Here is a 56,621-nt window from a genome sequence, read left to right on the forward strand (position 1 = left end):
CGCCACCATCGTCGACGCCGACACCCCGCTGGACACCCTGTTCCTGCTGGCCCACGGCAAAGTCACCCAGCACGGCCGCGGCGAATACGGCGACGAAACCCACCTCGGCACCGTCACCGACGGCGACCACTTCGGCGCCGAACTCCTCGCCCGCGACGACGCGACGTGGTCGTTCACCGCCCGCGCCGCGACGCGCGTCATCGCGCTGGTGCTCCCGGCCGCGGCTTACGCCCGGCTCAACGGTCGGTCCGAACCGCTGCGGACGCACGTCGCCGAAGCCCTTGCGCGGCCGCGGAAACCGGCGAACAAGGCCGGTGAGGCCGCCATCGACCTGTCCGCCGGGCACGACGGCGAACCAATCCTGTCCGGCACGTACGTCGACTACGACCCCTCGCCGCGCGAGTACGAATTGGCCGTCGCGCAAACCGTGCTGCGCGTCCACAACCGCGTCACGGATCTCTACAACAACCCGATGAACCAGCTCGAGCAACAGCTGCGGCTGACCGTGGAAGCGTTGCGGGAACGGCAGGAGCACGACCTGGTCACCAACACCGACTTCGGGCTCCTGCACAACGCCGACCTCAAACACCGCCTCACCACCCGCACCGGGCCGCCCACCCCGCTGGACCTCGACGACCTGCTTTGCCGGCGCCGCAAGACGAAGTTCTTCCTCGCCCACCCCCGCGCGATCGCCGCGTTCGGCCGCGAATGCACCCGGACCCGTGTCTACCCCGACACCACCCTCCTCGACGGCAAACGCGTCATGGCCTGGCGCGGGGTCCCGATCCTGCCGTGCGACAAAATCCCGATCACCGACACGGGTGTGACGTCGATCCTGGCGATGCGGACGGGTGAGGACGACGCCGGCGTGATCGGGCTGCGGCCGAAGTCCCTGCCGGACGAATACCGGCCCGGCTTGAACGTCCGGTTCCTGGGCATCAACGATCGGGCCGTGACGTCCTATTTGGTCAGTGCCTACCACTCGGCCGCGGTGCTGGTGCCGGACGCGCTCGGCGTGCTCGACGACGTCGAGGTCGGCCGCTCATGACGACCATGGACTCCCGGACCGCCGCCCGGCCGCTCACCGACGTCCTCGCGTGGAGCAAGGGCCTGGTCGATCCGGCGTTGCGCGCCTCGGCCGAGCGGCTGCCCGACGCGATGCGGCGGATCGCCGGCTACCACTTCGGGTGGGAGGACGCGCGGGGCGAGCCGTCGGCCGCGGACGGCGGCAAAGCGCTGCGGCCGGCTCTCGTGTTGCTGTGCGCGGAAGCCGCCGGCGGCGATCCCGCGGCCGCCGTGCCCGCCGCCGTCGCGGTCGAGCTGGTGCACAACTTCTCGCTGCTGCACGACGACGTCATGGACGGCGACACCACCCGGCGGCACCGGCCGACGGCGTGGACGGTGTTCGGCACCGGGCCCGCGGTGCTCGCCGGCGACGCGTTGCTGAGCGTGGCGTTCGAGCAGCTGACGCCGGAGGGCGCGAAGCTGCTGTCCCAGGGCGTGCTGGATCTGCTGGAAGGCCAGGCGGCCGACGTGGACTTCGAGCAGCGCGACGACGTCACGCCGGCGGAGTGCGTCCGGATGGCGAACGGCAAGACGGCGGCCCTGATCGGGGCAGCGTGCCAGCTGGGCGCGTTGCTCGCCGGGCGGCCGGAGGCGGTGGCGCGGTTCGGGGAGTTCGGCCGGTCGGTCGGGCTGGCGTTCCAGCACGTCGACGACCTGCTCGGCATCTGGGGCGACCCCGCTTCGACGGGGAAGCCGGTGTTCTCTGACCTGCAGAACCGCAAGAAGTCGCTGCCGGTGGTGACGGCGTTGGCATCGGGCACGGCGGCGGGCGCGGAGCTGGCGGCGTTGTACGCGGGGACGGATCCGTTCACCGACGCGGAGCTGGCCCGCGCCGCTTCGCTCGTGGATGAAGCGGGCGGCCGCCAGTGGAGCCAGGCCCAGGCCGCGGCGTTGGTGGCGAAAGGGTTGCGGGACTTGGCGGCGGTCAATCCGGTGCCCCGGCCGGCGGCGGAGCTGGCGGCGTTGGCCCGGCTGATCACGACCCGCACGCACTGAGGGAGGGGTCGCGGGGCCGGAGTCGCGGCGCCGGGATCGCGAGCCCGGGATCGCGAGGCCAGAGCCGCGAGACCGGGATCCCGGGACCGGAGTCGCGAGGCCGGAGTCGCGGGGAGGGCCGGCCGGGGCGGGGCCACCCACCCGCTTGATCGGCGGGGCGGCCGGCGGGCCGAGTTCGCCGAGCCGGTTTCGCCGGACCAGGGCCGCGAGCGGGCGGGGCAGCGCCCGCCCACCCCGTCCGATCAGCCGGCGGGCCGGCGGAGCCGACTCAATCGGCGAGGCAGCCCCTGCCACCCCGGCCGTCACTTGCCGGGTCGGGTCAAGCCGTCCTTGTCGGCGTCCAGGCTCAAGATGTTCTTGTCGGTGTCCCCCAGCGCCTTCGTGACCTGCGCCGACGCCGGCGATGTCGACAAGTCGAGAAGGCGGATCGGGGCGTCGAGCTTGATGTAGGTCGGGATGTACTCGGCCTTGTCGACCTTCCACCGGTCCCCGTCCCGCACGAACCGGAACCGAGCCGCCGCGCCCTCCTCCGTGTCGCCGCGCGGCTCCGAATGGCGGGCCACGCTGTTGCCGAGGCCGTACGCCACCCACTTGCCGCCGATCTTCTCGAACGGCTGGACCACGTGCGCGTGGTGGCCGACGATCAGGTCGACGTCGTCCGACGCCAGGATCTTCTTCGCCTGCGACCGCTGCTCGGCCGTCGGGTCGTGCTGGTACTCCACGCCCCAGTGCAGGCTCGCGATCACGACCTGCGCCCCCGCCTCACGTGCCTTGCGGGCCGACGCCAGGACGTCGTCGACGTCGATCTGGTTGGCCAGCCACGGCTTGCCCGCCGGGACCTTGATCCCGTTGAACCCGAACGCGTACGAAACCTGCGCGACCTTCACGCCGTTGACGTCCAGGATCAGCGGTTTCGCCGCCTCCGCCGCCGACCGCGCCGAGCCGGTGTGCTTGATCCCGGTCTCGTCGAGCTTGTCCAGCGTCCGCTTCACGCCGTCGGCGCCCTGGTCGATCGTGTGGTTCGACGACGTCGAGCACGTGTCGTAGCCGGTGTCCTTGAGCGCGTCCGCGATCTCCGGCGGCGCGCTGAACGACGGGTACCCGCTGTACGGCCCGCCTTCCGGCGCCAGCGGCGTCTCGAGGTGGCAGATCCCCAGGTCGGCGCCGGAAATCAGCGGCTTGATCCCGGCCAGCAGCGGCCGGTAGTCGATCTTCCCGCCGCCGTCGGCCTCGGCCTGCTCGGTCAGTGCGGGGTGGATCAGGACGTCGCCGGTCGCGACGACGCTGAAGGAGCCCTCCGGGGCAGCAGCCGAAGAAGACGGAGTCTCGGGAAAGGGCGTCGGCGCCGGGCCGGACTGCGGCGGGCTGCTGCAGGCGGCCACCAGGACGGCGACCCCGGCGAGCGCGGCGACGCGGTGCTTCGTCATCGGGTCCCCCTAACGTGGTCCGGCCATCCTGCCAGCCGGGCGAAACCGGCAGAGACGGCATCCCGGTCACCAAAAACTTCCACCACAGTCGACAACACCGATCAGAACATTCGCACAGGACAAAACCGGACAACGCGCAGGACAGCAGGGAAAAAATACGATAAATGACACCCACTCGTGCCACGATGCAACTACGGAGAGTAGGTCTCGCTCCGCTAACTGCGGCTTGACGCTCCACGAACGGGTGTTTTGTAATACCAGTCACTCCGCGGCGCCCGCGCGCGCCACTCGACCCCCGGCCTCCTTGGGAGCAACGATGTCCCCACACTCGCACAGGCTGCGCGCCTGGAGCGCTGTTGGTTGTTGTTTGATTTCCGGTGTCCTGCTGGCTTCGTGCTCCTCGGGCAAAGACACCGCCGCGCCGCAGCAGCAGGCGCCCGCGAACGGCAAGATCACCCTCTACTACCTGCAGAAACAGGGTGACCAGCAGTACTTCGTCGAGCAGGCGCAAGGGGCGCAGGAGAAGGCGAAGGAGCTCGGCGTCGAGCTCAAGGTCGTCAACCTCGGCAACGACGCCAACAAGGCGATCAGCGAACTCGACGCCGCGGTCGCGCAGGGCGCCAACGGCGTCGCCATCGTCGTCCCCGACCAGGCCATCGGCCCGCAGGTGATCGACAAGGCCAAGAGCGCGGGCATCCCGCTGATCGCCTCCGACGACGTCATCAAGGACGGCACCGGCGCGAAGGCCCCGTTCGTCGGCTTCAACGGCAGCCAGATGGGCGACTCGGTCGGCACCGAGGCGGGCAAGCTGTTCAAGGCGGCCGGCTGGACCGCCGCCGACACGAAGATCATCAGCGCCTACAAGCAGGACCTGTCCGTCTGCACCGACCGCGTCGGCGCCGCGAAGTCGGCGTTCGCCAAGGCCGCGGGCGCCGACGTCCAGGTGATCGACGTCGGCACCGACAACACCCCGGTCGACGCGCAGAACCGCTCCGGCGCGGTGATCGGCTCCAACCCCGGCGTCAAGCACTGGGTCGTCTGGGGCTGCAACGACGAGAACGAGACCGGCGTGGTGACCGCGCTGGCCAACTCCGGCGTGCAGGCGAGCAACATCATCGGCGTCGGGCTCGGCGCGTACCTCGACTGCAAGGACTGGGCCGCGGGCAAGGACACCGGCAACAAGTCCGCGCTCTACATCTCCGGCGCCGAGGTCGGCCGCTCGGCGATCCAGGTCCTCGTCGACAAGGTGAAGAACGGCAAGGAGCTGCCCGCGGAGACGATCGCGAAGACCACGATCGTCAACAAGGACAACTACAAGCAGGCCGGCGTCAACTGCACCTGACCGCACCCCCGGGCCCGGAGCTTTCACGTGAAAGCTGCGCTTTGCACCGCAAAGCTGCACTTTCACGTGAAAGTGCGGGCCGGGCTCCGCCGTACGGAAGGCGACCATGTCCTCCTCTCCTCCCGCGCTCGCCGTCGAGGGCATCGGCAAGCGCTTCTCCGGCGTCACCGCCCTCGACGACGTCTCGCTGGAGTTCCGCTCCGGCGAGGTGCTCGCGCTGATGGGCGAGAACGGCGCCGGGAAGTCGACGCTGCTGCGCGTCCTCTCCGGCGACCAGGGCCCCGACGACGGCCGGCTCCTCCTGGACGGCACCGAGGTCGCGTTCGACACCCCGCGCGCGGCGATGGCCGCCGGGGTCCGCGTGATCTACCAGGAACCCGAGATCATCCCGCACGTTTCGGTGGCGGAGAACGTCTTCGTCGGCGAACTCCCCGCGAAGGCGCGCGTCTTCAACCGCCGCACGCTGATGAAGGCGACGCACGACGCGCTCGTCGAGTACGGCTTCGAAGGCGTCCTTAACCCGGCCACGCTCGGCGTCGCCCTCTCCCCCGCGCAGCGCCAGCTCGTCGAGATCCTGCGCGTCCTCACCGCGGCCACGCCGCCGAAGGTGATCGCGTTCGACGAGCCGACGTCGTCGCTGTCGGAACACGAAGTCGAGGCGCTCTTCCGGCTGATCGGACGGCTGCGCGACAGCGGCGTCGCGGTCGTCTACGTCTCGCACCGGATGAAGGAGATCTTCCAGCTCGCCGACCGCGTCGCCGTGCTGCGCGACGGGAAGCTCGTCGGCGTCCAGCAGGTCGCGGAGACCGACGAGCCCGGCCTGGTGCGGATGATGATCGGCCGCGACCTCTCGGCCCTCGAGCGCCGCGTCACGCAGGACACCGGCGACGTCGTGCTGAAGCTCGACGACGTCACGACCGACGACGTCACCGGCATCTCTCTGCAGGTCCGCGCGGGCGAGGTCGTCTGCCTGGCCGGTCTGGTCGGCGCCGGACGCTCGGAGCTGGCTCGTGCGATCGTCGGTGACCTGCCGATCCGGTCCGGGACCGTCACGCTCGACGGGAAGCGCCTTCGCGCGCACAACCCGGGTGACGCCGTGAAGGCGGGAATCGGTTTCGCGCCCGAAGAGCGCAAGACGGACGCGTTGCTCATGCAGCGGTCCGTACGCGACAACGTCTCCATCGCCGTCCTCGACCGGCTTCGCCGCTTCCGTGTGGTGAAGCGCGCGAAGGAACGCGCGCTCGTCGAGGAGTACGTACGCGAGCTTCGCGTGCGGACGCCGTCGATGGAGCAGGAAGTCCGCAAGCTGTCCGGCGGCAACCAGCAGAAGGCCGTCCTCGCGCGCTGGCTCGCGCGGCGGCCGAAGCTGCTGATCCTCGACGAGCCGACGCGCGGGGTCGACGTCGGCGCGAAGGCCGAGATCTACCGGATCATCGACGGCCTCGCCGCGGAAGGCATCGCGCTGCTGGTCATCTCCTCCGACCTGCCCGAGGTGCTGACGCTCGCCGACCGCATCCTCGTCATGCGGGCCGGGCGCCTGGCCGGCGAGATCGGCCGCGAAGAGGCGACCGAGGAAGCCGTGCTGACCCTCGCCATCCCCGAAACCGAACCAGCCGTGGAAGAAGCCCAGGAGATCGGCGCATGAGTACCCCCACCAAGGAAACCTCGGCCCCCGCCGCTCCGGCGCAACCTAGCGCCGCGCGCCGCGTGCTCACCGGCATCGGCGTGCAGAACTCGAGCCTGATCATCACGCTGATCGCGTTGATCGTCCTGCTGAGCATCCTGAACGACAACTTCCTGCGCACCAACAACCTGCTGCTCATCGGCAGCGCGATCACCATCATGGGGCTGCTGGCCCTGGTCCAGACGCTGGTGATCATCCTGGGCGCGCTGGACATCTCGGTCGGCTCGATGGCCGGGCTCGCGTCGGTCATCTCCGCGATGGTGTTCACCTCGACCGGCAACGCCGAGGTCGGCATCCTCGCCGCGATCGGCATCGGCATCGTCTGCGGCCTGATCAACGGCATGATCATCATCTTCGGCCGGGTCAACCCGGTCGTCGCGACGCTGGCCATGCTCGCCACCTACAAGGGTGTCGCACAGGTCATCTCGGACGGCAAGTCGCAGGGCTACACCGGCGGCGACGACCTGTTCATCTTCCTGGCCAAGGGATCCGTGCTCGGGCTGCCGTCGCTGGTGTGGGTGTTCCTGATCGTCGCGGCGCTGCTGCACTTCCTGCTGAAGTACACCGACATCGGCCGCAACGTCTACGCCATCGGCGGCAACGACACCGCGGCGCGGCTGGCGGGCATCAACATCAACCGGTACATCATCGGCGTCTACGCGCTGGCCGGCGTGGTCGCCGCGGTCGCGGGCATCCTGATCACCGCGCGGACCGGCTCGGGCCAGCCGGTGTCCGGGTCCGAGGGCCTGGAGCTGCAGGCCGTCACCGGCGCCGCGCTCGGCGGCACGATGCTCAAGGGCGGCCGCGGGTCGATCATTTCGACGGTGCTCGCGGTGGTCATCCTGGGCGTGCTCGACAACGGCATGTCCGGGCTGGGCATCAACCCGTTCTGGCAGAACGTCGCCCACGGCGCCCTGCTCGTGATCGCGGTCGTGCTGCAGCAGCTGCGCAGCGGGGAGCGTCGCGTCGGCCTGCCCGAGTGAATCTCCACGCGCGCATCGTGGACGAGCTGGGCAGGCTCATCGTCGAAGGCGTCCTCGGGGACGGGCAGCCGCTCGTCCCCGAGGAGCTCGGCCGGCGCTTCGCGGCGTCCCGGACCGTGGTCCGCGAGGCGCTGCGCGTGCTGGAGTCCAAGGGCATGGTCACGGCGCGGCCGCGGGTCGGCACGTGGACGCTGCCGCCCGACGCGTGGGACGCGATCGACCCCGACGTCATCGCCTGGCGCGTCAACGGCCCCGACCGGCCGCGGCACCTGCGTGAGCTGGCGGAACTGCGGCTGGCGATCGAACCGCAGGCCGCGCGGATGGCCGCGCAGCACCGGCGTCCTGACGAACTTTCGGCAATGGCCGCGGCGTACGAACTGATGGCGGACGCGGTCGAGCAGGCCGACGCGGAAGCGTTCCACGCCGCCGATTCGCGGTTCCACGCGGCGCTGATCCGCGCGTCCGGCAACGCGCTGATCGCCCAGCTGCACGTCCCGGTCGTGGCGGCGCTGCGAGCGCACGGCGAGCCGCTGGAGCTGGTCGCGCATTCCCGCGTGCTGACGCTGGTGCTGGCGAAGAACGCCGACGGGGCCGAGTCGGCGGCCCGCCGGCTGCTGGAAACCGTTGCGCCGTACCGCTCACCGGCACCTTGACACGCCCAGCGGGAAGCGCTTCACTCGCTGCGACCGACCCGCCGCCATGAGGTGCTGAAACATTAGGGGCTTCGCCCCAGCCGGGGGCTCCGCCACCCGGACCCCCGCAACTGATCGTGGAGGAGGACGCTTCCATGCGTTTCCCGGGTATTCGTGGTTTCGGCGTGCTCGCGGCCGCGGCCGTGGCGGGCAGTCTTATGACGGCGCCGGTCGCTTCCGCCGCCGTTTCCTGCGCCGTCGCGGACGAAATGGTCGCCGCGGGCAACTACTGGGCGGCGAACGGGACGAACCCCGGCCCGGCCGACTGGCAGAACGCGACGTTCCACGTCGGCAACCTGGCCTTGGTCCGGACCACCGGCCAGTCCAACCACAAGACGTACCCGTGGGCCCAGGCCAACGGCTACCAGCTGCCGCTCGACCCGAAGCGGCCGTTCTTCCCGGACAACCAGGCGGCCGGCGAGGCGTACCTGGACCTGTACACGTACTTCCACCCGGAGATCCCGCTCGACTCGATCCGCACGCGCATTCGCGACGAGGTGGCTTCCGTGCAGGCGGGCCACCGGGACTACTGGAACTACGTGGACGCGCTGAACATGGCGATGCCGTCGTTCGCGCGGATGAGCCTGATCGACCACAATTCGTCCTATTTGGACGCGATGGACCAGTTGTTCTCGTCTTCCGAGCACAAGCTGTTCAACGAGTTCACCGGCCTCTGGTACCGCGACGAGCGGTTCAAGGGTTCGGGCGTGTTCTGGTCGCGCGGCAACGGCTGGGCCTTGGCGGCGCTGACGAAGGTGCTGCAGGTGCTCCCGGCCGACGACCCGCACCGGCCGGAGTACCTGCGGGTGTTCAAGAAGATGGCGTTCTCGTTGTCCTTGCTGCAGCGGCGTGACGGCTTCTGGAATTCCGACCTGCTGAACCCGTGGGACCACGGCGGCCCGGAGACGAGCGGCACGGCGTTCTTCACGTACGGCATCGGCTGGGGCATCACGGCGGGCATCCTGGACGCGGCCCGCTACCGCCCGGTGGTGGACAAGGCGTGGACGGCGCTGTCGACGAAGGCGTTGCAGGCCAACGGGTTGGTGGGTTACGTCCAGCCGGTGGGCGACCGCCCGGCGACGGCGCACGCGACCGACACGTCGGCGTTCGGCGTGGGGGCGTTCCTGCTGGCGGGCCAGGAAGTGGCGAAGCTGCAGGGCTGCTCGGCGGAGTAGGCCCTACTTCAGGCAGTCCCCGGGATCGCCGCGGGTCAGGGCCGGGTCCGACTGGGGGAAGGTGCGCGCGACGCCGGGGCCGCTCGTCCGGTGCTCGAAGCGGACCGTCACCCGGCCGTGGCCCGCGCCCTGGACCCAGCCTGTTCCGTACTCGGAATGGACCACGTCGTCGCCCTGGCGCCACTCCGATGGCGGTGCTGCCACCGGCGCCGGGGCCGCGACCACCGTCGACGTCGAAGGCACCGAAGGTGCCGCCAGGGTGAACAGCGCGTCCTGGTGCGGCACCGACAGCCCGCTGTACGCCACCCCCGCCAGGCGGATCCCGCCGAACTCCGCCGGGTCGAGCAACAGCCGCTCCGCGACCGCCGACAGCTCCGTCAAGTCGTCCGTCGGGGCGGAGATCGTTTCCGAGCGGGTCACCGTGTGCATGTCCGTGTGGCGCAGCTTGATCACCACCGTCCGCGCCACCCGCTCGGCCTTCACCAGCCGCTTGTGCGCCCCCACCGCGATGCGCCGGACTTCCGTCCGAAGCGTGGCCAGGTCGATGATGTCCGTGTCGAACGTCGTTTCCGCGCTGACCTGCTTGGTCTCGCCGCGGTCGGCCACCGGGCGGTCGTCGAAGCCCGTCGCCAGGCGGCGCAGGTCGCGGCCGACCACGCCGCCCAGCGTGGCCACCGCGTCCTGTTCGGACAGTGCCGCCAGCTGCCCGAGCGTCTGGACGCCGATGAACCGCAGCTTCCCCTCCGCCACCGGCCCGATCCCCCACAGCGCCTGCACCGGCAGCGGCGCGAGGAACTCGCGTTCGGTGCCCTGCGGCACCACCAGCAGGCCGTCCGGCTTGGCCTCGTCGGAGGCGATCTTGGCGATCTGCTTGCCGTTGCCCGCGCCGATCGACGCCACCAAGCCGGTTTCCGAGCGGATCCGGGCCCGCAGGGAGGCGCAAAACGCCGTGACCTCGGCCAAAGAAGCCCCCGCCAGCGAAGGCGGCTCGGCGAACGCCTCGTCGAGGGAGATCTTCTCCAGCACCGGCGCCACCGACGTCACGACGGCGAACACCTCCTGGCTGAGCCGTTCGTACACGCGGAACCGCGGTGGCACGATCACGCCGTTCGCCGGGAGCAGCCGCCGCGCCTGGGCCATCGGCATCGCCGACTTGATGCCGAACGCCCGCGATTCGTAGCTCGCGCCCGCGACGACGCCGCGGGGTCCGGTGCCGCCGACGAGCACCGGGCGCCCGGCCAGCGTCGGGCGGGTGAGCTGCTCGGCCGACGCGTAGAAGGCGTCCAGGTCGAGGTGGATCACCCAACGGGCCACGTCAGTCCCCGCCGGTGGCGTCCAGCAGCTGGTGGAGCGCCTTGGTGTAGTTCTCGAACGCCGCCCGGCCGGCCGCGGTCAGCTTGACCAGGGTGACCGGCGTGCGGTGCTCGTAGGCCTTCGTGATCTCGACGTACTCGGCGTCCTCGAGCTTGCGCAGGTGCGTCGAGAGGTTGCCCGCCGTCATGTCCAGGAGCTGCTGCAGCCGCGGGAAGGTGATCTGGTCGCCGGCGCGCAGGCCGGCGAGCGCGACCGTGACCCGCAGCCGCGCCTGGGCGTGGATGACCGGGTCGAGCTGCGGCAGCTCGCTCATCGCGACTTCTTCTCGCGGACGAAGTACACGATCGCGGCGAGCAGGAACCCGCCACCGCCGCAGACCGCCAGCACCAGGAAGTTGGCCGGGAACCCGACCAGCACGCTCAGCGCCGAGGACACGATCATCCACGCGCCGAGGCCGTACATCAGCTTGTCCTGCCAGAGCATGCCCCCGGCCAGGTACAGGGCGCCGGTGAGCAGCAGCCAGGTGCCCGACCACAGCAGGGACACCTGGTCGGAGGAGAGCGCCTGGAACTGCGTGATCCGGACGTCGACGACCGTCAGCCCGACCGACGTGAGCGCCCAGCTGTAGCCGTACATCGCGCCGACGGTCTTCGACGGGCCGCGGATCCCCCGCCCGGCCCGGGCGCTGACGTAGCCGGTGTAGCCCATCGCGGCGACGAACAGCACCGCCACGACCACGCCGCCGACCCAGCCGGGGATGCGGCCGGTCGTCGTCGCGTAGTAGGTGAAACCCCAGCCGAGCAGCCAGGCGAGGGCCCAGGCCGCGAGCATCCGCGCCGGGCCCCCGCCCAGTTCCCGGCGGTTGCGCCGGTTCTGCTGGGCGATCAGGTTCAGCGACTCCTCCGCCGACAACGGCTCGTCGTCCACCCTCTCCGCCCTTCGTCCGCGCAGACCCCTCAGTACTGCACGGAAGCTAACACGCACCTACAGCCGCGCCGTGTCCAGCCGGAACCGGCGCACCACGATCAGCGCGGGCACGACCAGCCACCCCGCGAGCACGAGCACCGCGAGCCCCATCCCGCCGGCGTGCGCGAGGGGTTCGAGACCCACCCGGCCGAGCCAGAACGTCGGGAAGAAGTGCGCGACGGTCGCCATCCAGTCCGGGAGGACGTACAGCGGGATCCACAGGCCGCCGAGCATGCCCAGCGGCATCATCAGCGCGCCGGTGACCGCGCCGACCGTGTCACCCTTGCCGAACAGGCCGATGGCCAGGCCCAGCACGGCGAACGGGAGGACACCGAGCCACAGCGACACCAGCACCAGACCCCACTGGGCCGCCGTCATCTCGACGCCCATCGCCAGGCCCGCGAGGAACACGACGACGAGCACCGGCAGCGCCACAGCCATCGCCGAGATGACCTTGACGACCAGGTAGCCGGGGCCGCGCATCGGCGTCAGGCGTAGCTGCCGCTGCCAGCCTTCGGTGCGTTCCTGCGCCACCCGCGTGCCGGTGAACAGCGCGCCGCCGCTCGCCCCGTACGCGGCCAGGTTGATCATGGTCTGGACGTCCGACGCCAGCCCGTTCGGCGCGACGAGCTTGCCGAAGATCGAGCCGAAGAGCAGGAACATGGCCACCGGCATGCCGATGGTGAAGATCGTGAACTGGGGACTGCGGACGATCCGCTTGATCTCCAGGCTCAGGTAGGTCGTGTTCACGCGGCGGCCTCCTCGGCGGTCAGCGCCAGGAAGGCCTCTTCGAGCCCGAGCGCGGTGATTTCGATGTCGGCCGCCTGCGGGAACTGCGCCAGCAGCGCCCGGACGGCGGCGTCGGAGTCGGCGCAGGCCAGCTCGGCCCGGCCGGCGCGCAGCTGGACGGACGTGACGCCGGCGAGCCGCGCCAGGTCGCTTTCGGCGGCGCCCGGGACGGCGGCCTTGAGCACCCGCCCGGACACCGCGGCCCGGACCTCGGCGACCGGCCCGTCGGCGACGACCACGCCGTGGCGCATCAGCACGACGCGGTCGGCGTAGTCCTCGGCTTCGGCGAGGTAGTGCGTCGCGAACAGCACGGTCCGGCCGCCGGCGGCGAACTCGCGGATGGCCGCCCAGAACGCACGCCGGCCGTCGACGTCCATCGCGGCGGTCGGCTCGTCGAGCACGAGCAGCTTCGGGTCGCCGGCCAGCGCGAGGGCGAACCGGACGCGCTGGCGTTCCCCGCCGGACAGCTTGCCGCAGCGGCGTTTCACGAGGTTTTCCAGGCCCGCGCGGGCGATCACCTCGCTCGCCGGCAGCGGGTTCGCGTGCGTCGAGACGATCAGGTCGACGATCTCGCCGACCGTGACGTCGCCCAGCAGCGCGCCGTTCTGCATCATCGCGCCGACGAGCCCCCGGTCGACGGCCTCGCGCGGGTTGCCGCCCTCGACGGTGACGGCTCCCGCGTCCGGCTTGGTCAGCCCGAGCAGCATGTCGACGGTGGTCGACTTGCCCGCGCCGTTCGGCCCGAGCAGCGCGATGACCTCCCCGCGGGCGACTTCGACGGACACCCCGTCGACGGCGGTGACCCCGCCGAACCGTTTGGTCAGGCCCCGCAGCGCGAACGCCGGTCCCCCAGTCATGGCGTCCCTCCCTTCTGAACTTTGAAACGCAAACTCGACTCGCACTTTGTAACACAAAGTCCGCGTCGGTTCAAAGCCCCCGGTGTCGGAGAGCGCGAAAAACGGGGTGCCGGGCACTGGGCCCGACACCCCGTCCATGAGGGGTTTTCGCAGGTCAGCCGGTGAACCGCCCGGACACGAGACCCTGCGTCGCCGCGACGTCGGCCTTCGCCGCGGTCGGCGCCGGGGGCGTCGGCTGCGGCAGCGGGGCGCACTCGACGTCGGCCGTGCGACCCGGCTTGCGGGCCGGCAGCGCGCCGGTCGCCAGGTAGTCGGCGATCTTGTTGTCGACGCAGGCGTTGCCGCGCGGGGTGATCGCGTGGCTGGTGCCGCCCGGCTCCGCGATCAGCGAAGCGCCCGGGAAGCGGCCGCGGACCTCGAGGCTGCCCGGGTACGGCGTCGCCGCGTCGAGCGTCTCGTCGATCATCAGGACGCTCTGGACGCCCTTGCCGTCGATCTTGGTCGGCTTGCCGGCCTTCGCGGGCCAGTAGAGGCAGGGTGCGTTGAACCACGCGTTCTGCCAGGTGAAGTACGGCGCCTTGGCGAAGGTCTGCCAGCTGTCGCGCTTCCACTGGTTCCAGCTGGTCGGCCACTGGACGTCGGTGCACTGGACGGCGAGGTAGACCGCGTAGCCGTTGTCGTCGCCGCGGCCGCCGAAGGCCTCGAACAGCGACTTCCAGTTCTGCCAGTCGCCCTGGTTGACGAACCGGGACAGCGCGTCGCCCAGGAGCGTCCACCGCAGCTGGTAGTAGCTCGCCTGCTGGATGACGTCGAGGATCTCGTCCGGGCCGATCACGCCGCCGGCGGGGTTGAAGGTCGTCTTGAGCAGCTGTTCGTTGACCACGCGCTGCACGGCGGCCTGCGTCTTGCCGAGGTGGTAGACGTCGTCGTGCTGGGCGAGCCAGCCGAACCAGATGAGGATGTTCTTGTCGAAGGCGACGTCCTGGTTGAGGTTGTCGCCGTACCAGACACCGCGCGGGTCGACGGTCGAGTCGAGGACCATCCGGCGGACGTTCTTCGGGTAGAGCGTGCCGTAGACCTGGCCGAGGTAGGTGCCGTAGGAGTAGCCGTAGAAGTTCAGCTGCTTCGCCCCGAGCGCCTGGCGGATGGAGTCCATGTCCTTGACCGTGTCGGTCGTCTTCATGTTCTCCAGCAGGGCCTTCGGGTTGTTCTTCGCGCAGGCCTCGGCGTAGCCCTTCGAGCGGGCGAGCCAGGTTTTCTCGAGCTGCGGGGTGACCGGCGCGTAGACCGGCCGGTTGTAGTCCATGTAGTTCGGGTCGCAGCTCAGCGCGGGCTTGCTGGAGCCGACGCCGCGCGGGTCGAAGCCGATCCAGTCGTAGGCGTCGCCGGCGTGGTTGGGCACGCGCGGCCCACGGGTGGCGAGCAGCAGGCCGGAACCGCCGGGGCCACCGGGGTTGGTCAGCATGACGCCCTGGTACTGCGCGTCCGGGACCTTGTGCCGGACGCGGTCGACGGCGAGCTGGATCCGGTCACCGTGCGGCTTCGAGTAGTCGAGCGGCACGCTGAGGAACCCGCATTCGGCCCCGGCGGCGACGAGCGTGGGATCGGTGCACGGCCCCCAGGCGATCGTTCCGGCCTGCGGCGCGGCCTGCTCGGGCGCGGCGGTCGCGGCCGGCGCGGTGATGAGCGCGGACGCCACCGCGGCGCCGGCGACCGCGGCGAAAACGCTACGTCTCACTGATTCCTCCCTTTCCCTGCGACTTCGGGCGGGAGAACCCTAGACCCGCTCCCCGACCTTCGGGCAGGGCAAACGGGGTAGCGGCGAGGAATGCCCTACGAAAGGCGGAAATCGGATGCACCGGGCACCGAGCAGGACGTCTCCGTCCGGAGTGGACGGCCGAAGATCAGCCGTGCCGCCGGACGAAGGCCTCGATCAGCTGCTGCCGCTCCGCCGTCGTCGCCCTCTCCAGCTCCACCGTGTCGCCGTCGATCGTCACCTTGATCTTGTGCTTGCCCGCCTGGCGGCCCAGCCACTCCTTCAGCGTCTCCACCAGGCCTGGGAACACCCCGCCCGCCGCGCTGAACGCCACCACTAGCGAGCCGACCGTCACCGGGTCCGCCGCCTTCGCGCCCGCCGGTGCCTCGGCCGGCAACGCGCGCAAGTCGACGTCCAGCTCGCCCAGCTCGGCGCGCAGCCGGCGAGCGAGGCGGTCGAGCTCCTCCGCGTCCGCCTCGTCGTCCGGCTCGAGCCGCAGCAGCGCGCGCCGCGTGTCCGGTTCGGTCATGGGCGCCATGCTCCGCTCCGGAACGATCGGGGGCAAGGCCCCGATCAGGCACGGATTTCGTTGAGGTAGTTGTAGATCGTGTACCGCGTGACGTCGAGGCGGCCGGCCAGGTGGTCGACCGCGTCCTTGATCAGGAAATACCCGGCTTCGTCGAGTTCCCGGACCACCGCCGCCTTGTGCCGCTTCTTCATCAGGTCCACCGGGATCCCGGCCTTCGTCACCGCGCGGTCGACGAGGAACCGTTGCAGGCTGTCGACGTCCGGTGGGAAAGTCTCCGGCTCGCCGTTGCCGCCCGCCGAAGCCGACGCGTCCACGCTGTTGACGCACAGGCACCCGACGGCGACCCCGTCGGCGTCGCGCAGGAACAGCGTCGACGACCGGATCGCGCGGCCGTCCGGGCCGTGCGTGCGGTAGTTCGTCAGGTCCTGGGTCGTGCCGCGGCGGACCAGGCCGAGCAGCAGGTCGGTCATCGGGCCGCCGACGCTGCGGCCGGTCAGGTCGCCCGCGATGGCGACGATCGAGTCCGGCAGCCGGCTCAGGTCGTGCAGCAGCACCTCGTTGCCCGGCCCGAGCATCGCCGCGAGGCCCGGGATCGCCGGCACCAGCGCCGTCAGCACCTCGTGCGTCGTCGCGCCGGCGGCCGGAACCACCAGTGGTTCGCGCGGTTTCGTCAACGTCTCCAACGCTTCCCGGAGCAGGTCGGCGGCCGCCGCCGGGGTCGACGCGTGCGGCGACAGCCGGACGTGCTCGGGCCGCACGGTCGCCGCGATCCCCGCGTTCGCCAGCGCCGCGCCGACCTGTTCGGCGGGGTGGCCGGGCAGCGTGAACGCCAGGATTCCCGCACGGCGATCAACAGCGGAGACGACTTCGGCGCCGCAGGCCGCGAGCACCTCTTCGAACGCGCCCAGCCGCTCGGCGATCCGCGCCGCGATGGCGCCGACGCCGGCGTCCTCGACCAGTTCGAGGGCCTCGGCGAACGCGCCGGACGTGATCGGGCTGAGGTTGGAGATCGACCAGGCCTGCGCGGTCGCGTCCGGCGGGTGGATCTCGTCGTCGAACAGGCCGGGGTCGCGGGCGCCGGTCCAGCCCGACAGCACCGGGTCCATCCGGTCCAACGCGCGATCCGACAGCACCGCGAAGCCGGTCCCCCAGCCCGCGCGCAGCCACTTCTGCCCGCCGACGACCAGGACGTCGGCGACCTCCCACGGCTCCTCGACGACGCCGAAGCCCTGGATGCCGTCGACGACCAGCAGCCGGTCGCCGACGACGTCACGCAGCGCGGCGAGGTCGGCGCGGTAGCCCGTGCGGAAGTCGACCGCGCTGACGCTGACCGTCGTGATCTCCGGCGTCAACGCTTCCGCGACCCGCTCGGGCGTCACATAGCCGCTGGTCAGCCGTCGGACCCGAAGCCGTCCGGCCTGCTCGGCGCGGGCCCACGGGTAGGTGTTGGCCGGAAACTCCGACGCCGACACCAGCACTTCGCCCGAGCTGTGGAACGCGGCCTGGAACAACCCGAGGCTCGTGTTCGGGAGCAGCACGGTGTGGTCGGTGTCCGAACCGGACAGCCGCGCGGCGGCCGCCTTGGCCCGGATCTCCTGCCGCATCAACTCGTCCACAGTGGACGGACCGGCCATGGTGGCCTGGTCGAGCAGGGCGGCCGTCGTGTCGAGCACCGCGTGCGACGGCGGGCCGAACCGGGCGAAGTCGAGGTAGCCGGCGGGCTCGTCGAACTGGAGCAGGTACCGGGGCGAAATCCGCGTCACGCGAGGATCCTCGCCAGGAACTGCCGGGTGCGGTCGTGCTTCGGCGCGCTCAGCACCTCCGACGGCGGCCCGGTCTCGACGACGGCGCCGTCGGCCAGGAACACCACCTCGTCGGCGGCCTCCGCGGCGAAGCTCATCTCGTGCGTCACGACGACCATCGTCATCCCCTCCCCCGCCAACGTACTCATCACTTCCAGCACCTCCCCGACCAGCTCCGGGTCGAGCGCCGACGTCGGCTCGTCGAACAGCATCAGCTTCGGCTTCATCGCCAGCGACCGCGCGATCGCCACGCGCTGCTGCTGCCCGCCGGACAGCTGCGCCGGGTAGGCGTCGGCCCGGTGTGCGAGCCCGACGCGATCGAGCAACTCGAGCCCCTGCTTGCGCGCGTCGTCCGGTTTCAGGCCGAGTACCCGGATCGGGCCCTCGACGACGTTCTCCAGCGCCGTCCGGTGCGCGAACAGGTTGAACCGCTGGAACACCATGCCGATGTCACGCCGCTGCCGCGCCACCTCGCGTTCGCGCAGCTCGTACAGCTTCCCGCCGCGTTGCCGGAAGCCGATCGGCTCGCCGTCGACCCAGATCTGGCCGGCGTCGATCGTCTCGAGGTGGTTGATGCAGCGCAGGAACGTGCTCTTCCCGGCGCCGGACGGGCCGAGCAGGCAGACGACCTGTCCCTTGCGGACTTCCAGGTCGATGCCGCCGAGGACTTCGGTGTGGCCGTAGGACTTCCGGACGCCGACGGCGCGCAGCAGTGGTTCAGACACGGGCACTCCTCACCAGCGGCACGCCGCGCAACGCCTTGCCGGCCCGGGCGAGCGGCCCGCGATCGGCCTGGCCGAACGCGCGTTCCAGGTAGTGCTGGCCGACGCCGGCGACGGTCACCACGACCATGTACCAGACGGCCGCGGCCAGCAGCGTTTCCATGACCAGCAGGTTGTTCGACGAGATGTTGTTGGCCGCGTGGATCAGCTCGGTCACGCCGATCACCGACGCCATCGACGTGCCCTTGAGCATGTTGATGAAGTCGTTGCCGGTGGGCGGGATGATCACGCGCATGGCCTGCGGCAGGACGACCCGGCGCAGCGTCGCGGCCGGCGTCATGCCGATCGACTTCGCCGCCTCCGTCTGGCCACTGTCCACACTGTTCAGCCCGGCGCGGACGATCTCGGCCATGTACGCGCTTTCGTTGAGCGCCAAGCCGAGGAACGCGGCGGTGAACGCGCTGATCAGCACGTTCGTCTGCTCGTGGACGAGGAACGGGATGTCGATCACGGGGAAGACGAGCGCCAGGTTGTACCAGAGCAGGATCTGCAGCAGCACCGGAAGGCCGCGGAAGATCCAGATGTAGCCGGCGGCGAACCACCGCGCGACCGGGTTGGCGCTGCGGCGCAGCAGGGCGATGACGATGCCGAGCACGATCGCGACGGCCTGGGACAGCACGGCGAGGATGACCGTGTTGAGCAGGCCCGTCGCCATGATGCGGTAGAACACGAAGTCCGGGACCTGGCTCCACGCGATCTGCGCGTTGCCGAGCGCGATGCCCAGCAGGACGAGCAGCGCGAGGATGATGGCGGCGGCGACCCACCGGCCCCAGTGGCGGAGCCGGACGATCGGGAGCGGTTCAGGACCCGCCATTGACCGCGGCCTCCTTGATCGCGCCCTGCTCGACGCCCCAGGCCTGCAGGATCTTGCCGTAGGTGCCGTCGGCGATCAGGGCCTGCAGCGCCTTCTGGACGGAGTCGCGCAGCGGCGTGTTGGTCTTGTTGACGCCGATGCCGTACGGGCCGCCCTCGATCGGCTCGCCCGGGACGACCTCGAAGAACTTGCCGTCACCGGCAGTCCGCGAGATGTAGACGGCGCTGGGCAGGTCGTTGAGGATCGCGGCGACGCGGCCGGTGCGCAGCTGGTTCTGGTTCTGGTTGTCGCTGTCGGTCGCGGTGACGGTGAGCGCGGGCTTGCCGGCCTGCGTGCACTTCGTGCTCTGCGCTTCGGCGAACTTCTGGTGGCTGGTGCCCTGCACGACGGCGACGCTCTTGCCGCAGAGCGTGTCCGGGCCGGTGATGCCGTCCGGGTTGCCCTTGCGGATCATGATCGTGATGCCCGAGGTGAAGTAGTCGACGAAGTCGATCTGCGCCTGGCGGGCCTTGGTGTCGTTCATGCCGGCCATGGTCAGGTCGATGCGGCCGGACTGGAGGCTGGTGATGAGCGAGCCGAACGCCATGTCCTGGTGGGTGACGGTGACGCCGAGCTTGGCGGCGATGGCCTTGGCGAGGTCGACCTCGTAGCCGATCGGCGTCTTGCCGTCGGCGGCGTAGAAGTTGTTGGGCGCGGACTGCAGGTTCGAGGCCAGGTGCAGGCCCGCGGACTTGACGTTGTCCGGCAGGGCCGCGTTGAGCTGGGCGTCCTTCTGCACGCCCTGGACGATCGCGGCGGTGTCCGGGATGCCGGACGCGGGCGCGCCGGCGGCCTGAGACGTCCCGCCCGCGCCGTCCGGACCACCACCACAGGCCGTCACGAGGACGGCCAGGCTCGCGAGCAGCACTGCCTGTGCGGCACGACAACGGGACATAACGGACCTCCACTGTTCGGCTGGCCGGAACGGTACAACTCGTTGTTGAATAGGTCAACTGGCTGTTGAAATCTTGGTCGGTGCTAGCTTCACGGCATGAGCCTGCGGATCGGCGTCCTGGGGGCGGCTCGCATCGCCCCCGCTGCCCTGGTCAAGCCCGCTTCTTCGCACTCTTCGGTCTCGGTGACGGCCGTCGCCGCGCGCTCCGTGGATCGTGCGCAAGCGTTTGCTTCGCGGCATCGGATCCCGGCCGCGTACGGGTCTTATGAGGAGCTGCTGGCGGACCCGGACATCGACGCGGTGTACAACCCGCTGCCGAACGGCCTCCACGGCAAGTGGACGCGGGCGGCGCTCGAAGCGGGCAAGCACGTGCTGTGCGAGAAGCCGTTCACGGCGAACGCGGCGGAGGCCCGGGAGATCGCCGCGCTGGCCGCCGAGTCGGACCGCGTCGTGATGGAGGCGTTCCACTACCGCTACCACCCGCTGGCGTTGCGGGTGGAGGAGATCGTGGCGTCGGGCGCGCTGGGTTCTCTGGTCCGGGTCGAGACGGCTGTCTGCTTCCCGCTGCCGAAGTTCTCGGACATCCGCTACGACTACGACCTGGCGGGCGGCGCGACGATGGACGCGGGCTGCTACGCGGTCCACATGGCCCGCGTGTTCGGCGGCGAGAGGCCTTCGGTCGTTTCGGCTTCTGCTCGCTTGCGGTCACCGCGGGTCGACCGGGCGATGACCGCGGAGCTTCGCTTCCCTTCGGGCCACACGGGCCGGGTGACGTGCTCGATGTGGTCGTCGTCGGTACTGCGGATCAGTGCGGTGGTGACCGGTTCGCGCGGGTCGGTCCGGGTGGTCAACCCGCTGATGCCGCAGGCGTACCACCGGTTCACGGCCAAGATCGACGGCGTCCGGCACACGGAGAAGTTCCCGCGCCGGGCGACGTACGAGTACCAGCTGGACGCGTTCGCGGCGGCGGTGCTGGAGGGCGCGCCGGTGCAGACGTCGGCGGCGGACGCGGTGGAGACGATGACGGTGATCGACGAGATCTACCGGGCGGCCGGGCTGCCGGTGCGCGAGCCCAGCTGAACGCCGTGAATGGCACATTGGGGGACTTGGCGTCCCTCAATGTGCCATTCACGGACTTGGGACCCAGCCTAAGCGGCCACGTAGTTGCCGCTCAGGATCAGCAGCACCTGGACAGTGATGCCCGTCCCGTAGTAGTCCGTCGCGTCCGGGGACCACGTCGAGACCGCCGTCCACAGCTTGTCCAGCCATGCCTGGCTGCCCGCGTCCGTCATCGCCGCCACCGCGAACGGGGCCGTGAAGCACGGGTGCTGACCGCTCTCCGTCTTCGAGCCAGACAGCGAGTACCCGCTCTGGATCTTCGCCGGGTCACCGCCCGTCGCCGACTTGATCCACGTGTTCATCTTGCGGACCTGCGCCGCCGCCGCGCTGCCGGAGAACGAAATCGCGTCCGCGCCCAGGCGCCACGGGTCGCGGCACGCGTTCCAGCTGTACTTGCCGTCGTACGGCCCTTCCAGGAAGTCCGCCGGGGCCGGCTTGGGCGTCGAGTTCGTGTTGACCACGAAGTCCGGCAGCAACCCCGTGTTCGGCGCGTACGACGACTGCAGCTGGCTCACCGCCGTCTCCGAGCGGGTGCGGACCGACGTCCAGAAGCTGTCGCCGGTCGCCGCGGCGAACGCGCGCAGGTGGCCGGGCATCCAGTCCGACGAACGGGAGCTGTTCCGGTACTCCGCGTCGTTGCCCCAGTCGCCGAGCAGCGTGAACTTCGTCGTGCCGTTGACCTCGCTCTTCTTGATCGCGTTGATGATCCGGACGGCCTCGGCTTTGTAATTGACCGAGCCGGCGCTGCCCCACTTCTTGTCCGCGATCAGCAGGCCGTAGGCGATTTCGAGGTCGCCGTCGGTGGCGGAGTCGCTGCCGTTGACGCTCTTGCAGTTCGCGTCCTGCTCGGCCGCGTGCAGGTCCTTGTTGTTGACCGACGGGTGCGCCTTCACGAACTTCAGGATCCCGTCGACGATCGCGCGGGCCTGCGGGTCCTTCTCGGCCATCATCGCCGAGATCGTCATGCCGTACCCCTCGCCCTCGGCGACGAAGGAGTGGTCGGCGTCCTTGGACAGCACGGCGTAGGTGCCACTGCCGCACTTGGTCGTCAGGAAGTTCTTCTTCCAGAAGTCGTAGTACTTCTGCAGCGCGGCGTCCTGCGTGGCCTGGGAAACGGACGGCCGCAGGGTCCCCGGTACGTACGGAGTGCCGGCCGCGGACGCGGTCGTGGGCACGCTCAGCAGCCCGGCGGCGAGCGCGGCCGCGGCCACCACCGCCCGGACGATCTTCTTCATCGCTCCTCCGTAAAGACATCGTTGGCTGCGGCGAGGGCGATCAGAGCCTGACAGAAGGTTCAAGACCAGGTCAAGACTGTTAGGAAACTTTCCTTACTATGACCGTGAGTGGTCCCACGGCGCCTCCGGCCACCCGGACGGGCTAGCGTGGACCCCATGAAGATCGACGACCGCGGCCCCGACTTCCGCGCGTTCTGGACCGAGCGCCGGCTGGCCACCCTCACCACGGTCCGGCCGGACGGCACCCCGCACGTCGTCGCGGTCGGCGTGACCGTGGACTTCGAGGCCGGGCTCGCGCGCGTGATCACCTTCGGCACATCCGTCAAGGCCCGGATGATCCGGGCCGCGGGCGCCGAGGGCGTGCCCGTCGCGGTCTGCCAGCTGGAAGGCCCGAAGTGGTCCACTTTGGAGGGACGCGCGGTGCTGCGCGACGACCCGGAGTCCGTGCGGGACGCGGAAAACCGCTACGCCGCCCGCTACCGGCAGCCCAAGCCGAACCCGCAGCGGGTCGTCCTGGAGATCGCGATCACGCGGGTCCTCGGCAACGCCTAAGCCCGGCGGGAGTGCACCAGCCGCGTGTACTCCGCCAGCAGGGTCGCCAGTTCGCTGTGCTCCCCCGCCGACGCCAGCTGCTGGTGCCCGACCAGCAGCGCCATGCCCAGCGACGTCAGCGTCCGCGCGAGGTCGCCGTCGCCGACGATTCCCTTGACCGCCGTCCCGACCGTGCGCAGCCGCGCCGAGTCGACGCGTTTCTGGGCCGCCCGCACGGTTTCGTCGTTCGCCGCCCACGCGCGGATCGCGGCCTCGGCCTCGTGCGGCAGCCCGAGCGTCAGGTCCATCAACGCGGCGAAGTCCGCCGACGGCCCGCCCGTGCCGAAGTTCCGCGCGCGCAGGATCAGCACCTGCCGGTTCTCCCAGTGCTCCAGGAGCCGCTCGACGAACCCCGGCCAGCCGCCGAAGTGGTGGTAGAACGACCCGCTCGTGACGCCGAGGGCGCGGCACAGCCGGCCCACGTTCAGCTCGGTGAACCCGTGCTCCGCCAGCACGTCCAGCGCGGCCTCGAAGTACGCCTGCCGCGTGACCGCGGGCATCAGACGTTCCGGTCCCGGTCCCGCCAGTACGGCTCGCGCAGCGAACGCTTCAGGATCTTGCCGGTCGCGTTGCGCGGCAACGCTTCCACGACGTCGACGCTGCGCGGGCACTTGTAGTGGGCCAGCCGCTCCCGGCAGAACTCCATCAGCTTGTCGGCGTCGAGCTGATCACCGGCGACGACGGCCTTGACCTGCTCGCCCCACCGGTCGTCCGGCACGCCGATCACGGCCACCTCGGTGACGCCGGGGAACTCCGCGACGACGCGCTCGACCTCCGGCGAGTAGACGTTCTCGCCGCCGGTGATGATCATGTCCTTGACGCGGTCTTCGAGGAACAGGAACCCGCCGTCGTCGAGGCGCCCGACGTCGCCGGTGCGCACCCAGCCGTCCACAATGGTCTCCGCGGTGGCCTCCGGCTTGCCGAGGTAGCCCGCCATCCGCTGTTCGGTGCGCACCCAGACCTCACCGACCTCGGCGTCTTCCTGGGTGACGGGGTCGACGATCCGGATGTCGACACCGGACAGTGCGGTGCCCGCCGACGCCAAGCGCTCGGGATGCGTGGCGTCGCGGTGCGCCTCCGGGTCCAGCGCGGTGACCGCACCGGACAGCTCGGTCATGCCGTAGACCTGCGCGAACCGGACGTCCGGCCAGGCCGCGAGTACCGTGCGCAGCAACGGAAGCGGCATCGGCGAGGCGCCGTAGCAGAGGTACTTCAACCGCGAGAACGCCTTCAGCGCGGCCTCGCCGGCCTGCGCGATCCCGGCGACGACGGCGGGCACCAGGAAGGCGTGCGTGATCCCCGCCTGCAGCGCGGCGAACAGCGACGCCGCGTCCGGCTCGCGCGTCAGGTAGGACGGCTCGCCGTAGAGGAACCCGGAAACGGCGTAGCAGCTGCCGCCGACGTGGAACAGCGGCATCGCGACGAGGTTGACGTCGCCGGGGCCGATCGGGAACGCGGTCCCCGCGGCGAGGCCGTGCGCGATGACGCTGTGGTGGGTCAGCACCGCGCCCTTGGGGAAGCCGGTGGTGCCGCTGGTGTACATGATCAGGACGCCGTCGTCTTCGTCCGAATCGGTCGCGGTGTGCGGCGCCGCGCTGGTCAGGAAGGCCTCGTACTCGTCGTGGTCGCCGCCGACGACGATCACGCGTTCCAAGGCGGGCAGCCGGTCGCGGACCGCGTCGAACGCGGGCACGAGCTCGGCGCCGACGAAGACGACCTTCGCGCCGGCGTCCTTGAGGACGTACGCGAGCTCGTCACCGGAGAGCCGCCAGTTGACCACGGCGTTCGCGGCGCCGACCCCCGCGGCCGCGAAGGTGGTTTCCAGGCAGGCGGGGTGGTTCTTGTCGACGAAGGCGACGCGGTCGCCCTTGCCGACCCCGGCGGCGGTGAGCGCGCCCGAGAGCCGCCGGACGCGCTCGTCGAAGTCCGCCCAGGTCCACTGCCGGTCGCCGAAGATCAGCGCGGTGTCGCCGGGCCGTTCCCGCGCCCAGTGCGCCAGGAGCTCGCCGAACAACCGGACACGGGGGCGGACGTCTTCGGGCATCGGAGGGCTCCTCGGGCCGGCGCTGGACCATAGATCGGTCTATGGTGCGTCGCGGTCAGCCGGGCGTCAACACCGGACAAGGATGACCTCGACGCCCGGATTGCCCGTTTCTTCTTGGCGCGTCAGGCTTCGAACCGGTGCCGCGCCGCCTCGATGTCGCCGAGGAACCGCTGCGTCCATCCGCACATGGCGTCGACGGTCGCGCGCAGCCCCTGCCCCGGTTCGGTGAGGGTGTACTCGACCCGCGGCGGCACGGTCGGGTGCACCTCGCGCTCGACGAGGCCGTTGCGCTCCAGCATCCGCAGGTTCTGGGTGAGCATCTTGTGGCTGATGCCCTCGACGGCGTCGCGCAGCTCGCTGAAGCGCAGGGTGCGGTCGCCGAGGGTCTCGATGATCAGGAACGCCCACTTGTTGGCGACGTCGGAGAAGATCTCGCGGGCGAGCGAATCCGCGCGGGAGAGGTCCGCGTCCTGCTTGGTCACCATGTGGTTCCCCCGTCACCGAAAAGTGCCTTCTTCCGCATCGTCCAGCACTCTCCTACGGTTCCTGGGTAACCACAAGAGACCACGGAGGAAAAGTGGCTGTCACCCTGGTGAATCCCCCGGAGCTGCCCGAGATCGACGTGTACCACCAAGTGGCGATCGCGTCGGGGACGAAACTCGTCTTCGTCGCCGGGCAGGTCGACTGGGCCGCCGGAAGCGACCTCGCCGCGCAGGTCGAGCAGTGCTACCTCAACGTCGCCACGGCCTTGGCCGCGGCCGGCGGTTCGTTCGACGACGTCGCGAAACTGACGTGCTACGTCGTCGGCTGGACGCCGGACAAGATGCCCGCACTCCTGGACGGGATCGCCCGCGCCGCCGAAAAGCTGGGGACCACCGCGAAACCGCCGGCCACGCTGATCGGGGTGGCCGCGCTGGACGTCCCCGAGCACCTGGTCGAGGTCGAAGCCACCGCGGTCCTCTAGGCGAACAACGCCAGGAGCCCCTCGGTGGACCGCACCACGACGTGCGCCGCGGTGCGCTCGGCGTGGGGCTTGTCCGGGCGCTCCGCCTCGTGGCGCCAGCGGCGCAGCGCGTCCAACCCCGCGTCGTAGATGTCGCCGGGGTCCGCGTCCGGCTCCAGGCCCAGCCGGTCCGCCGGGGACGTGCCCTGCGCGCCCAGCAACCTGATCGCCTCTTCCGCCGGCTCGCCGGACAACGCCGTGCGGCCGCCGGTGATGTCCGCGATCAGGCGCAGCTCGCGGAAGTCGTGCGCGGCCGCCGCGAAGCGCTCCACCCGGGACACCAGCCGGTCGCCGCCCGGGCGGGGCTGGGCCGCCAGCAACGCCTCCAGCCGGATGACCGCCGTCCGCGCCTTCAACGCTTCGGCGCGCGCCACGAAACACCCCGCGAGGGTGTCCCGCAGCTCGCCGAGACCGCTGCGGCGGACCAGTTCCGCCGACAGCTTGAGGCGGTCGTCGCAGCCGGTGCGGATCAGCGTCAGCGCCAGCCGGACGCCGAACATCCCGAACCGGACCACCAGCGAGCGCCGCGTCTCGACCGGGATCGGGCCGGGGAACGCCGGATCGGTGAACGAGTCCACCGAGAGCACGTGCCGTTCCAGCTCTTCGCGCGGCACCGCGGCGAACGCGGCGAGCAGATCGAACTCGTCGTCGCGCAGGGATCGCCCGCCATACGCCAGCTGGCCGGCGACGGCGATCACGCCCAGGAAGCCCGTGCACAGCGGGTCTTCGCGCCACGCCCGGCGTGCGAGCTGCTTCGCGGTCAGCAGCGCGTCGATCCGGCCCGCGCCGACCTCGTCGGCCCGCGACAGCACCAGCACCGAGTTGACCGCGCTCTGCCGCGCGAACGGCGAACCGCCCGGCGCGTGCGCCGCCGCGAGCTCGTCCGGCTCGAGGTGCCGCACGAGCCGCACGGTCGCGTCCGGGAAGTCGTCGGCCGGGCCGGGGTCGTCGAGCAGCACGAGGTCGCGCAGCGCCCGCGTCGGCCATTCGCCGAGCGCGGCGGCGAGCGTCGACTTGCCCGACGACGGCGCTCCGGTGAACGCGACGCGCAGCGGCTGCTCCAGCCGGTTCAGGCAGTCGTGCAGGAGCGCCGAAGCACGCGGGTCGTCGCGGTAGAGCCCGGCCGCGGCGTGCAGCAGGTCGCGGACGTCCTGGGTCACGCCGAAAGCTCCCGCCGCTTCCGGCCGGCGATCGTGCCGAGCTCGCCGGCGCGCTGGTGCAAGCCCGCCAGGCGGTCGATCTCGCGGCGGATGTGCCCGGTCCGGCGCTCGCGCTCGGCCGAGCCGGCCATGATCGTCTCGCGCTCGCGCGTCAGCTCGTCCGCGAGGTCCTCGGCCAGGCCGGTGAAGTGGTCGCGCAGCCGCCGCTGCACGACGCGGATCGCGTCGCGGCTTTCCTTGCTGAAGCGCAGGAACACGTCGTCGACGTGCCGTTGCGCGGCCTGCTTGGCGACGGCTTGCCGCCGCTGCAGCCGCATCCCGCCCTCGTCGCGGATCGTCTTCACCGCGAACGCCGCGCCCGCGCTGATCGAGACCGGGTTGATCAGCGGCAGGCCCAGCCACGGCAGGCTGGTGACGAGGCCGAACATCAGCACGCCACCGTACGAGCCGCGCAGGCCGGTGAAGGCCTGCTGGCCGATCTTGAACTTCTCGATCTTCGGCCGCCGGACGTCGTCGAGGCCTTCGATGCCCGAGCCGTCGAGCGGCAGGTCGGGCAGCGCGCGGTCGTACTGGGCGCCGAAGCACGCCGCGACCGCCTGCGCGGTCCACTGCGCCCGCTCGGTCAGCCACGCGTAGTTCGTCTCGATCGCTTCGGCCAGCGCGTTGTCCAGCCACGGCGCGAACTCGTCCCACACCTTCGCCGGGTCGCCCTCGTCGAAGGTCTGGTCGATGGTGTTGACGATCTTGCGCGTCCGCTCGCGCAGGTCGTACTCGACGTCACCCATGAGGTCGGTGATTTCGTCGGAAAGCAGGTTCTGCCACCGGGTGTTCTGCCGGCGCAGGTCGTCGGCCCGGCGTTGCGCGCGCTGCAGCAGCGCGGCCTGGCCGAGCCCGGCGTCCTGCCCCGCAGCCTCGACGCGGTCGCGCAGCGACTCGACGAGCTCCGCGGCGGCGGCGCGGACCCCGACCGCGGCCAGCAGGGCACGGGACTGCTCCGGCGGGCGCGCGGCCTGCTCGGCGATCCACGTGAGCAGCTCGGGAAAGCCCGAACGCGCGTTGAGTTCGGCGTCACCCGCCTTCGCGGCGGCTTGGCGCACGACGGCCGAAACCGGCAGAACGGGCGCGTCGATCCCCGCCTCGGCGAGCATCCCGCGGTTGCGTTCGGCGACCGCGCGCCACCCGGGCGAAGCGTCGATCTTGGTGAGCGCCAGCACGACGTGCGGGCACCAGGTGCGCACGTGCCGGGCGAGCGCGAGCTCGGCCGCGCTGAGCGGCGCGGTCGCGTCGGAGACGAGGATCACGGCGTCCGCTTCGGCGAGCAGGTCGAGCGCCGCGGCGGTGCGCGGCGACCGCGGGTCGCCGACGGGCGGGGTGTCCACCAGGACGAGCCCGGCGGAAAGCAGTTCCCGCGGCACGCCGACCTCGACGCGGCTGAGCGTGCCGGCGGGCCGGGCGCCGAGCTCACCGCTGAGCCGTTCGACCGCGACGGGGGTGCGTTCGCGGGAGCGGCCGACCAGGGTGGCGGCGGGTTCGGCGGCGTAGCCGATTTCGGTGGGGACCTCGGGGGTCGCGGCGTCACCGACCGCGCACACGGGCGCGTTCAGCACCGCGTTGAGCAGGTATCCCTTGCCCTGTTTGGGGAAGCCGAGCACGCCGAGGCGGATCTGCCCCTCGGGGGCGTCTCGACGTCTGCGGAGGCGCTCGGCGAGATCTGCGCGGCCGTGCGTGCGGCACGCGTCCAGCGTCTCGTTGAGCACTTCGAGCCAAGCCGGTGCGGTCACAGCGGACGAGTGTCCCCGGTTTACTCCCCGTGCGCACACCGGGTGCCCGTCCCGCGGCTGCACCCAGACCGCGGGACGGGCACCGGTGACCGGTTCGGGGATCAGTGCCCGAGGTGGATGTCGTTCGACGCGATGTCACCGATGTGCAGGTTGCCCAGCGCGTTGTGGCTGACGTTCGCCACGTCGGAGACCACGTCGTGGACGGCGGTGCCGTTGCCGCTGGCGATGTCGCCCACGGCGCCGGCGACCTGGCCCGCGACGTTGTGGTCCACGTCGATGCCGGTGGCGTTCGTCACGACGTTGGTGACCTCGCCCAGCGGGCCGGCGCCGTGGTGGCCGCCACCGTGCGTGGAGGCCACGTCGCCGGCGCCCTGGAGGATGCCGGAGAAGTCGCCGATGTGGCCGGTGAGGTTGCCCACCGCGTCGCCGACACCGAGGCCGCTGGTGACGTCGTTCACGTCGGCGGTGACCTCGTGGACCTGCGCGTTGGCCAGGCCGACGGCCTGGTGCGCCTGGTCGACAGCGCCACCGACGGCCTGGTAGCCCTGGTCGACGGCGCCGGCGAGGACACCGTCGTTGGCGTCGGTCAGGTACGCCGGCGCGGCGGTCAGGTTGGTCAGCGCGGCCGAGTCGAGGCCGTTCGCCAGGTCGCCGCCGAGGACGGCGCCGGTCACGTTGCCGGCCAGCGCGGTCGCGTTGGCGGCGTTGGTGATGTCGTTCACGCCCGGGAGCGCGCCGACGGCGGGCAGCTGGCCCACGGCGGGCAGCTCGCCGACGCCGAGGTCGCCGACGCCCGGCAGCTCCGGGACGGCCGGCAGGCCGAGGCCCGCGGTGAGGGCGGTGAGCTGGTCGATCGCACCCTGGATGCCGGGGGCATCGGTGCCGACCGGGGCCAGGTCGCCGACGACCGGAAGGCCACCGACGGCCGGGAGGCTGTCGACCGGGACGAAGTCGAGCACCAGCGGGATGACCTCGTGCACGTCGGCGGCGCTGACGTCACCGAGACCGGCGGCGGCGAGGGCGCCCTGCGGGTCCGTCCCGAAAGCCGCGAGCGCGGTCGGGTCGTTGAGCAGGTTCAGAGCGAAGTCGTGCAACGTCTGCACGGAGTCCATGGGGATTTCTCCTGGTCCGGTGGTTCGGGGGACAGCATCGGCCGCAGGGACCGGTGCTCCGACATCAAGTTAGGGAGCCGGTACCCCCACGCACATCGGGGATCACTCCGAGTCGCGGGTCAGTCAGCCGATAGGGGATCGATATGTCATCGTTAGGGAGTTAGGGGGTCATCCGAGACGCACTCAGTTGGATTAAATCCTTCCAACTACTTGCTTGACTAACCCGTTTGGGTGAGGATGCCCCGAGCCCTAGGGGGATTCCGCACCCCCGATCGGCCCCGCGAGGTGAGGAGGAAGCGCCGTTGCCCTACGTCCTCGGGATCGATGTGGCACAGGGGCGGACCCACGCCGCGACCTGCCGCCGGCAAGGCCCCGGCTGGGGCGAGCCCGAACCCCTCTGGCTGGGTGACCGGACCCCCGCCGCCGCGTCCGCGCTGTTCCTGGACGACGAGGGGTACCTGCTGACGGGCGACGCGGCCGCGCAGGCGGGCGCCCGGGTCCCGTCCCGGCTGCTCACCGGCTTCCACCGGCGGATCGGCGACGACGTGCCGATGCTCGTCGAAGGCGAGCCGTTCCCGCCCGAGACGCTGACCACCGTGCTCGTCGAAGGCATCGCCGAGCACGCCGCGAACCTGCTCGGCGGGCCCCCGCAGCACCTCGTGCTGACCCATCCCGGCGACTGGGGCGGCTACCGCCGCGACGTGCTGCGCCGCGCCTTGGCCGACGCCGGGTTCACCGCGGTCACGCTGGTCCCGGGCTCGGTCGCCGCGCTCGGCGCGCACCTGCCCGTCCCCGGCCCCGGCGCGCAGTTCGCCGGGGTGTGCGAGTTCGGCGCCGACGGCGTGAACGTCACGCTGGCCACGGCCACCGGCGCGAGCGGGTGGCAGCCCGCGTCCGGTGCCGAAGGCGTGGCCCCGGCCGCCGCGCTCAGCACGCTGTTCGCCCTCGCCGGCGCGGCTTCGACGTCCCCCAAGGGCCTCGCCGGCGTGGTGTTCTGCGGCGACGTCCCGCCGCACGCGCTGCCGGCCCGGCCGCCGTGCCCGGTGTTCGCGGGACCGGTTCCGCCGGCGGCCGCCGCCCTCGGCGCGGCCGCCCTCGCGGCGCTGCGCGCGGACCACCGGGGTGCCCCGCACGAACCCCCCGCCGTCGAGACCACCCTGCTCCCCCAGGTGGACACGCTCGGTGACCTCGGCGAGCGGCCGCCCCGGCCGCCGGTCGACATCACGCCGTTCGAACTGCCCGAGCGCGCCACCCCGCTGAACCTGTTCCGGCGGCGGCGCCCCCTCGCCGCCGCGGTCCTCGTGCTCGCGGCGGCCATCTCGGCCGTCGTGATCACCCTCACCGCCCGTGAAGCCACCGCGGGCCCCGACACCTCCCCCGTCCCGAGCCACTGCGCCCGCCCCGGCGCCCCCTCCGGTGAAGGTCACTGTTGAACACTCTGCTCACGCAGGTCTCCCCGCTCGTCCCCGTGCACCCGGCCGCCCGGCAGCTGCTCGACCAGGTCGCGGCCGCCCCGGCCACGCCCCTGCGGCTCGCCGTCGTCGCGCCCGGCGGCTACGGCAAGAGCGTGCTGCTCGCCGCGCTCGACCGCTGCTACCGCGAAGCCGGCGTCGAAGCCCTGCTCGTCGACGACGCCGACCGGCTGGCGCCCGACCAGCTCGAGGAGCTGCTCACCGGCGCGGACGGCCCGATCGTCGTCGCGCACCGGCCGGCCCCGGTTTCGGCCGCCTGGACGCTGCTGCAGCTCGGCCCGCTCGGCGTCGAAGACGTCGCGCGCTTGATGACGGCCGTGACGGGCCAGCCCGCCGATCCCGCCGCGGCGGCCGAGCTGCACGCGCGCAGCGGCGGCGTGCCGCGGCTGGCCGAGCGGGCGCTGCTCGGGCGGCTGGAGGACTTCCGGCCGGAGCTGGACGAACTCGACGACGACGTCCTGCGCTACCTGACCGCGGCCGAAGCCGGGGCGGGGCGCAACCTCGACCTGCTGTGCGCGCTGCTGGACCGCGGCCCCGACCGGCTGCCCGCGATCGTCGACGCCGCCCGCGCGACCGGGCTGCTCGGCCCGGACGACACGCTGCCGCCGCTGGCCGCGGCCGCCGTCCGCGACTTCGGGCCGCCCGCGCGCCGGCTGACGACGGTGCAGCGGCTGGTCGAGCTCCAGCTGGCGAACGGCCTGCCGGTGCTCGACCTGGCCCGGTCGCTGCTCGGCACGGGCAGCTCGGGCGCGTCCGCCGCGGCCGCGTTCGCCGCCGCGGCCGCCGAAGCCCTGCCGTCGGACGCCCGGCTGGCGACGCGGTTGTTCGAGGCGGCCGCCGAAGCGGGCGACCGTTCTTCCACGGTCACGACGGGCTGGGCGCGCGCGACGGCGTTGTCGGGCGACCTCGACACGGCGTTGCGCCTCGGCGACGGCATGCTCGGCGACCCGGACGCCGAAACCCGCGCGTCCGGCGCGGCGATCGCGGCGACCGTGCTGGCGCACCGCGGCGAGCTGGCGCGCAGCGCGGAGCTCTACCACTGGGCGTCCCGCACCTCCCCGGACGGCGCGGGCACCTGGGCCGGGGCCGACGCGTTCGCGGCGATCGCGCTGGTCGGCACCGGCGACCTGGCCGGCGCCCAGCGGCTCCTCGACTCCCCCGCCCCCGGCGTGGCGCCGACGCTGTTCGCCGGCGCGGCGACCCGGATGGCCCGCGGCATCGCCGATTCGGTGTCCGGCTGCGCGACGGAGACGTTGTCGACGCTGCTCGGCGCGGCGGCGATGCTGGAGCCGGCGCTGGGCGGCACGCTGCTGCCGGACAGCCCGGCTGCGCTGGCGGCGCTCGCGGCGCTGCACACGGGCGAGCTGGCGCTGGCGGAGTCGGTGCTGACGCGCGCCCTCGACGGCGGCATCGGCGGCGACCTCCTGGCGGTCCGCCACCGGCTGCTGCTGGGCTGGGTGGCGATGACGGCGGGCGACCTGGCGACGGCGGCCGAGCACCGCGACGCCGTGGCCGGCCGGACCCTGGAGGCCCGCGACGAGCTGTTCTTCGCGACGCTGGAGCTCGGCCTGGCGCGACGGGCGAGCGACCTGGTCGGGCTGCAGCGGTCGTGGAACCGCGCGTACCAGGCGTCGATGCGCCAGCAGACGGACCTGTTCGGCTTGTTGCCCTTGGGCGAGCTGGCGATCGCGGCGGCCCGCACGGGGGCGTTCGCGAAGATTTCGGGCCAGCTCGAGCGTGCGCACGCACTGCTGGCCCGCCTCGGCGAGCCTCCACTGTGGACGGTGTCGTTGGTGTGGCACGAGCTCCACGCGGCAATCACGTTGGAGGACGCGGAAGCGGCGAAGGCGCACCTGGCGACGTTGACGACGCACGCCCACTGCGGCCGCTACCCGAGCGCGCTGGCAACGGCGGCCCAGTGCTGGCTGTCGGTCCTGGGCGGCCAGTTCGACCCGGACACCATCTCCGCGGCGGCGGCCGAGATGCACGACCTGGGATTGCGCTGGGACGCGGCCCGGCTGGCGGGTCAGGCGGCGATCCGCACGTCCGACCGCAAGGCGATGGTCCAGCTGCTGGAGGCGGCTCGCCAGTTCCAGGGAACGGCGGCCCGCCGCGAGCCGGGCACTTCCGAGCCGGCCTCGGCGGGGACGGGGCTGGCGGCGTTGAGCGAGCGCGAGCTGGAGGTGGCCCGGCTGGTCGTCGAGGGGCTGACGTACAAGCAGGCCGGGTCGAAGCTGTTCATTTCCGGGAAGACGGTGGAGCACCACATGGCCCGGATCCGCGGAAAGCTGGGGGCGTCGGACCGGCGAGAGCTGCTCGCGACGCTGCGAGAGCTGCTTTCGCGGCCGGACGCCCCCTAGCGCGCCCTGCCCTCCCTGGCAGGTCCCGGCAAAGTCGCGGTGGCGTGGTCGGCGACGGCTCGGCCGACGTCTTGAATGACTCATTCAGGACCTCCCAAGACCTGAATGACTCATTCAAAACCACTGGCCAGCGGTCACCGGCGGCAGAGCGGCTCGGCCGCTGGGCAGAAGGAGCACCTTGCTCTCATCTCATGCACCCTTCAGCGCCCTCAAGCCCGCGCAGCCGCCGCCTCGGCCGACCCCGGACAGACCCCCGCCCTCCCTGGGGGCGTGCCCTTGTCCAGCGTATCGGGGGCGCCCGACGAAAAGGTCAGGAAGACCGCTGCTCGGGCCGCTTTGTCCACATCACGGCCGGCCTGTGGATTACTTCCTCATTCGCTGGTCGTCGCAGTGAAGGTGGCTGCCGGGCCGGTTCCGGTTGCCGTTACCGCCGCCACCGTGAACGTGTACGTCGTTGCCGGCTTCAGGTTGTCCACCACCCTTGTCATGCCCTTGATCGTCGGCTGGGTGACCAGGGCGTCGCGGCCCGCCACCTTGATCGTGCGGCCGTCGGACACCGTGATCGTGTAGCCCAGGACCGGCGTGTCGCCCGTCGCCGCCGGGGGGTTCCAGCGAATCGAGGCCGCCGTCGCGCTCGGCAATGCCCGGGCGCTCGTCGGGGGTCCCGGCAGCGCTCCCGGCTTCGGGCCCGGCGTCACCGGGGCCGCGGCCAGGGACGGTTCGCTTGTGCCGTAAGCGTTGCGGGCCGCGACCGTTACCGTGTACGCCGTCCCGTCCGTCAGGCCCGGGACCTCCGCGTACGCGCGGTTTGCGAAGTCGGCCGCGGAGATCGTCGTCGAGACCGTGCGGCCGCCGCCCGTGGCCGTCACCACGTACTGCGTCACGGGGGCGTTGTTGAACGCGTACGTCGGATTCCAGGTGGCGTAGAGCTTCCCGGCGACGGCGAACGTGCCCACTCGCGACGGTGCTTCGGCCGGCGCCGGCCCGCCCACCCGGCGGGTCAGGAGGCCGCGGTACTCCGGTTCGAGGCCCGCGTTCGCGACGATCGCCGCCGGTGCTTCGGCCGGGTTCGCCAGGAGCTTGTTGCCGCGCGTGATCGCGCCCTTGTCGACCTTGTCCCGGTCGCCCTGCTCCCAGTAGTTGCCCTCGGTCAGCGTCGGGTCGTTGTTGCCCAGGCCGTCGCGGTAGTCGACGTGCACCGTGCCGACGTTCGCGTACGCCATGTCGTAAAGGACGTTGCCGCGGATCGTCTCGTACGTGTTCCCGTTGTCGGTGTAGACGCCCTTGCCCAGCCCCCACTGGTCGTGGATCACGTTGCCGGTGACCTTCTCGCCGTCGTCGAGGGAGGTGCCGGTGATGCCCTGGGTGTAGACGCCGCCACCGTCGTCGAGCATCAGCATGTAGTCGAAGATCAGGTTGTCCGAGACGACGTTGTCGTGCGACAGGTTCGGCGTCGCCGGGCGCTGGATCTTGTCCGGCCAGCCACCCCAGCCGACGGAGATCGCCGAGTAGCCGACGTGGTCGATCTGGTTGTGGGACAGGGTGTTCCGCACGGTGTAGCCGTTGACGATCGGCACGCCGCCGTGGAACTCGCGCGGCAGGCCGTAGAGGTGGTTGTCGGTCACCGCGATGTCGCGTACGACGTCGGCGTCGGTGTCCGTGGTCGGTTTGTCGACTCCGCCGAGCTGGACGCCGTTGCCCGAGATGTCGGTGAAGATGTCGCCGCGGACCCGGGACTCCTTGGTGCCGTCGATGAGGTCCAGCCCGGCGCCGCCGAGGTGCGCGAACACGCTGTCGCTGAACTCGACGCGTTGCCCGTGCGACACGGAGACGTTCGCGGGCTCGCGCGTCCAGGACGCGTACGGGCAGGTGCCGCCGGGCACGAACTGGCAGAGCCCTTGCGTGGCCCAGCCGCCGGCGCCGGTGATCGTGTAGCCCGCCTGGATTTCGGAGAAGCCTTCCGGCGACGACGGCGTCAGCCACGTCGCGTAGGAGAAGCGCAACCCGCGGAAGGCGACGTCGTGGATGCCCCGTGCGTCGACGAGCTTTTCCAGCACCGGCACCTCGACGTCGGCGCGGCGCAGGTCCTGGCCCGGCCTCGGCAGGTAGTAGACGACGTGCGCGCTCCGGTCGAGGTACCACTCGCCCGGGGTGTCGAGCAGCTCGAAGGCGTTCTCCGCGTACGTCGGGTGCCGGCCGTTGGTGAGGTCGGCCGGGCCGACCATGTTGACGCTGCGGCCGGGGATGTCCGGGAAGAGCACGCGTCTGGTCGAGTTGTCCCAGCACGGCTGGGCCATGGTGACGGTCGTGCCGTCGGCCGCGGCGAGCGGGCAGCGCGGCTCGGTCCACTGGCCGAGGCCGTCGCGCTGGATGTTCCAGAGCGCTTCGCCGGCGGTGTAGACGAACTCGATGTCCTTCGGGTTGCGCCAGTGCGCCAGGGTGTCGGCGCTCGCGGTGTAGCCGGTGGCCGTGGCTTTGACGGTCACCGGCAGCGGACCGCGGGCGCGTTGTTCGCGGACGCCGTCGACGTACAGCTGCCGGCTGTTGTCGAGCCCGGCGGGCGTGGCCGCGGCGAACAGGCCGGGACGGCCCGGGACCGGCCGCCACCCGGTGACGCGCACGCCGCCGTTCAGCTCGGTGTCGCCGCTGCCCTGCCAGATGACGCGGTGGCCGTTGCCGCCCGAGTCCCGGGCGTCGAGCCGCAGCGGCTCGGTCAGCCGGAAGACGCCGGGAGCGACGTGCACGGTGAGGTCGCGCGTGAGGTGCGGCGCGCGTTGGCGCACGAGGTCGCGCGCTTTGCCGAGGGTCCGCACGGGCCGGTGCGCGGTGCCCGGGGCGTGGTCGGAGCCGGTCGGCGAGACGTAGACGTCCCGATCGGCGGCGGAGTCCGGAGCCGCGGCGGCGGCCGGACCGGTCGCGGCGAGCAGCGCGCCCGCCCCCAGGAGAACGGTCACCACGGTGCGGCGCCGCTTCGAGCCCCACTTCGTCAGCATGGACGAAACATAGGATCTCTAGTCGCCAATGTCGACAAGTTCCCGCTCAGCGGGGCGTCTTGTCACCTATTCATCGGATGCTTGTCCGGTCAGTCGCGGCTGGGGCCGAATCGCTCCGTGCGGATGCGGTGCGGGTCGTGACCGAGGGCGACCAGGATGTCGGCCACGGTCTCGACGAAGCCCGTCGGCCCGCAGACGAAGCACGACGCGCCGAACTCCGCCGGCCAGCTCGCCGTGTTGAGCGTGGCCACGTCGATGCGCCGCGGGATGCCGGGACGGCCCTCCGGCAGCTCGCGCGTGTAGACGTAGGTGATGTCCAGCCCGGCCACCGGCGTGCGCAGCTCGTCGGCGTAGTACTGCTCGGCCGGCGTGCGCAGCGAGTAGATCAGTTTGAACGGCGTGCGGACGCCGGCCGCGCGGCGGGCGCGGATCATCGCCATCAGCGGCACGATGCCCGAGCCGCCCGCGACGAGCAGGACCGGCTCGGGGTCCGTCGGACGCCAGACGAACCAGCCGCCGACGGGGCCGCGAATCTCGACCGGGTCGCCGACGGCGTACGGGCCGGTCAGGTGCTCGGACACCTCGCCGTCGGCGACGCGCTGAACCGTCAGTTCGACCCGGTCGCCGTCGGCGGGCGCGGCGAGCGAGTAGCTGCGCTGCGCGCGGTAGCCGTCGGCGGCGGTCAGCCGGACGTCGACGTGCTGCCCCGCCAGGTGGCCCGGCCAGCCGGGCAGGTCGAAGACGAGTGTGCGGGCCGTCGGGGTCTCGTCGCGGATTTCGGCCAGGCGGGCGACCCGCCAGGCTAGTCGCCCTGATACCGCTGTTCGCGCCATGGATCCCCGTAGTCGTGATAGCCGATGTTCTCCCAAAACCCGGGCTCGTCCCGGGTCTTCAGCTCCAGGCCGCGCACCCACTTCGCGGACTTCCAGAAGTACAGGTGCGGCACGAGCAGCCGCGCCGGGCCGCCGTGCTCGGGGGTCAGCGGCTTGCCGCCGTACTCGTAGGCGATCCAGGCCTGGCCGTCGAGCAGGTCGGCGAGTGGCAGGTTCGTGGTGTAGCCGCCGTAGGAGTGCACCATGACGTAGTCGGCGGCCGTGTCGAGCCCGCCCACCAGCGTGTCCACCGAGACGCCGCGCCAGTGGGTGTCCAATTTGGACCACTGCGTGACGCAGTGGATGTCCACTGTGGGCTTCTCGCTGGGCAGGGCCATCAGTTCGGCCCAGCTCCAGGCGTGCTTCTCGCCGGTCTCGGTGGTGACCGTGAACTCCCACGTCTCGGTGCGCACGCGCGGAGTCGGTCCCGCCGACAGCACGGGGAAGTCCTCGGCGAGGTACTGCCCGGGTGGCAGGCGCGGGTTGCCGCTGCGGGCCCGGCCGTGGAACCCCGGTGTCACGACGCCCATGCGGCACTCCTTCCCGGTCGGCCCGAGCCTACGCCCGGACGCGCAGCCCGAGCGACGTGACGAGCACCGCAGCCTGTTCGGGTGACACGATCGCCCCCGCCAGGTCGGCGTTCACCGGGTCGAGCGCCGACAGGTCGCTGCCCCGCAGCTCCGCGCGCGGCAGCTTGACGGCGTGCAGCGTCGCGCCCGAGAGGTCGACGTCGGCGAACACGGCGTCGCCGCAGTTCGCCCCGGTGAGGTCGGCTTCGCGCATCCGCACCCCGTGGAAGGCGACCGACCGCAGGTCGGCACCCGCCAGCCCGGCGAACGACCAGTCGCCGCCGGTGACCCGCAGCGGCCGCAACTCGCACTCGCTGAACGTCGCGCCGACGAGCTTGCACCCGGTGAACTCGGCGTCGAAGAAGTTGCACCGCTTGAAGGAGCAGCCGGTGAACGCCGAGTCCGTGTGGCGGGACGCGTTGAACCGCACGTTCCCGAACACGCAGTCGGTGAAGACCGTGTTCCGCGTCTGCGCCTCCGAGAGGTCGACCTCGAGGAACTCGCAGCGCACGTAGTGCCGTCCGGTGATCTCCTCTCCGTACCAGTCGTCGCGGACGAACCGCTGTTCTTCGACGGGTGGATCTTGCGTGGCATCGGGCACCCCGTCAGGCTAGCGGGAGTTTCCGGCTCCGAAAGGTCCGCGCATGCTCGATGCCCAAGCCGTCCGGGAAGCCGTGCCGATGACGGCCGCCGTCGACGCGGTCCGGGAGGCCTTCCTCGACCTCACCGCCGGCCGATTCGTGGTACCGCAACGGCTGTCCTTCGGCGGCGGCACGACGCTGGTGATGAGCGCGTGCCATACGCCGACGTCGACGACGGTGGTGAAGACGCTCAGCCTGGTCGCCGGCCGGACCCCGATGATCCTCGGGACGCTCGTGTGGAATACGGCCGCGGGCCAGGTGGTCGCCGACGCGATCGAGGTGACCACCTTGCGCACGGGCGCAGCATCCGGCGTCGCGACGGACCTGCTCGCCCCGGCGTCCGCCGACCGGCTGGCGCTCCTCGGCACCGGCGCGCAGGCCGCCGACCAGGTGCGCGCGGTGGCCGCGGTCCGTCCGCTGAGCCGGCTGGCGGTGTTCGGCCGCTCGCCGTCGCGCGCGCACGCCTTCGCGGAACGGATGGGTGCCGAGTTCCCGGGCATCGTGACGCGGGTGGCCACGTCTGCCGCGGACGCCGTCTCCGACGCGGAAATCGTGTGCTGTGCTACGTCATCTTCGACTCCTCTGTTCGATGTGGACGACTTGCCGGAGCGGGTTCACGTCAACGCGATCGGGTCGTACCTGCCTTCCATGCGGGAGCTTCCGGCCGGATTGCTCGGGGGTGCCGCGTGCGTGGTGGTGGATCAGGTCGAGGCGGTGCTCGAGGAGGCCGGTGAGGTGATCCACGCGGTGGACGCCGGGTTGGTGGCGCGGTCTTCGTTGGTCGAACTCGGGGATGCGTTGCGGACACCGCCGGCGGTGAGCGGGCGAACGGTGTTCAAGTCGGTGGGCCTCGCGGTGCAGGATTGGGCCATCGCGAGGTTGCTGGGTGACGCGGGGACGCGCTAACGGCTCACGGAGCGTCCGAATGGAGCGGCGGAGAGCAACGAGGAGCGGCCGAACGGCGCAATCTTGCGGATTGAGCGTTTGATCGGTCACCCGATCCGGGAATTTTCCGGACATGTCTCCTTGGCGAACCACCACCAGACGGAACACGGCCGTGCGGGTCATCACGGCGATCGGCGCGATCTTCGCGGGGATCGAAGTTCTCTACATGATCATGGTGCTCGCCGGCGCCAATGCCGGCAACGCCTTCTTCATCTTCATCAAGTCGTTGGCTGTCCCTCTCGCGTTGTTCTGGCCGGGGCTGTTCAACGTGGACAACGGCAGCCTGCAAGTCATCCTCGACTTCGGCTTGGCCGCGGTGTTCTGGCTGGTCATCACCGGCCTCATCGCCCGCTTCGCGGGCCGGTGACCGGCGGGCGACGTCGCCCTCCACGCTGCCACCTGCCGTCACTGCCCCCTCCGGTGGCGGCAGGTGGCTCACGATCCGCCGCCTGCTGCGGCACAACGGCCGCCGCGGGAAAACACCCGCTGCCGGGCTGGAGCCGTGGAGCAGCAGCCGCCACCGCCGGGCGTTACCCGCTGACCAGGCCACTGCCACGGAACACCAGCCGCCTCCTCGGACCAACGGCCGCCGGGCGATAAACGCCCGCCACGTCGATAACCGCCGCCGCGTGAGAAACCTCCTTTTGCGTTACCTGGCGTCGGCGCGCTGCCTCTCCCTGCGCGACACTGGACGGATGAGTGACGGCAGGTGGTTCGACGGCTGGTCGCCCTGGCCCGAGCTGGCCGGGCTGGCCGCGGCCGGACGTTCCCTGCTGCCGAACGTCCCCGTCACGCCGGCCGCGCTGGCGCGGACCGTCACGGAGCAGCTCGTCGGGCGGCGGCTGACCGCCAAGGTCGGGGACCGGGAAGTCGGCCTGACCCTCGCCGAACTCGACTACCCGGCCGACAGTCTCCGGCTGGCCACCGGACGCGTCGGCGACGTGCGCCTCGTCGCCGAAGACGTCGACTGGCCCGAACCCGAAGGGGGCAGCATTCCGCTGCGCCGGGTCACCGTGCTCGCCGAGGACGTCCGCCTCCGCTCACTCCCGGCTCCCGCCGCCAAACCGGCCCGCGTCGACCTGCGGATCGCCGTCTCCGCGGATGTGCTCCGCGAAAGGGTGGCGCAGGTCCGGCCCGGGATCGTGGCCGCGCCGGCCGACAGCGGGCTGCTCCAGATCCACTGGGCCAAGAAGCCCCACTGGGGCCACTTGACCCTCGAGGCCCAGGTGGCCGACGACGCCGTCGTGCTCGTCCCCCGGACACTCCACATAGGACAACGACAACTTCGCCCACCGAAGCGCTTTCACCCCATCGTGCTTCCCCTGCCGGAACTCCCGTCGGGGATAAAGCTGACGAAGGTGGAACCCCGGCACGACGAACTCGTGCTGCACACCGTCGCGGAAGAGTGGCCGGAACGGCTTTCCCGCATTCCTCTCGCCGATCTGTTGAGCTGGTTGACCACCGCAGCGGTGACCCTGACCTTGCCGAAACTCGGTTCGCGTCCATGACCTCGAAGCTACTCGAACGCGCGTTCGAACGTCATCACTCACAAGGGTAGGGCCGGAAACTCACACGTCCCGGTCTCGCAGATACCGCGTGTGATCGGCCTGCCGGTCGACTTCGGAGGCGTAGAACCGCTCGGCCACCCGATGGGCCTCCGCTTCGAGCAAACCCAGCTGGGTCACCAGTTCCTCACCCGCGCCGGCCCGCCGGGAAGCGAACCACCACGGCAGATTCAGGTAGGTCTCCAGCGACAGCGGCAAATCCGTCCGCACCAGACGAACAAGGAAGTGCCGCAGATCAGGATCGGCGGCCAGGCGCGCCGGGTCCGACAGCAAGTCGCGCAAGATCGCAGCGATCCGACCGACGGTGTCCACAGTAGACTCAGGCATTCGCGACGCCTGCGAAGAGACCCGTGAAACCAAGGTCTCCAAGGACGAAAGCAGCGAAGCCGAGAGGTCCGGCACCAACCGCACCTTCTCGGCAGGCGCCAGCAAAGCACCCGCCAAGTACAACGCCACGACGACGAACGGCCAGAACCACCCGACCACCCCGGTCAGGTACAGCACAACGCCGATCAGGCCGCCGACACAGCCGAGGAGGTTCTTGCCCGACCCCAGATAACGCAGCATCATTGGTACCCGCGGATCTCCTGGAAGACGTCGGACAGCTGGACTTTCCGGGCGTCGAACACCTTCCCGCCGGTCAGCGTGGCCACCTGGGTCAGCTCGTCGCCGCTCCCCTCCCCGAACAGCACGGTGAACACGGGCACCTGCTTCATCGCGGGCGGCAGCGAGCCGAACGACGCCTGGAAGTCCGCCAGGGACGAGCCGTTCGCGTTCTCGCCGTCGGTCATCAGGACGACGGACGTGAACCGGTCCGGGTCGCGCGCCGCCAAGGGTTCGAGCACCCGATAGGCGTCGGAGAGGCTGTCGTAGATAGCCGTCCCGCCGTTGGCCGACAGCCCCTCGGCGAACGCCTTGATGCGCGCCAGCTCACCCGAAGGATCCTGCTCCGGCACGGTGAACGTCGATGGCCGCGAAGGCACCGTGTTGAACGGCAGCATCGTCACCTCCTCCCGGCTCCGGAACCGCCGGAACCGGCCCGTCAGCGAGTTGTCCGCCCCCGTCAGCCCCACCAGCGCCGTCCGCAGCGAGTCGATCCGGTCGCCCTTCATCGACCCGGACGTGTCCAGCACGTACAGCGTCCGCGACGGCCGCCGGATCTTGTCGAAGTACGCCTGGAGCAGCGCGTCCACGGCCTGCTGCGTCGCCGGGAACGGCAGCTCGACGAGGTCGCGCGCGGTGAACCGCGACCCCAGCGCGACACCTGGAACGACCGGCCGCCGCTGGGTGGTCTCCATGATCCGCTGCTGGACGTCCGGCGTGCGCAGGTAGTCCGAAAGCCGCTGGTGCGCCGACCGCGCGTCGTCGCCGGCGGAAGCCAGCAGGGACAGCGGGTAGTCCGCCGTGACGACGCCGTCGCTCGGGTAGACCAGCGTCAGCGGCTCGGGCAGCTTCCCGGACGCGTTCGCCGACAGCAGCACGGATTCATAGTTGATCAGCCCGTCGACCGGGTCCGGGCCGGTCGCGCGCCGGATGTACGCGTCCGACAGCCACCCCGAAGAGCCGGCCGAAAGCGCCTGGGCGCTGAAGAACTGCGTCAGCTGCGGAGTCACCGAAGCGATCTGCTGGGCATCGATCGCGTTGCCCGCGCCCGCCAGCGCCGAAGCGACGCCGACCAGCGCCGAGAACCCGGAGTTCGACGCCGACGGGTCCGTCATCCCGTAGCTGAACGTCTTCTTCCCGGCCTGCGCGGCGATCTCGCCCCAGCTGACCGGCTTGCCTGCCCAGCCGAGCCGCCGCACCACCGACGTGGCCAGCCCCAGCACCACCGGCGAACTCATGATCTTGACTTGGTTGCCGAGCCGCTTCGCCGCTTCGGGAATCCCTGCGAGATAACGGTTCGACGAGAACCACACGGCGTCGTACTTGCCGTCGACGCTGCCGTTCGCCAGCGCTTCGGCGCCTTCCAAAGTCCCGGTGAAGGTGAACTTGACCGTGACGCCGGTAGCGCGAGCGGCTTCGTCGAGCACCGGCTGCATGTCCGCCAGCTCGCTGCCCGCGAGGATCCGCAAGGTCCCCGGCTCGGGGTCCCCCAGCGGCGCGGACGACGAGTCGGAACACCCCGCCAGCAACGCGGCACCCAAAAAGAGCGCCAGCACCTTCCTGATCATGCTTCCCCCTCGTGCGAACGCCGCAGGTGGTCTTCGGCGCGGCGGATCTCGCCGGACAGCGACTCGACGGTCGCGCCCATCGCGGCGACGGCGTCGGCGCGGAACCCGTCGATCGCGTCGATCGAGGCGTAGACCCGGTCGAAGGACGCGCGGATCGTCTCGGTCGCGACGGCCGGGTCGCTGCTCGCTTTGCGGATCTCCGCGGTCTGCAGGTCCAGCAGCTCGGTGTTGGCGCGGATCAGCCCGTCGGTGGTCGCCTGCAGGGCCGCGACCTCGTCGAGGACGTCCCGCTGGCTCGCCAAAGCACCGCTGACCAGCAACGCGACGCGCAGCGCGGAAACCGTCGTCGACACCGCCCGTTCGACGCCGCGGATCAGCTCGTCGTTGTTCTTGCGCACCAGGTCCAGCGCGAGGTAGCCCTGCGCGCTGACGGCCAGCTGCGTCAGCAGGTCCTGGTGCCGCTGCCGGATCGGGTACAGCACGTCTGCGCGCAATGCGTTGGCACGCCCGGGATCCGTCAGGTCGAAGACGCCGGCCTGCGCTTCGATCGCGCCGTCGACGGCCTCGGCGAGGGCGGCCGCTTCGGCGAGCTTCCCCATGACCTTCCACAGCCGCTCGCGCTCGCCCTTGATCGAGGCGTTGTCGCGGCGCAGGACGTCCTGGCGGCCGCGCAGGTCGACGACCAGCGCGTTGACCGGCTCGTTCGCCGCGCGGTAGCGGTCCAGCGCCCGCTTCGCGCCGGCCGCGGCCGGGAACATCCCCAGCAGCTTCCGGCCGGTGAGCGGCAGCTTCGCCGGGTCCAGCTCGGCGACCGTCCGGCGCAGGCTCGCGAGGCTCGTCGTGACGCCGTCCTGCGGCGATGCCGCGCTGCGCAACGAGCGATCGAGCATCGTTCCCGCGACGCCGGCCGCCGCGCGCATGTCGGCCTCGCCGACGGTCAGCAGCTCGTCGAGCAGGTCGGTGAACTCCGGCGAACGGACGTCGAGGGCTTCGAGCCGGGACGCGAACTCCGAAGCGCGAGTGGAGACTTTCGACCGCGTCTCGGAACTGAGCGTGATCAGCCCGGCGGCGCGTTCGGCCGGGATCGCGGTGACCGGCTCGGGCGGCGTGAGCGCGAAGTCCATGTCAGTACTGCTTGCCGACGGCGTCGAGCAGCCGCTCGAGGGTCTCGAACGACGGCGGTTCGACGGCGTCCACCAGGTCGGCGGGCACGTGGGCCGGCGCGGCGACCTCGGCGAACAGCTTCGGGTCGGTCGTGCGGAAGCCGAACGTCGCGGCGAGCTTGCCCAGCTCCGGGTCGGTCGCGAGGAGCTGCCCGACCTTGTCGCCGTCGCCGGTCAACGGCACCAGCGTGTGCTTCGAGTAGACCGTCGGCGCGGTGTAGAGCATCCGCATGTCCGGCCGGATCGAGCCATCGCCGCGCACCACTCGGCCGACGAACTGCGACTCGTAGATCAGGGCCAGCGGCGTCTTCCCCATGCCCGCGGACAGGTAGTCCTCGAACGGTCCTTCGGTGCTGTTCTGGGTGTACCCCTGGTCGAGGAACAGCTTCGCCACCGACGGCAGCACCTTCGCCTCCTGGTCGGGCGCGCTGACGACGGCGTTCCCGTTGGCCACGAAGGAAACGATCGACAGGTACATCGCCGCGGAGTTCGACTCGCGCGGGTCGGTCGTGGTGACCAGGACGTTCTTGCGAGCCGGGTAGGCGGTGTTGCCGGGCAGCTGGTCCCAGCGCGTCCCGGCCTTCGCCAGGTCCAGGTACTTCGCGATGTCGAGGACGTCGTAGTCGCCGGCGCCCTTGCGCACGACCCCGTTGGCCCGCAGCAAGGAAACGATCGGCTCGAAGGACGCGACGGCCATCGGCGACTGGAACGGCGTGTAGACCGTGGTCACCTTGCGGTCGCGCTGGATCTTCCGCGCCGCCGGCGACGACGACGGGAACGCGAAGGCGTACTTCCCGAGGTCGACGGTCGTCGCGAGCTGCCGCGACCCGGCCGTGTCGACCTCGACCTTCAGGCCGTGGCGGGCGAAGGCGCCGACGACGCGCTGGTCGGTGAAGGACGCCTGCTTCTCCGAACCGATCACCCCGCGGACCGTCGTCGTCGAGCCTGTGGCGCTGTCGTCACCGCGGCCCCAGACGATCACCCCCACGACGGCCAGCAGCAGCACCACGGCCAGTCCGATCGACACCCGGCGTTTCACGAGCCACTCCCCTCGACGGGCCTTCGCTCATTGGACGCGGGAGCGGGCCCGTTCGAAGTGAACGGCGGGTGAAGGAACGGTCTCAGGTCACCGGGAACCAGGTCCCGGACGCCCATTCCGTCTCGCCCCAGGCCTTTCGCTCGTCGGACCGTGGGTCGAGCACCAGATCGGTGTCTTCCCGGAAAACCAGCACCGGCCGGAGTTCGGGGCCGTAGGGCGGCCACTCGGGACCGTCTGCATCCGCGACGCCGTCGCGGATGAAGCGCACCCAGGCGCGGTGGATGAGCAACGCCGCGCGCTCGCGCTTCGGGTTGACGGCGGAACCCTGCGAGGCGAGCGGCAGCGGCGTCTTCCACGCCATCGTCGTCTCGGTGCCGTGGCCACCGTCGAGCTGTTCGGGCACGCCGGGCGCGGCGATGTCGATGCGGTAGCGGTAGACGGGCGCGTGCGCGGACTGCGCGTCGGCGAGCCGCTGCGTCGGGATGCCGTAGCGCTCGTCGCCCATCGCGGCGATCTTCGCCGACTTCAGATCGGGGACGCGGCGAAGGTACGTCTCGAGAAGGTGCGAAGTGCCTTCGCCGCCGAGGATGCTCTCGAGCACACCGGAAGCCGGCGCCGTCGCGACGTCGTCGCCCAGCATCAGCGCGTACGTGCTGCCCTCGTTGCTGTTGCAGCCGACCAGCAACGGGATCCCGGCCGCGCTCCCCCGCCGGATCGGCTCGATCGGCACCTCCGGCAGCACGCGCGGGTGCAGCGTCGGCCGCCAGAGCCACAGCGCCTGCAGTCCGCTCAGGATCCGTTCCTGCGCCTCGACGAACTCCTTGGCGGGCAACGCCCTGAGCGCGGCCACGTCGTGGCAGCCGACTTCGTCCAGGAGCCGCCGGGCCAGCGCGGTCCCGGCCTCCGGCGTCGCCACGTGGTCCGCGCCGCCGCTGCTGCTGATCGCCTGCGCGAACAGCCCCCGGCCCAGTGGGCTGCCCATCAGGTTCCCGACGCTCTTCGCGCCCGCCGAGACGCCGTAGACGGTGATCCGCTCCGGGTCCCCACCGAACGCGGAGATGTTGCGGCGCACCCACTTCAGGGCCTCGACCTGGTCGAGGAACCCGCACACGCCGGCGTCCGCTTCGGACTCGCCGAAGATGCCGGCGAGGTGCAGGAAGCCGAGCGAGCCGAGCCGGTAGTTGATCGTGACGACGACGATCCCGGCGCGCGCGAACGCCTCGCCGTCGCCGAGCTGCTCGCCGTGCCCGACGCGGTAGCCGCCGCCGTGCAGCCAGAACAGCACCGGCCAGCCGCCGTCGGGCGCGGGGCCGTCCGGGGTGCACACGTTGAGGTACAGGCAGTCCTCGTCGCACACGGCGGCCGGGTTCATCGGGTCCGGCGACTGCATCGCGTGCGGCCCGTACTCCGTCGCGACATGCACGCCGCCCGAGAGCGACGGCGGCCGCGGCGCCTTCCACCGCAGCTCGCCGACCGGCGGCCGGGCGTACGGGACTCCGCGCCAGGCGCGGACGCCGTCGCCCGCCAGCCCCACCAGCGCCCCGAGCTCGGTCGTGACCGTCGGGACGGAGCTCATCAGAGCGAGGCCTGCTCGACCGTCGGCAGGCAGACCTCGAACCGGGTGTTCCCGGGCTCGGACTCGACGCGCAGGTCGCCCTGGTGGCGTTCGACGACGATCTTCCACGAGATGTCCAGGCCGAGCCCGGTGCCCTCGCCGACCGGCTTGGTCGTGAAGAACGGCTCGAAGATCCGCGGCTTGATGTCCGCCGGGATGCCCGGGCCGGTGTCGCCGATCTCGACGCGGATCTGGTCGTCGACGCGCCACGTCCGCAGCGTCAGCGTGCCGTCGCCCTTCATCGCGCCGAGGGCGTTGTCGATGATGTTCGTCCAGACCTGGTTCAGCTCGGCCGGGTACGCCGGGATCTTCGGCAGGCTCCGGTCGTACTCCTTGACGACGCGGATCCCGGTGCCGATCTTGCCGGACAGCATCACGAGCGTGGAGTCGAGGCCGTCGTGGACGTCGACCCACTGGTGCGGCGCCCGGTCCATCTGCGAGTACTGCTTGGCCTTGCCGACCAGCGCCGAGATGCGCGTGGTGGAGTCCTCGATCTCGCCCATCAGCATCTCGGTCTCGAGCGCGTAGGCGAGCCAGCGGACGGCACCGTCGATGAACGTGTCGCCGACCTGCTCGAGGACGTTGTCCAGGTCGGCGGTGGTCAGCCCGGCGCGGACGTAGATGTCCGCGAGGTCCCAGCCCTGGTCGATCCCGCGGTCCTCGAACCAGTCGGTGATCTCGTCCTCGCGGTCGGCCTGCTGCATCGCGGACAGCTTCTCGGCCTGCGCGACCTGCTTGACCAGGCGTTCCTGGACGTCGATGAGCTGGTAGAGCAGCTCCGGCTCGATGTCCTTCTTGGCCAGGAAGGCGAGCTTGTGGCGCATGCCGGCGACGCGTTCGCGCAGGGCGGACGTCGCCCGGACGGCCGCCGCGGCCGGGTTGTTCAGCTCGTGCGTCAGACCGGCCGAGAGCTCACCGAGGGCGAGCAGCCGGCGCCGCGACCCGATCACGGTGTCGCTGTTGCGCCACCCCAGGTACATGCCTTCCAGCAGGTGCGTCGCCATCGGGAACCACCTGCGGAACTCGACGGAGAACTCCTTCGACGGCAGCGCGAGCAGCGTGACGCCGGAGAGCGCGCGCACGGTCGCGCCGTAGCGGTGGTCGTCGTCCTGGTGCACGAAGAACTGCGTCGCGCCGAAGTAGGCGCCGCGCTGGTCGGACCGGTTGGTCTCCACCTCGGTGCCGCTGACCAGGCGCGTCATTCGGATGGCGCCGCCGAGCAGGACGTAGAAGCAGGTCGCCTCGCCGCCTTCGCTGATGATCGTCGAGTCGCCCTCGTACTCCTCGAGCACGGCGTTGTCGGCGACCCAGTCCAGCTGGTCCTCGGAAAGGTGTTCGAAAAGGAAGAGCCCGCGAAGCTCTTCCCGCGGCAGTGCGCTCATTGTTCCTCCAGGTACCGGTGTACCAGCGTCACGGCCATCGCGCCCTCGCCGACCGCGGACGCCACCCGCTTGACCGACTGGGACCGCACGTCACCGGCCACGAACACCCCGGGGATGGACGACTCGAGGTAGTACGGATCACGGTCGAGCGGCCAGCCGGCCGGCCGCTGCGCGTTCGCCGTCAGGTCCGGTCCCGTGCACACGAAGCCGTGCTCGTCGCGGTGGATGCCCTCGCCGAGCCAGTCGGTGCGCGGGGCGGCGCCGATGAAGATGAACAGGTGACCGGACTCGACGGTCTCGGTGACGCCGTTCTCGCAAAGCGTGAGCCGCTCGAGGTGCTCGTCGCCGTGGGCCTGCTTGACCGTGGTGTGCGTCCGGACGTGGATGTTCTCGATGCCGGCGATCTGCTCGATCAGGTAGTGCGACATCGACGCCTCCAGCGACGCGCCGCGCACGAGGATCGTGACGTCGCTGGCGTGCCGGGAGAAGAACACCGCCGCCTGGCCGGCGGAGTTGGCGCCGCCGACGATGTAGACGTGCTCGCCCTTGCACTCGGGCGCCTCGGTCGCGGCCGAGCCGTAGTAGACGCCGCGGCCGGTGAGCTCCTCGATGCCCTCGGCCTCCAGCGCGCGGTAGGTGACGCCGCTGGCGAGGATCACCGAGTGGGCGGCGATCTCGCTGCCGTCACCGAACGTGACGACCCGCGACGAGCCGCGGGCTTCGAGGCCGACGACGTCGCGCGCGGTCAGCACCTCGGCGCCGAACTTCTGCGCCTGGCGCCGCGCCCGGTCGGTCAGCTGCGCGCCGGAGACGCCGTCGGGGAAGCCGAGGTAGTTCTCGATGCGGGAGCTGGTGCCCGCCTGGCCGCCGGTGGCCTTCTTCTCGACGAGGACCGTGCGCAGGCCCTCGGACGCGCCGTACACGGCCGCGCCGAGGCCGGCCGGGCCGCCGCCGATCACGACGAGGTCGTAGAACTCCTGCGCCGGGCGGGTCGACAAACCGACCGCGTCGGCGATCTCGCTGCCGGTCGGGTGCTTGAGCACGGTGCCGTCGGGGGTGACGACCACCGGGATGTCCGCCTCGGTGGCGTCGGCGGCCTTGAGCAGGCGCTTGCCTTCGTCCTCCTCGACGGAGTACCAGCGGTAGGGCACGGCGTTGCGCGCGAGGAAGTCGCGCATGTGGAACGACGGCGACGAGTACCGGTGGCCGAGGAGCTTGACCTCTTCGACCGGCTTGTCGCCGACCGCCTTCCAGGTCTCGACCAGCGCGTCGATCACCGGGTAGAGCTTCTCCTCCGGCGGGTCCCACGGCTTGAGCAGGTAGTGGTCGACGTCGACGACGTTGATCGCCTGGATCGCGGCGTCGGTGTCGGCGTAGGCGGTCAGCAGGGCGCGGCGGGCGTGCGGGAACAGGTCCATCGCCTTCTCGAGGAAGGCGATGCCGTCCATCTGCGGCATCCGGTAGTCGGCGAGGATGGCCGCGACGGCGTCGCCGCGCAGCTTGATCTCCCGCAGCGCGTCGAGGGCGTCCGGGCCGGAGTCGGCGCGGATGACGCGGTAGTCCTTCCCGTAGCGGCGCCGCAGGTCGCGGGCGACCGAGCGGGACACGGCGGGATCGTCGTCGACGGTCATCAGGATCGGCTGGCTCACGAGATGTAGCCTACGGCGCCCGGTGGTCCGCTGGGGAGGACCGCCGTTTCGGCACCTGGACCCGCTCCAGGTCCTCCGCCACGACGATCTCGCCGTCGAACTCCGCCTTCGCCTCCTCCAGGAAGCGAGCCGGGTCGGGGTAGCGCTGCGAGAAGTGCGTCAGAACCAGCTGCCGCACCCCGCATTCGGCGGCGACGCGAGCGGCCTGCTGGGCGGTCAGGTGCCCGAAGTCCTTCGCCAGGGAGGTGTCCTCGGCGAGGAACGTCGCCTCGATGACGAGCATGTCGGCGTTTTCGCTGAGCGCGTACACCGCGTCGCAGAGGCGGGTGTCCATGACGAACGCGAAGCGCTGGCCGGGCCGGGGTGTGCTGACGTCTTCCAGTTTTGTGGTCCCGAGTTGTCCTTCACGCTGGAGGCGGCCGACGTCCGGGCCGCCGATGCCGTGTTCCTTCAGCTTCTCGGGGAGCATCGTGCGGCCGTCCGGCTCGGTCAGGCGGTAGCCGAACGCCTCGACCGGGTGGCTCAGGCGCCTCGCCTCGAGGGTGAACTCCCCAGTGGCGATCGGGCCGTCCTCGGCGATCGGGTGTTCTCGCAGGTCGGCTTGCTCGTAGAACGACGTCGCGTGCCGCAGCCGTTCGAAGTAGTGCGCGCCGGACGCCGGGAAGTGGGCGTGGACCGGGTGCGGGACCTTGTCGAGTGAGAGGCGCTGGATCACGCCGGGCAGGCCGAGGCTGTGGTCGCCGTGGAAGTGCGTGACGCAGAGGCGCGTGATGTCGGTGGCGGCCACGCCCGCCCGCAGCATCTGGCGCTGGGTGCCCTCGCCGGGGTCGAAGAGGATGCCCTCGCCGTCCCAGCGCAGGAGGTAGCCGTTCTGGTTGCGGTGGCGCGTGGGCACCTGGCTCGCGGTGCCCAGCACCACCAGTTCGCGGGTCGACACCCCCGCACGCTACTCAGGCGGCGGGGGTGGTGTCCCCCAGTTTGCGCAACCGGAAGGCCAGCACCAGCAGCATGATCCCGTAGAGCAGCGCGTAGATCCCGGCGAGGAGCGCGATGCCGAACGCGCCGGCGATCGGGTTGATCACGATGAGGACACCGGCGATCACGGAGAGCGCGCCGGCCGCGATGAGGAACGCCTCGCCCCGGATCTGCCTGCGCAGCCGGATCGCGGCGGCGATCTCCGCGACGCCGGTGACGATCGCCCAGAGGCCGACCAGCAGGGCCAGCAGCAGGACCGTGATGCCGGGCCAGACCAGGACGAGGATCCCGGCGATGATGCCGAGCGCGCCGAGGATCCCGTAGGCGGCGCGGTGGGCGGCGTCGCCCGGGCGGAAGGCCTGCATGAGGCCGCCGATGCCGTCGACGATCGCATACACGCCGTACAGGACCGCCAGCACGAGCACCGTGGCGCCCGGCCAGATCAGCGCGAAGAGCCCGAACAGCACGGCGAACACACCGCGGACGGCGGCGATCGGCCACGCCTTGCGGGGCTCGACGACGGAGAACGCTGCGAAGGAGGTCATGAGCCGCTCCTCGGGTGTCGGGGCACCCAGTATCGCGGCAGCGCGCCTGGTTGGCGCGATTGACCACCCGTTCGGGCCACGCGTCCACTGTGTCCGGACACTGTGGACTTGGAGGACCGGCGTGCGCCGCGGCCGCCACCACGGCGCACGCCGGTTGATCAGGGGTAACTCACCAGGTTCGACGGCCGGGTGCCGTCCGGGGTGATGTCACCGGTGTTGTTGATGACGTGGTTGATCCGGCCCTGGGTGCCCAGCGACACGGTCACCATGTCGTGGAACCGGACGTTCGGGTTGTTCGGCGCCTCGAACGCGTGTGCGCTGACCACGGAGGGGTTGGTGCTGAAGAAGCAGTAGCTGCCCAGCCCCCACGCTTCGTGGCTGGTGACGTTCGGCCCCACCTTGTACGCGGAGTAGCCCAGCGTCGACCCGTTCATCCAGCCGGCCTGGTTCGGCACGTCGTACGGCATTTCGTTCTGGAAGAAGTACGTGCGGCCGCCGTTGCCGTTCCAGACGACCTGCGTCTTCTGGTAGTGCTCGACGAACAGGCCGTACATCGTCACGTTGTTGCCGTTGACCGTGAGCCCGGTGTCGGCGGTGTTGGTGTTCCAGCCGACGTAGGCGTTGTTGTCGGCGTGATCGGCGCGCCAGATCCACATGTGGTCGCCGATGACGTTGTTGCTGTTGACGACCAGGCTGTTCGTCGCCTTCCCGACGTTGGCGCCGCCGATGCGGAAGAAGACGTCGTGCAGCGACGTCGGGTTCGCCGCGTGGTCCGCGGTCGAGCCGGCCGCGCCGACCTGCATGAGGGTGTTCGAGTTGGTCGTGCCGGCGTCGATCAGCAGGCCGGCGACCTTGACGCCGTCGACGTCGTCGACGTTCATCGCGGTGACGCCGCCGTCCGGCACCAGCGTGGCGATGCCGAGCCCGAGCACGACGGTGTCCGGGCGGGTGACGTGCAGCGCCTGGTTGAGATGGTAGACACCCGGCGTGACCAGCAGGTTCTTGCCCGCGGCGAGCGCGGCGTTCAGGTCCGCGGCGGTGGCGCCGGGCTTGGCGATGTAGAACTGGTCGATCGGGAGCGAGGTACCGGGCGCGGCGCCGTTGGCCCAGCTCGTGCCGGCCGCGTTGGTCTTCACGCCCGGGACGAACACCTGGTAGTTGCCGGAGCCGTCGATGTAGAGGAACGGCTTTTCGCGCACGACCGGCGTCTGGCCGACGGTGGTGTACGGCGGCGACGGGAAGGTGTTCGCCGGGGCGCCCTGGACACCCGCGAAGACCATGTTCCAGTTCGAGCCGTTCCAGCTGCCGAACTGCGAGTTGCGGGAGATCCACTGCTGCTGCGAGCCGGAGCGGACCTGGCCGTCGATCTTGGTGTCGGAGATCCAGCCGCCGCTGGCCCAGCCGCCGTCGTCGAGCTGCAGGTCGCCGCGGACGTGCATGCGGCGGTACGGCGCGGCTTGGCTGACCGCCCACCGGTCTGCTCCCCCGTTCGGCGTCACGGACAGGTTCTCGGCGCCCCGCCAGAAGTTCTGGGTGGCGTTCTGCGGCGGGAACCAGTCGGCCTCGACGTGCACGGCGCCGTTGATGGTGACGGCGTCCGGGCTCAGGCCGAGCCCCAGGACCTGGGTGTAGAAGCCGACGTTGACGTCGTTGGAGTAGGTGCCCGCCTTGAACATCACGGCGTAGCGCTGGCTGCCGAACTGGTTGCGTTCCTGCTGGCCGAAGATGCTGTTGAGCCGGTTCTGGATGGTCGAGCTCGGCATGGAGGGGTCGAAGACGACGACGTTCGGGCCGAAGTCGGGCTGGCCGGGCTGGGTCGTGTTCACGGGGTTCAGGGTGAAGGATTGGGCGCCGGTGCCGTTGCAGGCGTACTGCTGGAGCTGCACGGAGTCGGCGGCGGAGGCGCCGGGCACGTCGAGGCACTTCCCGCTGTTGCGGCTGACGAAGTGGTAGCGGCCATTGCCTTCGTCGACAGCCTGCCACTGCTGGTTGGCCCCACCTCCGTAGGTCCAGAGCTGGACGAGCCCGCCATCGGCGGTCGAGACGTTGGTGACATCCCAGGCAGCGGCCGGGTTGGCGCGCGCGTTGACCCGGAAGTAGCCGTCGCCGGTGGACTGGAACTGCCACTGCTGCGAGCCGGTCTGGTTGCAGGAGTACTGCTGCACGACGGTGCCGTTGGCGGTCCCGGCGGCCCGCGCGTCGACGCACTTGCCGCTGTTGGCGGCGGTCACGGTGTACCAGCCGTCCGGGGTGACGGCGGCTTGGGCGGTTATCGCGGTCGTAGTGCCCGCGACCAGGGCCAATGCTGCGGCGAGCAGCACCAACGTCCTCTTCATGCGAAACCTCCTCTGCCGCGTGAGCGGCGTTCGTAGAGCAGGAAACGGCAGAGGCGTGCCCGGTCTGGGTAGACGCGGCGTAACGGGCGGGGACCTCGGCGTCACAACCGCGCAAAATGTAACGGCGGCCACACCGGGAGTCAATACACGACTAAAAATAAGGTGTAAAGAGGCAGGTCAGAGGCTTGTGGTTGACGTGGGGACCCCCGCGTTGAGGGGTGCTGGGCGGGGTGTAATGTATGGACACACGAGATGCGGAGTTGAACTTCGCTCCGGGGCTATGGCGCAGCTGGTAGCGCACCTCACTGGCAGTGAGGGGGTCAGGGGTTCGAGTCCCCTTAGCTCCACAGTGACGAAACACCGCTCACCGGGACAGAAGTTCCAGGTTGAGCGGTTTTTTCGTTCTAGCGCATCTTGAGTTTCGCCAAGGAGAAGTTCAGCTACCGGTCGGTAACTGGGGCAGCGACTGGATGGCGGCGAAATGGGGTCACGAAAAGTGCCCCAGCAGGGTCCCCCGGACAGTTGGACGCCAAAGGCTCTTTGCGCGCACCTTCGTGCCGCCGGCGGCAGGCACAGCCTCCTCGCCGGGTCTCCTGCCGAAGCGGTTCACCGCGGATCATCGCAGTGCCGTCTCCTCCCCTGCGGCTGAACGGAGTTAGGGGCGACCACGACCCGTCGCTCACATCGAGGCCGCCATGCAAACCGACCATGAAGCCATCCGGCGACCTGACGCCGCGGAGCTCGAGCTGCCGAGGCACTCCCAGCCCGCTGGCTCCGCTGCCGACGGAGGGGGCCGACTCCTCTACACGCCAGCAGCGGCGGCCGGGCGACTCACCGTCGGCGAGTCCTGGCTCCGCCGCAAAGCCGGCCAGCGCCTCATCCCCTGCACCTTCGTCGGCAAGCACCTGCGCTTCACCGAACACGACCTCCGCGCCATCGTCGCCGCCGGCCACCGCGGACCGAGCAACCGCGACCAGACCAGCCGCCCCGGACGCCGACGGCGCACCCGTCGACGACACCCGTTCCGGTACCACGACGAGGTTTCTCGCCGAACACGCTTCCTCTCTGTCGCCTGTGGAGCGGTCCTGGACACGCACCACCACGCGACCCCTCACCACAGCGCAGGAGATCACCGTGCCCTGGACCGAACCCGCCGGCGACGACACTGGCGAGTCCGCTACCGCCGAACCGACGGCACCAAAAGGCGCATCTCCGGCTTCCCCACCCGCGACGCCGCCGACGACCACATCACCATGATGCTCCACGAACAACGCACCGGAACCTGGATCGACCCCGAATACGGCCGCACCACCATCACCGAATTCGCCCCCGCCGGAAACACCGCCTTCGCCGAGCTCACCAACCTCGGCATCCGCACCGGGGAGAAGAAGCTCCGCGCCTCCGGCTCGCCAAGACCACCGTCGACAGCATCATCAAATGCTTCTCGCTCCTGCTCTCCGACGCCGTGCCCGAGAAACTGACCGCCGCCACCCCCCTCGTCGCCCGGCGCTCGCCGACACGCCCAGCGCACCCCGCGCAAGATCTGGGGCGAGCCGGCCGGATCGGCGCCCGCTGGGCGAACTCACCGGCCTCGACCGCAGCAACGTCCAGCTCTACGACGACGACACCGGATCCATTTATCCCGCCCCCGACATCGGCGCCGTCCACGAACCCTGCAGCGGCCCGCTCCACCTCGGCCACCTCGAAACCGACGAATCCGAACGCACCATCAGCCCGCCCGACTCCTGAGCGCCCACAGCCTCCACCAGGTCTTCGCCAGCCCGAGCCTCGGGACTGTCCCTGGACGGACCTGGTGACCACCGAGCTGCTGCGCGGGCTGTTCGCCCCGGTCGGGCACGGGCTGTGGACCGCTGTTCTCGGCGGGCTCCGGGCCACGCCACCAGCACCGGCCTACCGCGTGCCGACGTCCCGGCATCCGGTTCTTCCGCTCTGTCCCGCCGTCCGGCGCCGATTTCGCTGGTCCACGCCGCCTTGGACCGATCAGTTATCCGAGCGACCCGCTTGGCATCGGTGGGTCACAACCCGAGCGGCAGCATGGACGAGTCCCGCGGCCGGGTGTGGTAGGCGATCCCGCGCGGGGAAAGGACCTGCTCGATCGCCGACACCATGCCGCCGATGAGGCCCGCCTCGTCGCCCAGCGAGCTGTGCACCAGGGACAGGTTGCGGGTGGCGAGCGGCCGGGACTGCTGGTAGACCACGCTGCGGACCTGGGCCAGCACCTCTTCGGTGCACTGGGCGATCGGCCCGCTGAGCACGATCCGCGCCGGATTGCCGAAGTTGACGAGGTCGGCGATCACCCGGCCGACGACGATGGCCACTTCGCGGACCACGCTGACGGTGTTCGCCTCGCCGCGGA

The 56,621-nt window shown here is 70.9% G+C and carries 49 protein-coding genes, 1 tRNA gene and 2 pseudogenes (1 of these 52 running past the window's edge); 18 read left to right on the plus strand and 34 right to left on the minus strand.

All coding sequences use genetic code 11. The features are described 5' to 3' along the window. Together ABFJ78_RS31300 and ABFJ78_RS31305 are read left to right on the plus strand one after the other, a co-directional pair. The coding region (locus ABFJ78_RS31300) for a family 2B encapsulin nanocompartment shell protein (protein WP_436390171.1) at window positions 1–1,048 on the plus strand (1,048 nt) is incomplete at its 5' end. Further along, the gene (locus ABFJ78_RS31305) at window positions 1,045–2,061 is read left to right on the plus strand and encodes a family 2 encapsulin nanocompartment cargo protein polyprenyl transferase (protein ID WP_436390172.1); all 1,017 of its coding nucleotides are present in this window, start codon (window positions 1,045–1,047) and stop codon (window positions 2,059–2,061) included. The genes ABFJ78_RS31300 and ABFJ78_RS31305, both read left to right, overlap by 4 nt. Window positions 2,062–2,363: 302 nt before the next feature. On the opposite strand, the gene ABFJ78_RS31310 is transcribed toward ABFJ78_RS31305, so the two are convergent. Next, window positions 2,364–3,488, minus strand: a complete 1,125-nt coding sequence (locus ABFJ78_RS31310) for a CapA family protein (RefSeq protein ID WP_436390173.1) — start codon at window positions 3,486–3,488, stop codon at window positions 2,364–2,366. Window positions 3,489–3,855: 367 nt separating this feature from the next. On the opposite strand from ABFJ78_RS31310, the gene ABFJ78_RS31315 reads away from it, so the two are divergent. The 6 genes and pseudogenes from ABFJ78_RS31315 (at window position 3,856) to ABFJ78_RS31340 (ending at window position 9,364) form a co-directional block, all read left to right on the plus strand. Further along, window positions 3,856–4,830, plus strand: a complete 975-nt coding sequence (locus ABFJ78_RS31315; protein ID WP_436390174.1) for a substrate-binding domain-containing protein — start codon at window positions 3,856–3,858, stop codon at window positions 4,828–4,830. Between the two features lie 151 nt (window positions 4,831–4,981). Beyond that, a pseudogene (locus tag ABFJ78_RS31320) lies at window positions 4,982–5,452 on the plus strand (ATP-binding cassette domain-containing protein); the annotation flags it as partial. Window positions 5,453–5,770: 318 nt separating this feature from the next. Beyond that, window positions 5,771–6,475: pseudogene (locus ABFJ78_RS31325) on the plus strand (ATP-binding cassette domain-containing protein); the annotation flags it as partial. After that, window positions 6,472–7,497, plus strand: a complete 1,026-nt coding sequence (locus tag ABFJ78_RS31330; RefSeq protein WP_086671686.1) for an ABC transporter permease — start codon at window positions 6,472–6,474, stop codon at window positions 7,495–7,497. The pseudogene ABFJ78_RS31325 and the gene ABFJ78_RS31330, both read left to right, overlap by 4 nt. Next, on the plus strand, window positions 7,494–8,150 hold the full coding sequence (locus tag ABFJ78_RS31335) for a FadR/GntR family transcriptional regulator (protein WP_436390175.1): 657 nt from the start codon (window positions 7,494–7,496) through the stop codon (window positions 8,148–8,150). Before ABFJ78_RS31330 ends, ABFJ78_RS31335 begins: the two co-directional genes overlap by 4 nt. Window positions 8,151–8,284: 134 nt before the next feature. Next, a complete protein-coding gene (locus ABFJ78_RS31340; RefSeq protein WP_436390176.1) occupies window positions 8,285–9,364 on the plus strand; it encodes a glycoside hydrolase family 88 protein in 1,080 nt (359 codons plus the stop codon). A gap of 3 nt (window positions 9,365–9,367) precedes the next feature. Here ABFJ78_RS31340 and ABFJ78_RS31345 read toward each other — a convergent pair whose 3' ends face one another. The 11 genes from ABFJ78_RS31345 to ABFJ78_RS31395 form a co-directional block, all read right to left on the minus strand. After that, complete coding sequence (locus ABFJ78_RS31345; protein ID WP_436390177.1) at window positions 9,368–10,678, minus strand: DNA polymerase IV; 1,311 nt, start codon at window positions 10,676–10,678, stop codon at window positions 9,368–9,370. Between the two features lies 1 nt (window position 10,679). Continuing rightward, window positions 10,680–10,991 (minus strand): transcriptional regulator, encoded by a 312-nt coding sequence (locus ABFJ78_RS31350; RefSeq protein ID WP_436390178.1) that lies wholly within the window; start codon window positions 10,989–10,991, stop codon window positions 10,680–10,682. After that, window positions 10,988–11,605, minus strand: coding sequence for a hypothetical protein (locus ABFJ78_RS31355; RefSeq protein ID WP_436390179.1), 618 nt, complete (start codon window positions 11,603–11,605; stop codon window positions 10,988–10,990). The genes ABFJ78_RS31350 and ABFJ78_RS31355 overlap by 4 nt, the downstream gene beginning before the upstream one ends. 57 nt (window positions 11,606–11,662) lie before the next feature. Continuing rightward, window positions 11,663–12,394, minus strand: a complete 732-nt coding sequence (locus ABFJ78_RS31360; protein WP_436390180.1) for an ABC transporter permease — start codon at window positions 12,392–12,394, stop codon at window positions 11,663–11,665. Continuing rightward, window positions 12,391–13,290 (minus strand): ABC transporter ATP-binding protein, encoded by a 900-nt coding sequence (locus tag ABFJ78_RS31365; RefSeq protein WP_436390181.1) that lies wholly within the window; start codon window positions 13,288–13,290, stop codon window positions 12,391–12,393. The genes ABFJ78_RS31360 and ABFJ78_RS31365 overlap by 4 nt, the downstream gene beginning before the upstream one ends. 154 nt (window positions 13,291–13,444) lie before the next feature. Then, on the minus strand, window positions 13,445–15,028 hold the full coding sequence (locus ABFJ78_RS31370; protein WP_436390182.1) for an alpha/beta hydrolase: 1,584 nt from the start codon (window positions 15,026–15,028) through the stop codon (window positions 13,445–13,447). A gap of 166 nt (window positions 15,029–15,194) precedes the next feature. After that, a complete protein-coding gene (locus ABFJ78_RS31375) occupies window positions 15,195–15,575 on the minus strand; it encodes an effector-associated constant component EACC1 (RefSeq protein ID WP_436390183.1) in 381 nt (126 codons plus the stop codon). A 44-nt stretch (window positions 15,576–15,619) separates the two neighbouring features. Further along, on the minus strand, window positions 15,620–17,338 hold the full coding sequence (locus tag ABFJ78_RS31380; RefSeq protein ID WP_436390184.1) for an aminotransferase class V-fold PLP-dependent enzyme: 1,719 nt from the start codon (window positions 17,336–17,338) through the stop codon (window positions 15,620–15,622). Next, window positions 17,335–18,102, minus strand: coding sequence for an amino acid ABC transporter ATP-binding protein (locus tag ABFJ78_RS31385; RefSeq protein ID WP_436390185.1), 768 nt, complete (start codon window positions 18,100–18,102; stop codon window positions 17,335–17,337). The genes ABFJ78_RS31380 and ABFJ78_RS31385 overlap by 4 nt, the downstream gene beginning before the upstream one ends. Then, on the minus strand, window positions 18,095–18,973 hold the full coding sequence (locus ABFJ78_RS31390; RefSeq protein WP_436390186.1) for an amino acid ABC transporter permease: 879 nt from the start codon (window positions 18,971–18,973) through the stop codon (window positions 18,095–18,097). Before ABFJ78_RS31390 ends, ABFJ78_RS31385 begins: the two co-directional genes overlap by 8 nt. After that, complete coding sequence (locus ABFJ78_RS31395) at window positions 18,960–19,907, minus strand: ABC transporter substrate-binding protein (RefSeq protein ID WP_436390187.1); 948 nt, start codon at window positions 19,905–19,907, stop codon at window positions 18,960–18,962. Before ABFJ78_RS31395 ends, ABFJ78_RS31390 begins: the two co-directional genes overlap by 14 nt. 96 nt (window positions 19,908–20,003) lie before the next feature. On the opposite strand from ABFJ78_RS31395, the gene ABFJ78_RS31400 reads away from it, so the two are divergent. After that, complete coding sequence (locus tag ABFJ78_RS31400; protein WP_436390188.1) at window positions 20,004–20,987, plus strand: Gfo/Idh/MocA family protein; 984 nt, start codon at window positions 20,004–20,006, stop codon at window positions 20,985–20,987. A 68-nt stretch (window positions 20,988–21,055) separates the two neighbouring features. Here ABFJ78_RS31400 and ABFJ78_RS31405 read toward each other — a convergent pair whose 3' ends face one another. Then, window positions 21,056–22,261, minus strand: a complete 1,206-nt coding sequence (locus ABFJ78_RS31405; RefSeq protein WP_436390189.1) for a glycosyl hydrolase family 8 — start codon at window positions 22,259–22,261, stop codon at window positions 21,056–21,058. A 156-nt stretch (window positions 22,262–22,417) separates the two neighbouring features. Here ABFJ78_RS31405 and ABFJ78_RS31410 point away from each other — a divergent pair, with 156 nt between their 5' ends. After that, the gene (locus tag ABFJ78_RS31410; RefSeq protein ID WP_436390190.1) at window positions 22,418–22,813 is read left to right on the plus strand and encodes a TIGR03618 family F420-dependent PPOX class oxidoreductase; all 396 of its coding nucleotides are present in this window, start codon (window positions 22,418–22,420) and stop codon (window positions 22,811–22,813) included. On the opposite strand, the gene ABFJ78_RS31415 is transcribed toward ABFJ78_RS31410, so the two are convergent. From ABFJ78_RS31415 to ABFJ78_RS31425, 3 genes are all read right to left on the minus strand, one after another. Beyond that, window positions 22,810–23,352 (minus strand): TetR/AcrR family transcriptional regulator, encoded by a 543-nt coding sequence (locus ABFJ78_RS31415; RefSeq protein ID WP_436390191.1) that lies wholly within the window; start codon window positions 23,350–23,352, stop codon window positions 22,810–22,812. The genes ABFJ78_RS31410 and ABFJ78_RS31415 overlap by 4 nt on opposite strands. Next, window positions 23,352–24,896 carry an acyl-CoA synthetase gene (locus ABFJ78_RS31420; RefSeq protein WP_436390192.1) on the minus strand — a complete coding sequence of 515 codons (1,545 nt, stop codon included), beginning with the start codon at window positions 24,894–24,896 and terminating at the stop codon, window positions 23,352–23,354. The genes ABFJ78_RS31415 and ABFJ78_RS31420 overlap by 1 nt, the downstream gene beginning before the upstream one ends. Before the next feature lie 122 nt (window positions 24,897–25,018). Continuing rightward, the gene (locus tag ABFJ78_RS31425; RefSeq protein WP_436390193.1) at window positions 25,019–25,381 is read right to left on the minus strand and encodes a winged helix-turn-helix transcriptional regulator; all 363 of its coding nucleotides are present in this window, start codon (window positions 25,379–25,381) and stop codon (window positions 25,019–25,021) included. 92 nt (window positions 25,382–25,473) lie between these two features. On the opposite strand from ABFJ78_RS31425, the gene ABFJ78_RS31430 reads away from it, so the two are divergent. Next, window positions 25,474–25,860, plus strand: coding sequence for a RidA family protein (locus ABFJ78_RS31430; protein WP_436390194.1), 387 nt, complete (start codon window positions 25,474–25,476; stop codon window positions 25,858–25,860). Here the strand turns inward: ABFJ78_RS31430 and ABFJ78_RS31435 are convergent. From ABFJ78_RS31435 to ABFJ78_RS31445, 3 genes are all read right to left on the minus strand, one after another. After that, a complete protein-coding gene (locus ABFJ78_RS31435) occupies window positions 25,857–27,059 on the minus strand; it encodes a GTPase (RefSeq protein ID WP_436390195.1) in 1,203 nt (400 codons plus the stop codon). The two genes, ABFJ78_RS31430 and ABFJ78_RS31435, sit on opposite strands and share 4 nt — an antisense overlap. After that, window positions 27,056–28,840: a dynamin family protein gene (locus ABFJ78_RS31440; RefSeq protein ID WP_436390196.1), complete on the minus strand. Its 1,785-nt coding sequence runs from the start codon at window positions 28,838–28,840 to the stop codon at window positions 27,056–27,058. Before ABFJ78_RS31440 ends, ABFJ78_RS31435 begins: the two co-directional genes overlap by 4 nt. Before the next feature lie 101 nt (window positions 28,841–28,941). Further along, entirely contained in the window at window positions 28,942–29,952 is a 1,011-nt protein-coding gene (locus ABFJ78_RS31445; RefSeq protein ID WP_436390197.1) for an IniB N-terminal domain-containing protein, read from the minus strand. A gap of 302 nt (window positions 29,953–30,254) precedes the next feature. Here ABFJ78_RS31445 and ABFJ78_RS31450 point away from each other — a divergent pair, with 302 nt between their 5' ends. Both ABFJ78_RS31450 and ABFJ78_RS31455 read left to right on the plus strand, forming a co-directional pair. Further along, window positions 30,255–31,385: a molecular chaperone DnaK gene (locus ABFJ78_RS31450; RefSeq protein ID WP_436390198.1), complete on the plus strand. Its 1,131-nt coding sequence runs from the start codon at window positions 30,255–30,257 to the stop codon at window positions 31,383–31,385. After that, the gene (locus tag ABFJ78_RS31455) at window positions 31,382–33,784 is read left to right on the plus strand and encodes a LuxR C-terminal-related transcriptional regulator (RefSeq protein ID WP_436390199.1); all 2,403 of its coding nucleotides are present in this window, start codon (window positions 31,382–31,384) and stop codon (window positions 33,782–33,784) included. Before ABFJ78_RS31450 ends, ABFJ78_RS31455 begins: the two co-directional genes overlap by 4 nt. 371 nt (window positions 33,785–34,155) lie before the next feature. On the opposite strand, the gene ABFJ78_RS31460 is transcribed toward ABFJ78_RS31455, so the two are convergent. The 4 genes from ABFJ78_RS31460 to ABFJ78_RS31475 form a co-directional block, all read right to left on the minus strand. Next, on the minus strand, window positions 34,156–36,777 hold the full coding sequence (locus ABFJ78_RS31460; RefSeq protein WP_436390200.1) for a fibronectin type III domain-containing protein: 2,622 nt from the start codon (window positions 36,775–36,777) through the stop codon (window positions 34,156–34,158). Window positions 36,778–36,866: 89 nt separating this feature from the next. Then, window positions 36,867–37,610: a ferredoxin reductase gene (locus ABFJ78_RS31465; protein ID WP_436390201.1), complete on the minus strand. Its 744-nt coding sequence runs from the start codon at window positions 37,608–37,610 to the stop codon at window positions 36,867–36,869. Beyond that, window positions 37,580–38,179: a sulfite oxidase-like oxidoreductase gene (locus ABFJ78_RS31470; protein ID WP_436390202.1), complete on the minus strand. Its 600-nt coding sequence runs from the start codon at window positions 38,177–38,179 to the stop codon at window positions 37,580–37,582. Before ABFJ78_RS31470 ends, ABFJ78_RS31465 begins: the two co-directional genes overlap by 31 nt. A 28-nt stretch (window positions 38,180–38,207) precedes the next feature. Beyond that, complete coding sequence (locus tag ABFJ78_RS31475; protein ID WP_436390203.1) at window positions 38,208–38,819, minus strand: pentapeptide repeat-containing protein; 612 nt, start codon at window positions 38,817–38,819, stop codon at window positions 38,208–38,210. A gap of 43 nt (window positions 38,820–38,862) precedes the next feature. Between ABFJ78_RS31475 and ABFJ78_RS31480 the strand changes: the two genes are divergently transcribed. The 3 genes from ABFJ78_RS31480 (at window position 38,863) to ABFJ78_RS31490 (ending at window position 41,312) form a co-directional block, all read left to right on the plus strand. Next, on the plus strand, window positions 38,863–39,765 hold the full coding sequence (locus ABFJ78_RS31480; RefSeq protein ID WP_436390204.1) for an ornithine cyclodeaminase family protein: 903 nt from the start codon (window positions 38,863–38,865) through the stop codon (window positions 39,763–39,765). Between the two features lie 151 nt (window positions 39,766–39,916). Then, on the plus strand, window positions 39,917–40,171 hold the full coding sequence (locus tag ABFJ78_RS31485; RefSeq protein ID WP_436390205.1) for a hypothetical protein: 255 nt from the start codon (window positions 39,917–39,919) through the stop codon (window positions 40,169–40,171). Between the two features lie 328 nt (window positions 40,172–40,499). Further along, complete coding sequence (locus ABFJ78_RS31490) at window positions 40,500–41,312, plus strand: hypothetical protein (protein WP_436390206.1); 813 nt, start codon at window positions 40,500–40,502, stop codon at window positions 41,310–41,312. Window positions 41,313–41,372: 60 nt separating this feature from the next. On the opposite strand, the gene ABFJ78_RS31495 is transcribed toward ABFJ78_RS31490, so the two are convergent. The 10 genes from ABFJ78_RS31495 to ABFJ78_RS31540 form a co-directional block, all read right to left on the minus strand. Beyond that, window positions 41,373–41,939 (minus strand): hypothetical protein, encoded by a 567-nt coding sequence (locus tag ABFJ78_RS31495; RefSeq protein ID WP_436390207.1) that lies wholly within the window; start codon window positions 41,937–41,939, stop codon window positions 41,373–41,375. Then, window positions 41,936–43,540 (minus strand): substrate-binding domain-containing protein, encoded by a 1,605-nt coding sequence (locus ABFJ78_RS31500; protein ID WP_436390208.1) that lies wholly within the window; start codon window positions 43,538–43,540, stop codon window positions 41,936–41,938. Before ABFJ78_RS31500 ends, ABFJ78_RS31495 begins: the two co-directional genes overlap by 4 nt. After that, window positions 43,537–44,664 (minus strand): toxic anion resistance protein, encoded by a 1,128-nt coding sequence (locus tag ABFJ78_RS31505; protein ID WP_436390209.1) that lies wholly within the window; start codon window positions 44,662–44,664, stop codon window positions 43,537–43,539. Before ABFJ78_RS31505 ends, ABFJ78_RS31500 begins: the two co-directional genes overlap by 4 nt. 1 nt (window position 44,665) lies before the next feature. After that, window positions 44,666–45,742 (minus strand): hypothetical protein, encoded by a 1,077-nt coding sequence (locus ABFJ78_RS31510; RefSeq protein ID WP_436390210.1) that lies wholly within the window; start codon window positions 45,740–45,742, stop codon window positions 44,666–44,668. Window positions 45,743–45,824: 82 nt separating this feature from the next. Next, window positions 45,825–47,318: a carboxylesterase/lipase family protein gene (locus ABFJ78_RS31515; protein ID WP_436390211.1), complete on the minus strand. Its 1,494-nt coding sequence runs from the start codon at window positions 47,316–47,318 to the stop codon at window positions 45,825–45,827. After that, the gene (locus ABFJ78_RS31520; protein WP_436390212.1) at window positions 47,318–48,739 is read right to left on the minus strand and encodes an ATP-binding protein; all 1,422 of its coding nucleotides are present in this window, start codon (window positions 48,737–48,739) and stop codon (window positions 47,318–47,320) included. Before ABFJ78_RS31520 ends, ABFJ78_RS31515 begins: the two co-directional genes overlap by 1 nt. After that, a complete protein-coding gene (locus ABFJ78_RS31525; RefSeq protein ID WP_436390213.1) occupies window positions 48,736–50,388 on the minus strand; it encodes an FAD-dependent oxidoreductase in 1,653 nt (550 codons plus the stop codon). The genes ABFJ78_RS31520 and ABFJ78_RS31525 overlap by 4 nt, the downstream gene beginning before the upstream one ends. A gap of 10 nt (window positions 50,389–50,398) precedes the next feature. Then, entirely contained in the window at window positions 50,399–51,325 is a 927-nt protein-coding gene (locus ABFJ78_RS31530) for a ribonuclease Z (protein ID WP_436390214.1), read from the minus strand. 13 nt (window positions 51,326–51,338) lie between these two features. After that, the gene (locus ABFJ78_RS31535) at window positions 51,339–51,908 is read right to left on the minus strand and encodes an HdeD family acid-resistance protein (protein WP_436390215.1); all 570 of its coding nucleotides are present in this window, start codon (window positions 51,906–51,908) and stop codon (window positions 51,339–51,341) included. Between the two features lie 158 nt (window positions 51,909–52,066). Further along, window positions 52,067–54,244, minus strand: a complete 2,178-nt coding sequence (locus ABFJ78_RS31540) for an RICIN domain-containing protein (RefSeq protein WP_436390216.1) — start codon at window positions 54,242–54,244, stop codon at window positions 52,067–52,069. Window positions 54,245–54,518: 274 nt separating this feature from the next. Between ABFJ78_RS31540 and ABFJ78_RS31545 the strand changes: the two genes are divergently transcribed. Continuing rightward, a tRNA-Ala gene (locus tag ABFJ78_RS31545) sits at window positions 54,519–54,591 on the plus strand. Window positions 54,592–54,939: 348 nt separating this feature from the next. Continuing rightward, entirely contained in the window at window positions 54,940–55,725 is a 786-nt protein-coding gene (locus ABFJ78_RS31550; RefSeq protein ID WP_436390217.1) for a helix-turn-helix domain-containing protein, read from the plus strand. Between the two features lie 555 nt (window positions 55,726–56,280). Here ABFJ78_RS31550 and ABFJ78_RS31555 read toward each other — a convergent pair. Further along, window positions 56,281–56,621, minus strand: the end of a protein-coding gene (locus tag ABFJ78_RS31555) for an ROK family protein (protein WP_436390218.1). It continues 895 nt past the right edge of the window; 341 of the gene's 1,236 nt are visible here — the last part of the coding sequence; the start codon falls outside the window, past its right edge; it ends in the stop codon at window positions 56,281–56,283.

Origin of the sequence: Amycolatopsis sp. MEPSY49 (genome assembly GCF_051337345.1) — a bacterium.
In the GTDB taxonomy this organism is placed as follows: domain Bacteria; phylum Actinomycetota; class Actinomycetes; order Mycobacteriales; family Pseudonocardiaceae; genus Amycolatopsis.

Coding starts and splice junctions, on each gene's coding strand:
- ABFJ78_RS31305 (WP_436390172.1), top strand. CDS start 1,045: ATGACGACCATGGACTCCCGGACCGCCGCCCGGCCGCTCACCGACGTC.
- ABFJ78_RS31310 (WP_436390173.1), bottom strand. CDS start 3,488: ATGACGAAGCACCGCGTCGCCGCGCTCGCCGGGGTCGCCGTCCTGGTG.
- ABFJ78_RS31330 (WP_086671686.1), top strand. CDS start 6,472: ATGAGTACCCCCACCAAGGAAACCTCGGCCCCCGCCGCTCCGGCGCAA.
- ABFJ78_RS31340 (WP_436390176.1), top strand. CDS start 8,285: ATGCGTTTCCCGGGTATTCGTGGTTTCGGCGTGCTCGCGGCCGCGGCC.
- ABFJ78_RS31350 (WP_436390178.1), bottom strand. CDS start 10,991: ATGAGCGAGCTGCCGCAGCTCGACCCGGTCATCCACGCCCAGGCGCGG.
- ABFJ78_RS31365 (WP_436390181.1), bottom strand. CDS start 13,290: ATGACTGGGGGACCGGCGTTCGCGCTGCGGGGCCTGACCAAACGGTTC.
- ABFJ78_RS31375 (WP_436390183.1), bottom strand. CDS start 15,575: ATGACCGAACCGGACACGCGGCGCGCGCTGCTGCGGCTCGAGCCGGAC.
- ABFJ78_RS31390 (WP_436390186.1), bottom strand. CDS start 18,973: ATGGCGGGTCCTGAACCGCTCCCGATCGTCCGGCTCCGCCACTGGGGC.
- ABFJ78_RS31395 (WP_436390187.1), bottom strand. CDS start 19,907: ATGTCCCGTTGTCGTGCCGCACAGGCAGTGCTGCTCGCGAGCCTGGCC.
- ABFJ78_RS31400 (WP_436390188.1), top strand. CDS start 20,004: ATGAGCCTGCGGATCGGCGTCCTGGGGGCGGCTCGCATCGCCCCCGCT.
- ABFJ78_RS31405 (WP_436390189.1), bottom strand. CDS start 22,261: ATGAAGAAGATCGTCCGGGCGGTGGTGGCCGCGGCCGCGCTCGCCGCC.
- ABFJ78_RS31410 (WP_436390190.1), top strand. CDS start 22,418: ATGAAGATCGACGACCGCGGCCCCGACTTCCGCGCGTTCTGGACCGAG.
- ABFJ78_RS31415 (WP_436390191.1), bottom strand. CDS start 23,352: ATGCCCGCGGTCACGCGGCAGGCGTACTTCGAGGCCGCGCTGGACGTG.
- ABFJ78_RS31420 (WP_436390192.1), bottom strand. CDS start 24,896: ATGCCCGAAGACGTCCGCCCCCGTGTCCGGTTGTTCGGCGAGCTCCTG.
- ABFJ78_RS31425 (WP_436390193.1), bottom strand. CDS start 25,381: ATGGTGACCAAGCAGGACGCGGACCTCTCCCGCGCGGATTCGCTCGCC.
- ABFJ78_RS31445 (WP_436390197.1), bottom strand. CDS start 29,952: ATGGACTCCGTGCAGACGTTGCACGACTTCGCTCTGAACCTGCTCAAC.
- ABFJ78_RS31460 (WP_436390200.1), bottom strand. CDS start 36,777: ATGCTGACGAAGTGGGGCTCGAAGCGGCGCCGCACCGTGGTGACCGTT.
- ABFJ78_RS31465 (WP_436390201.1), bottom strand. CDS start 37,610: ATGGCGCGAACAGCGGTATCAGGGCGACTAGCCTGGCGGGTCGCCCGC.
- ABFJ78_RS31470 (WP_436390202.1), bottom strand. CDS start 38,179: ATGGGCGTCGTGACACCGGGGTTCCACGGCCGGGCCCGCAGCGGCAAC.
- ABFJ78_RS31480 (WP_436390204.1), top strand. CDS start 38,863: ATGCTCGATGCCCAAGCCGTCCGGGAAGCCGTGCCGATGACGGCCGCC.
- ABFJ78_RS31490 (WP_436390206.1), top strand. CDS start 40,500: ATGAGTGACGGCAGGTGGTTCGACGGCTGGTCGCCCTGGCCCGAGCTG.
- ABFJ78_RS31495 (WP_436390207.1), bottom strand. CDS start 41,939: ATGATGCTGCGTTATCTGGGGTCGGGCAAGAACCTCCTCGGCTGTGTC.
- ABFJ78_RS31500 (WP_436390208.1), bottom strand. CDS start 43,540: ATGATCAGGAAGGTGCTGGCGCTCTTTTTGGGTGCCGCGTTGCTGGCG.
- ABFJ78_RS31505 (WP_436390209.1), bottom strand. CDS start 44,664: ATGGACTTCGCGCTCACGCCGCCCGAGCCGGTCACCGCGATCCCGGCC.
- ABFJ78_RS31515 (WP_436390211.1), bottom strand. CDS start 47,318: ATGAGCTCCGTCCCGACGGTCACGACCGAGCTCGGGGCGCTGGTGGGG.
- ABFJ78_RS31520 (WP_436390212.1), bottom strand. CDS start 48,739: ATGAGCGCACTGCCGCGGGAAGAGCTTCGCGGGCTCTTCCTTTTCGAA.
- ABFJ78_RS31535 (WP_436390215.1), bottom strand. CDS start 51,908: ATGACCTCCTTCGCAGCGTTCTCCGTCGTCGAGCCCCGCAAGGCGTGG.
- ABFJ78_RS31540 (WP_436390216.1), bottom strand. CDS start 54,244: ATGAAGAGGACGTTGGTGCTGCTCGCCGCAGCATTGGCCCTGGTCGCG.
- ABFJ78_RS31550 (WP_436390217.1), top strand. CDS start 54,940: ATGCAAACCGACCATGAAGCCATCCGGCGACCTGACGCCGCGGAGCTC.